Below are 52,983 nucleotides of genomic sequence, written 5' to 3' on the forward strand. Positions count from 1 at the left end.
TGCCGACCTTGTCCATCGCCTCGGCGATGAGCTCGCCGACCTGCGAGTCCTGCGCGGAGAGCGCGGCCACGGCGGCGATGTCGGACTTGTCCTCGATCGGGCGGGCGGTCGCGAGGAGGTCCTCGGAGACGGCCTTGACCGCGGCGTCGATGCCCTTCTTCAGGGCGGCCGGGGAAGCACCCGCGGCGACGTTGCGCAGACCCTCGCGGACCAGCGCCTGGGCCAGCACGGTGGCGGTGGTGGTGCCGTCACCCGCGATGTCGTTGGTCTTGGTCGCCACCTCCTTCACGAGCTGCGCGCCCAGGTTCTCGTACGGGTCGTCCAGCTCGACCTCGCGGGCGATGGTGACACCGTCGTTGGTGATGGTGGGGGCGCCGAACTTCTTGTCGATGACGACGTTGCGGCCCTTGGGGCCGATCGTCACCTTGACCGTGTCGGCAAGCTTGTTGACGCCGCGCTCGAGGGCGCGACGGGCGTCCTCGTCGAACTTCAGGATCTTCGCCATGGGAGCGGTTCAGCCCTCTCGAAAACTCGGGTTTAACGAGCTACGCCCCTCGCCGCCCGGCAATCAGCGGGGTGACCAGGGGCGTAGCTCAAAGCAGTGCTGTGAAGCGAAATTACTTCTCGACGATCGCGAGCACGTCGCGAGCCGAGAGGACGAGGTACTCCTCGCCGCTGTACTTCACTTCGGTGCCGCCGTACTTGCTGTACAGCACGATGTCGCCGACGGTGACGTCCAGCGGGAGACGCTGGCCGTCCTCGAAGCGACCCGGACCGACCGCGAGGACGACGCCCTCCTGGGGCTTCTCCTTCGCGGTGTCCGGGATGACCAGGCCGGAGGCCGTGGTCTGCTCGGCGTCGAGCGGCTGGACCACGATGCGGTCCTCAAGCGGCTTGATGGCAACCTTGGAGCTGGCGGTCGTCACTGTCCGACCTCCCCCTTCGGAGATCCGGGGTTAACTGTCTGAGGTGGCGACCAGGTCGATCCGTCGTCGCGGGTGCCGGACCTGCCTGTCGCTGTGTTGGCACTCACCCGGGGTGAGTGCCAGGTGCGAGACTATTCCGGCGATTAGCACTCGGTCAAGCGGAGTGCCAATTCCCGACCTCCGGGCGTTGCGCGCGGCCCGATCCGGTCCCCGAAATCCCCTTACGCGCACGCGTTCGAGATCACTACTGTCCCGGACATGACCAGGACAAACTCCGGTGTGCGGTGGGTGCACGCCGTCCCGATCGCCATCGGGCTCGCCGTCGGGATCTGGATGTTCCACGCGGCCGTACCGCGGCTCATCACCCAGCTGACGGGAGTGGACGGCAGGTTCAGCGCCGAGCGGTGTGTGTGGGGCGAGCCGGATTCCGAAGGGGACCGCACGATGACGTGCGCGGGAACCTTCACCGCGGCCGACGGATCGTTCACCCTCCCCGGGATCGGGATCGACGGCGTCTTCGACGAGCGGCCGCAGGCGCCGGTCGCCGCCCGCGTCAGCGGGCCCGATGCCGACGGGGCCGTGCAGATGAGCATCCTCACCTCGCTGGCACCCATGGGCCTGGGCCTGACCGCCTTCGCCTTCCCGGCCTGGGCACTGACGGCAGCCACCCGCGACGCCCTGTCCCGCAGGCGCCACACGCCGGCATGACCCCCACCCGTTCGCCGCGGGTTCGCTGCGGGTTCGCTGCGCGGCTGGGCGGTGTCGGGGGGTGGGGCGGTGCCCCGCACGAGGGTCTCCTCGGCGGCGGCCCCGCTCCCCGCACCCGCCCGACCCCGCCCCGCCGAGCCGCCCGCAGGGCACCCCACAAGGCACCGGGTTCAGGGCGAGACGGGCGATATGTGACGCTTGAGCGGTGCGCATCCTCGTGGTCGAAGACGAAGTGAACCTCGCCGAGTCCCTGCGGCGCGGCCTGTCCGCGGACGGGCATCTGGTCGACGTCGCGCACGACGGCCACCGCGGCCTCGACCTCGCCCTCGCCGGCGGCCCGTACGACGTCGTCCTGCTCGACCTGATGCTCCCGGGTCCCGGCGGCCACGCCATCTGCACCCGGATGCGCTCCCACGGCGTCACCACCCCCGTGCTGATGCTCACCGCCAAGGACGGCGAGCACGACGAGGCCGAGGGGCTGGACGCCGGGGCCGACGACTACCTCACCAAGCCGTTCTCCTTCGTGGTCCTGGCCGCCCGGATCCGGGCGCTCGTCCGCCGCGCCGGAGCCTGCGACCCCGGCACCCTGCAGGCCGGCGACCTCGTCCTGGACCCGCGCGGCCGCCGCTGCCGCCGCGGCGACCGCGACATCGAGCTCACCGCCCGCGAACTCGGCGTGCTCGCCTGCCTGATGGAGCAGCCCGGCCGCGCCGTCGCCAAGCAGGACATCCTGGACGAGGTCTGGGACACCCCGCAGGACATCGACCCGAACATCGTCGAGGTGTACGTCTCCTCGCTGCGCAAGAAGATCGACGCCCCCTTCGGCCGCCGTTCGATCCTCACCGTCCACGGCACCGGCTACCGCATGGCCCCCGACGGTGGCTAGGTCGTCTCTTTTGGATCTTGTCGGCCGAGCCCGCGTTGTCCGGTGCCATGGGGTCTCCCCAGGCCCGCAGGGCCGAGGGGAAGCATCGCAAGGCGGAGGAGCTCCTCGTGTACTGGCCGTACTCGGGAGCCCCGACAACGCAGGGAGGTGCGGTGCCGGGCAGCGCGGGCCCGGCAAGATCCGAAAGAGACGACCTGGGCGGCGCAGGCCCGGCGGGATCCGCGCGGGCACCGCCGCGGCCGCCGCCCTCGCCATGGCCGCCGTGCTGGCCGCCGGCGGGCTGTGGCTGCACGCCCTGCTGCGGGCCAACCTCCTCGACAACACCACCGGCCGCACCGAACTCGCCGCGCTCAGGGCCGCCGCCCAGCTCGACGCCCGGACCCCGCCGCCCGGCGGACGGCTGCCCGCGCCCGAGAACGGGGTGGACCTGGTCCTCGTACGGGACGCCGCCGGCCGGACCGTCGCCGCGACCGGCGGCGACCCCCGGCACGCCCCCGACCTGGCCGGCGCGCCGCACCCCGGCCCCGGGGAGGACTCCCGCGCAGCCGTGCTCCCGCCCGCGCACCCCGGCGGGCACCGGCGCGCGGTGGTCGCCGTCGCCGCGCCCGGCGGGCAGACGGTGTACGCGATGACCGTGCTCGGCGACGTCGACGACGCGACCCGGGCCGTGGCCTTCGGACTGCTGGCGGGCGCTCCCCCGCTGATCGGCTTCGCCGCGGCCCTGGCTTGGTGGGTGACCGGCCGCGCGCTGCGCCCGGTGGATGCCATCCGCACCGAGCTGGCATCGGTGACCGCCACCGAGCTGGACCGGCGGGTCCCGGACCCCGGCGGGGCGGACGAGATCGCGCGCCTGGCCCGGACCGTCAACGCCACCCTCGATCGGCTGGAGCGCTCCGACGCCCGGCAGCGGCAGTTCACCGCGGACGCCTCGCACGAGCTGCGCAATCCGCTGGCGGCCGTCCGGTCCCGGCTGGAGGTGGCGCTGGCGGCGGACCGCCCCGATCGCGAGTCGGTCGCGGCCGCGCTGGCCGAAACCGAGCGGCTCCAGCGGATCGCGGCGGACCTGCTGCTGCTGGCCCGCCTCGACGGCGGGCCGCCGCCCCGGACAGAGCCGGTGGATCTGGCGCTGCTCGCCGCGGAGGACGTGGCCCGCCGGGGTGGCGCCCGGGTCGCGCTGCGGCTGGACGCGCGGGCGCCCGTACCGGCGGCCGGGGACGGGGCGCGGCTGGAGCGGGCGCTGGCCAACCTCGTGGACAACGCCCTGCGGCACGCGCGCTCGGAAGTGGCCGTGCGGGCGGCAGAGGAGGACGGCTGGGCGGTGCTGGAGGTCACGGACGACGGCCCGGGCATCCCGGACGCGGACCGGGACCGGGTCTTCGAGCGGTTCGTACGGCTGGACGCGGACCGCAGCCGGGCCGGCGGCGGCACCGGGCTCGGGCTGGCCATCGCCCGGGAGATCGCGCGGGCGCACGGGGGCGACGTACGCGCGCTGCCGGCGCCCGCCGGGGGCGCGCGGCTGGTACTGCGGATCCCCTGAACCGCCCCAGCGGCTGGTACTGCGGATCCCCTGAACGCCCCTTCAGGAACCTCAGGATTCCTTCAGCGGCCCTGCCCCAGCATCGACTGGCATGAGCGCGCACCGGAGGAAGACGACGAGCCGACGCCGCCCCCCGTCCCGCCGCCGGCGCCTGGTCCGCACGCTGCTGGTCACGGCCTGCGCGCTGGCGGTGATGGCGGGCGGGGGCGCCTGGTACCTGTACCGGGACCTGGCCGCCGGAATCGGCAGTTCCAAGGCCCTCGAAGGAGCCGAGAAGTCGAAGTTCGGCGACACGAACATCCTGCTCATCGGCCTGGACAGCCGCCGGGACCAGAACGGCGAGAAACTGCCGGAGGAGGTCCTCGACCAGCTGCACGCCGGCAGCTCGGACATCGGCGGCTACAACGCGAACACCCTGATCCTGCTGCACGTGCCGGGGGACGGCAGCCGGGCGAAGGCCTTCTCGGTGCCCCGCGACGACTTCGTCGACATACCCGGCCACGGCAAGGACAAGATCAAGAAGGCGTACGGGCTGGCGAAGGCGCGGAAGGAGGAGCAGCTCGCCGCGCAGGGGGTGAAGGACTCCCGGCAGCTGGAACGGGAGGGCCGGGAGGCGGGGCGGGCGGCCCAGATCGCGACGGTCCGCGCTTTCCTGGGGGTGCCGGTCGATCACTTCGCCGAGCTGAACCTGGCCGGTTTCTACCACCTCGCGGACGCGCTGGGCGGCGTACCGGTGTGCCTGAACAAGGCGGTCAAGGACCGGTACTCGGGCGCCGACTTCCCGGCGGGCCCGCAGACGCTCGACGGCCGGCAGTCGCTCGCCTTCGTGCGCCAGCGGCACGGGCTGGACGGCGGCGACCTGGACCGGACGAAGCGGCAGCAGGCCTTCCTCGCGGGTGCGACGAAGAAGCTGAACTCGGCCGGGACCTTCACCGACCCGGTGAAGCTGATCAAGCTGGTGGACGCGGCGAAGCAGGACGTGGTGACCGACCAGGGGTGGGACCTGCTCGCGTTCGTAAAGCAGGCGAAGAGCCTGTCGGGGGGCAGGGTGCAGTTCACGACACTCCCCGTCGAACGCTTCGGAAGGAACCTTGGGGAGGACATCAACGTCGTAGATGATATGAAGATAAAGCGCCTCATTGCAGAGCAGATCGGACCCAAGGCTTCCGCAAGCCCCGGCGCGCCGAGCGCCCGGGCGAGCGAGAGCGGCGCGCCCGGTTCGGCCGGCTCCGCACCGGGGGCGCGAGAGGCGTCACCCCCACCGACCCCGTCTCCTTCCCCGTCCACCCCGTCCACCCCCAAGGACGACGGCGGCATCCCGTGCGTGGACTGAGGCCCCTGACAGCGGCGGGCGCCCGCCGCCGCACCGAGGCGCTCCTCCTCGTCTTCGTCATCGCCATCGCCGTCTTCGGGCACGCCGCCGCGGGCCTCGCGATGAACGGCGCGCTCCCGCCCAACCTCGTCGACTTCACCATCTCCATGACGCTGCTGTCGCTGGTGGGGCACCTGGGCGTGCGCCGCTTCGCGGCCTACGCGGACCCGCTGGTCTTCCCGCTCGCCATGCTGCTGACCGGGCTGGGGCTGGTACTGATCCACCGGCTCGACCAGAGCTACATCGAGCGGTGGAACTCGGACGCCAACGCCCCGGGCCAGCTGCTGTGGACCGTGGTCGGCGTCGCCGCCTGCATCGCGGTCCTGGCGCTGCTGCGCGACCACCGGCTGCTCCAGCGGTTCATCTACATCACGATGGCGGTCGCGCTGGTCCTGCTGATCGCGCCGGCGTTCTTCGGCGCGGACACGTACGGCGCCAAACGGTGGATCATCCTCTTCGGCTTCTCGATCCAGCCCGGCGAGTTCGTGAAGATCATGATCGCGATCTTCTTCGCCGGATACCTGGTCATCCACCGCGACTCCCTCGCCCTGACGGGCCGCAAGTTCCTCGGCATGCGGCTGCCCCCGATGCGCCAGCTCGGACCCATCATCACGGTGTGGATCCTCTCGATGCTGGTGCTGGTCTTCGAGCGGGACCTGGGCACGTCGCTGATCTTCTTCGGCGTCTTCGTGGTGATGCTGTACGTGGCCACCGAGCGCACCAGCTGGATCGTGTGCGGCCTGCTCATGGCGTCGGCGGGCGCCTTCGTGGTCGGCTCGACGGAGCCCCACGTCAAGGCGCGCGTGGCGGCCTGGCTGAACCCGCTCTCCGTCTACTGGGAGACCCCTCCCCCGGGCGTCACCTCGGACCAGTCGGCGCAGGCGCTGTTCAGCTTCGGCACGGGCGGCATCTCCGGGACGGGCCTCGGCCTGGGACACCCCGAGCTGATCAAGTTCGCCGGCCGGAGCGACTTCATCCTCACCACGGTGGGCGAGGAACTCGGCCTGGCCGGAGTCATGGCCGTACTGATCCTCTACGCGCTCCTCGTGCAGCGCGGCCTGCGCATGGCACTCGGCGCCCGCGACCCCTTCGGCAAACTGCTGGCGGTGGGCCTGGCCTCGGCGCTGGCGCTCCAGGTCTTCGTGGTCGCCGGAGGCGTCACGGGCCTGATCCCCCTGACGGGCAAGGCCCTGCCCTTCCTGGCCAAGGGCGGCTCGTCCCTCCTGGCCAACTGGATCATGATCGCCCTCCTGCTCCGCATCAGCGACAGCGCGGAACGCCAACGCGAGGCGGACTCCCGCGGCCCGGCGGAAACGACGATCACCCCGGTGGTACGGGTGTAGGGGGTAAGTCCGGCTGGGGCGCGGCGGGAGCCGACGGGGCGGGAAGGGGGGGTGCGGCGGTGGCTTCGGCGGCGGGATGTCGGAGCAGCCCGGGAGTCGGTGACGTTCTGGGGGGATTTCCGCCGGTGCTTGGGCGCCGCTGCGCTTCCCTGGACGGCGTACGAGGTACGCACCGCTGTAACTAGGCTGACCGCATGACGATTCGCGCTGTGGTTTTCGACGTTGGCGAGTGCCTCGTGGACGAAACCAGGGAGTACGGCACATGGGCCGACTGGCTGGGAGTCCCCCGCCACACCTTCGCCGCGATGTTCGGCGCCGTCATCGCCCAAGGGCGCGACTACCGCGAAGTGTTCCAGCCCTTCAAGCCCGGCTTCGACCTGACGACCGAGCGGGAGGCCCGTGCTTCGGCAGGTCAGCCCGAACACTTCGACGAGAGCGACCTCTACCCTGACGTCCGGCCGGCCCTCGCGGCACTGCGCGAGGCAGGTCTCTGGCTGGGCATCGCAGGGAACCAGACGGTAAGGGCCGGGGGAATCCTGCGCTCACTGTTCGCCGACGACGTCGATCTCATCGGGACGTCGGACGACTGGGGCGCCAGCAAGCCGGATCCCGAGTTCTTCGTCCGCGTCGCAAAGGTCGTCCCGTTCTCCCCGGAAGAGATCCTCTACGTGGGTGACCGCGTCGACAACGACCTCCGCCCGGGTTCCGCGGCAGGCATGCACACCGCGCTCATCCGCCGCGGTCCGTGGGCAACGATCCAGTGGGACAGCCCTGAGGCGTTGGAACTGCCGACGTTCCGGGTCGAATCTCTTGAAGAGCTGCCGACCCGGATCGCCGACTTCAATTCGTCAGAGCGCTGACGACCGAACCCCATCCGTAGAGACGGTCGTCGAGTTCGCGGACGCAGCGCTCGTGCTGCCACGGTACGAGCGCGCGCCTCACATCACGGACGCGTTCCAGTCCGGTCGCGTACCAGTGCGCTTCGAGCAGATCGAGAGCCCGCAAGGCGTACTCGGCGGCGGCCTCCGGCTTGCCCGCGGCAGCTTCGACCGCCCCCAGGTCGCCGAGGATCACCGTGCGCTGCTTGTCGGATTCGGCAGGCAGCTCGGCCAGAGCACGGAGGAGGGTTTCCCGGGCTTGGGGCAGACGCCCCGCCTTGAGCTCGGTATTGCCCTTGAACGCGGCCAGTCTCACGGCCGAGAACCAGTCCATCCACTCCGGGCTCGCGTGCTCGCCTCCGCCGGCGAGCACGTCCTCGCCGTGGGCGATCAGGTTGAGCGCGGTCCGTGTGTTGCCACAGCGGGTCTCACATTCGGCCTCGACCGCGTCCAGCCAGGCCAGGAACTCTGCGGACGCCGGTACCCGGCGCGCGTAGGTACGGGCTGCGATCATCCTCTCCGATGCCGCGAGCTGGTCCCCTGACCATCCCGGCACGAACGCCATGTGTGCCAGGATCGCGCTGCCGAGGAGCGGGTCGTCGGCCTCCCCCGCTGCTTGCAGGCCCTGCACCCAGGTGTCTCGCGCGCGCTCGGGTGCGCGCTGGTCGAAGAACTCGATCCGCCCCGCGAGGAGATGGCTCTCCGCCAGGGCGGCGGCCAAGGTCCGGTGTGTCTGTCCGGCTGTCGCGGGGAGCAAGGCCTCCCCGAGTCCTGCATGGGCGACGACGGCCGGATGGAGCGTGGCGGGCGCAACGCTCCAGTAGAGCTGCCGGTGGGCACGAGTGACCGCGAGGTAGTCCGATGCGACGGTCGCGGGCTGCATGGTGGTCTGGGGCCGGACAGCGCCTCGGGCGGGCGGTGCCAGGCGCGTGGGCGAATGCCCGGGTGCGGTGGTTCCGGCACGCCCTTCGAAGCCGAGCTGGTCCATGCCCTGACCCAGGAGCTCTTGGAGCGCGCGGCGGGCTTCAGGGTAGGGCCAGGGAGGCGTTTCGGACTCCCACCGTTGCACCTGCTTGATACCGACGTTCACGCCTCTGCGGGCAAGGGCGTCGATGAGGTCTTGCTGGGACCGGTATCCGGCGGCCAAGCGAGCCGCGCGTAGACGCGCGTTGCCGGTAGGACGTGGCATCTCATCCTCCTTGTGAAAGCGGGATGGTGCCACTGTCCCAGGACGTCGCATCTGCTGCCCGTGATTCACCGCATCGAGCGCACAGAAGTCTCTTTATGCGACACCAGAAGTCCCCGAGAAGTCCTCGGCAAGCGACCTCTACGCGTCCAGTCTTGACTCATCACCCGCTGCCAACAGTAGGGAGCACCCGTGACGAGCCCCACCCCTCGCGGCGTTTGGAGCCTCGACATCCCGGACAGTCCGAGCCTCGACTTCGCCGCGGTATGCCGGCCCAGTCCCGAGCTCCTGGCCCGTGCACAGGCCGGCTTCGCGCGCTTCGACGCCGCCGGAGAGGTTGAGAGTGATGAGTGAGCGGTACGAGTACGTTCCGCACCTGCTCCTGGGGCGCCGTGTCCGCGACATCGCTTCCGGCGCCGAAGGCGAGTTGATGGCCGTGATCAACGAGAACGTCTCGGACACCGGCCTCGAATGCTGGATGGAGCTGGCCTACATCCGTGGTTCGTCCGGGCGGGAGTTCACCACGTCGGTCGGCAACGTCGTGGCGGCGGGCGCGGGGTGGGTCGCAGGGGAGCCGTAGCGTTCGGCCAGCAGTTGCTTGCGGTGGCGGCGGCGGCGGAAGGCCGTCACGAGGACGATGACGGCGCTGATGGTGATGCCGAGGACGGCGAGGACGACGGCCAGCAGGATCCAGCCGGCCAGCGTGACAAGGCCTCCGGGGTCGCCGATGGCGTACCTGGAAGGCACGTCGGTCGAACAGGTGATCCGATAGACGCCCGGCTGCGCCACCTCGATGGCGTGGAGCGGGTTCCAGGTCTCGTCACGGGTGAGGAAGAAGTCGATCCCCGGATCGGTGAGACGGGGGCCGCCCGGCCCGGTGATGCTGCACTTCGGACCTGACGGGCCGAACAGCTGGTCCCTGACCCAGATGGACTTCTCGCTGCCCGGTTCGAGCCGGAGGGTGATGGTGTCGCCGTTGGCGAACGCGTGGTCGGTGTCCACGGAGTCGATGGCGCTGTTGAAGCGGAATGCGCCGATGACCGCGCCCAGAACGATCAGCACGACGGCGATCGCGCCTGCTGTGGCGTACCAGTGACGGCTGGGCAGAAGTTCGTTCGCCGATATCCGCGGCGGTGGGATGGGATGCACCGGCACACCCTAGATCGTCCCGTCCGGCCGACGAGCCGCAGGTCAGGCGTCGAAGTCGTATTCCAGGACGTAGGAGGCGGAGTCCAGGGTCATCTCGTTGACCTCGACCGCTCGTCCGTCCTCGGCGAACGCGGTGCGGACGATGCGGATCACGGGCGTTCCCATCGTGAGGGCGAGCCGGTCGGCCTCCTCCGCGGAGGGCATCCGGGAGCGGATCTCCTCGCGGAAGTGGACGGGGCCGTGGCCCAGTTCGGCCAGCCGGGCGTACGTCCCGCCCGGGCCCGTCTCGTGCTGGGTGATGGGAGAACCGGCGACGACGTCCGACGGCAGGTACGAGGTCGCGAAGAGCACCGGCTTGCCGTCGAGCACGAAACGGCGTCTGCGCGCCCACACCGGGGCTCCCGGTGCGATGCCGAGCGCGTCGCAGACGCGGTCGTCCGCCTCTTCCTCTCGTACGTCGAGCTGGTCGACGACCAGCTCGCGGTCCTCGGAGTCCGTCGACCAGATCGAGCGGCCCGAACCCCACTGTTCCTGCGCCAGCCGCTGGAGACCGCGCCGCCGCAGGGGTCTGAACGCCCGGACGAAGACCCCGGCGCCCTTCCGCGCCTCGGCGAGGCCTTCGTTCTGGAGGACGCCGAGGGCCTGGCGGGCGGTCATCCGGGCTACCTCGTACGCGGCCATGAGGTCGTTTTCACCGGGCAGCCGGTCACCCGGACCGTACTCGCCGGCCTGGATGGACTTCCTCAGCGCGTCGGCGATCCGCTGGTACTTCGGCTGCCGAGTAGCGCCCTGGCTGGTCATGAAAACGATCACTCCCTTTCCTCTCTAGACACCCTAGGGCGAGAGATGGGCCGCCGCACGCATCAGCCCGGGAGCCCATTCGGGCGTAGTTCTCTAGAGATGCATTGCGAACGGAAGGCGGATCGGATGTAGTGGGAATGTCTCTAGAGAGGCTGCCGTTGAAGGGGTGGTCCGCATGCCTCAGCACCGTGATGTCCGGTGAGTGAGCAGTACGAGTACGTGCCGCACCGGCTCCTGCATCGACGCGTCCGCGACATCGCATCGGGCGTCGAGGGTGAACTGATGGCCGTGATCAACGAGAACGTCTCGGACGCCCCCACCGAGCACTGGGTGGAGCTCGCCTACATCCGCGGAGCGTCCGGACTGGAGTTCACCACTTCGGCCGCCAACGTCGAGGCCGCGGACTGAGCCCCGGGTCACGGGCCGACGTACTCGAAGACACCCCCGTGGGGGTGCCGCAGGACGGCCCGGTGGCCGTTCGGGGTTGGCTGGACGGGCACCACGACCTCGGCTCCCGCCGCCCCGGCCTCCTCGACCGCGAGGTCGAGGTCCGCGACGACGAGCGTCGCCGCCACGCCCGCGACGCGCTGCACCGCCTCGTCGGGCCCGGCGAACAGCAGGAACGGCCCGACGGCCGCCAGACTGACGCCGGCGAAGGCGAACCGCGAGGCGGTCGCTCCGGTCAGCTTCTCGTAGAAGGGCACAGCCGCGTCCAGATCCTCGACGTGCTGCCGTACAACCACTGAATCGATGGCCATGGCCGCCATCATCGCTCAACGCGCTTTTGTGGGGCGCCAGTTGCCGTGATTGGTCGCCACCACGATCCGGCCGGGCGCCCTGATGAGGCGGGGCGGGGCGGAGGGCGGGGCAGGACCACGGGCAAGGCTCGGCGGGGCGGGACGGGGGCGGAAGGCGCGGGGCGGTGAGGGGGCGACAGCCGCCGGGGCGGGGGGCGGGATGCGCGGGGTGGTGTCGGTGGGCGGCAGCCAGCGGGGCAGGGACGGAAGGCGCGGGGCGGTGAGGGGAGCGGGATGCTCTCGGGCGGGGGTCAGAGTTGTTCTGGGGGTTTTTCCGTCTGTCCGATGGTTTTCCGGGTCGTGCCGGTCCCTCAAGGGCGCTCCTGCGTCGCGTCGCGTTGCGATGGCCTTCGGCCACCCTTGACCGCCCGTCCCGCCCCGGAACTACGAAGGACCGGCGGAAAACCCCAAAAGAACGAGCCGGGCGACGAGAGACCATCGGGGCGGTGTCCAGCACGAGCAAAGCCAGGCACGCCCCACATCGCTACGCGCTCCTGCCTGACGGCGTCCGCGAGCCTCATGGGCTGGGCATAGGCCGCCATCGATCGCTACGCGCTCCTCGATCACGCGTCCGCAGCCCGTCCGGGGCCGCTTATAAGCCGAAGAGGCCCGATGACCTGCTCATGGGCGGCGTCTGCGAGCGGATCGGGGGAGGAAAAGCACCGGATGACGGCTGAGGCGAACCCCATCCATGTCTGCGCGAGTGCAAGCCTCGGAGAGTCGTCGATTTGCACCAATTGCCCATCTTTGGATGGGCGGTTGAGAAGTCACCCCGGCGTTGTCGGGGGTTGAGATCGGCTGGGCCGATGGATCGCCCTCCCGCCCCTCGAATCCGCCCCTCCCAACCCCAAACGACCGCCGGACGCGGTCAGGGCGAAGCGCGTAGCGATCTAGGGCGGCCTATGCCCAGCCCAGGAGGTCTGCGGACGCCTCCGGACAGGAGCGCGTAGCGATTTGGTGCGCTCCGGGCTCTGCCCGGGCAGCGCCGACACCGCGTCCCTGAACCTGAGACCGGCTCGTTCTTTTGGGGTTTTCCGCCGGTCCTTGCAGTTCCGGGGCGGGACGGGCGGTCAAGGGTGGCCGAAGGCCATCGCAACGCGACGCGACGCAGGAGCGCCCTTGAGGGACCGGCACGACCCGGAAAACCATCGGACAGACGGAAAAACCCCCAGAACGTCACTGACTCCCGCCCGAGCGCATCCCGCCCCCACACCACCCCGCGCGCTTTCCGCCCCGCTTCGCCGAGACTCCCCTGCCCCGCACCACCGCCGCGCCTCGGCACCCCCGCCCCGCCGGCTTCCGCCGTGCCCCGACCCCGCCCCGCCCTGGGGGCGGGTGGGCAGCCACCGGCCCGGGGGCCGGGGCCGCGGGGTGAAGGCCCCGGGTGCGCGGGGGCTCGTACCGGCCCTACAGGTAGTCCTCCAGCCGCCCGATCTTGTAGCCCTGTTCCTGGATGCGCTGGAGCATGCGGGTCGTCATCTGGATCTCCGTCGCGCCCTTGAGTTCGGACGGGCCGCGGAAGTGGGCCAGGACGATGTCACCGGGCTGGAGGGCGGAGCCCTGGGCGTACTGGAAGTTGTTGATCTGCATCGACACCCGCCACAGGAGGATCGAGGAGACACCGCACTCCGAGGCCGCCCGGAGGGTGTCGTCGTTGTAGTTGCCGAAGGGCGGGCGGAAGAGCGGCGGGCGCTGGCCGAAGCGCTTCTCCAGCTTGTCCTGCTGGCCGCATATCTCCTTCTTCTGCGCCTCGAAGGAGAGGGTCCGCAGGTTCGGGTGGGTCAGCGTGTGGTTGTTCACCGTGCTCGCCGAGCCGTTGTCGCGGAGCTTCTCGAAGTGTCCGTAGTCCGACGAGGCCACGCTGTCCGTGAGGAACATGCTGATCGGCAGCTTGAGGTCGGCGGCCATCTTGAGGAACTCGGGGTCCTTCTCCGCGCCGTCGTCGAAGGTCAGGAAGACGACCTTGTCCTCGGCGGGCAGGGGTATTCGGTCTATCACCGGGACCTTGCCCGGGGCCGCCTTCGGGAGCTGCGGCTTCCGGGCGGGCTTCGGCGCGTACTGGACGGGGGCCGTCAGGCCCCACTTCTTGTACGCCTCGTCGCCCGCGCCTCCCGGCGCGGGCGGGGCCACGGGCGCCGACGCGGACGGCGTCTGCGACGGCTCCTGCGTCGTCTTGCGGCCCAGTCGTTCGATGGGTTCCACGCTCTCCCCGCACCCCGTCAGGGAGAGCGCGAGCGCGCCGGCCGCCAGCGTTCCGGCTACCAACCGGCGCACGTACCTCACAAGTAGTCCTCCAGGCGAGCCACGGCGTATCCCTTGTCCGTGACGGTCTTCATGACATGACGGATCATGTCAGGCATCGTGCCCTTCCAGTCCTCCTTGCCCCGGAAGTGCGTGAGGATGATGTCACCGGGGTGCAGGTCACGGTCCCACTCGCGGTAGTCCATGCGGTTGGTGAACGCCTCGGCGTTCCACAGCGGGACCGCCTTGATGCCGCAGGACTTCGCGGCCTTGAGGGTGTCGTCGTTGTAGTTGCCGTACGGCGGCCGGAAGAGGGTCGGCCGCTTGCCGAACGTCTTCTGGATGGTGTCCTGCTGGCCGCAGATCTCCTCGCGCTGCTGCTCGTACGACAGCCCCGGCATGTAGCGGTGGTTGAGGGTGTGGTTGTTGAGGGTGACGCCTGCGGCCTGCATCTGCTTGAAGTACGGGTAGTTGTCCTTCACCAGGTAGTCGCTGAGGAAGGCCGTGTACGGGATCTTCAGCTCCTGCATCATCTTCAGGAACTCGGGGTCCTTCTCCGAGCCGTCGTCGATGGTCAGGAAGACGACCTTGTCCTCGGTGGGGACGGTGGTGAAGACCGGGGGCAGTTCGTCCTCTTCGTGGTTCCACACCTCGAAGCCGTCGCGCGTGCTGATGTGGGGCTTCTCCTTCGGCGCCGCGGGGGCGGCGAGCGGAACCTTGCGCAGGCCCCACTTCTTCGCCGCGGCGACGCGCGCCTGCTGCAGCGCCTTGGCCTTCTCGGCGGCGCTGAGCGCGCCCGGGGCGCCCGCCTCCGAGCCTCCCGCGGCCTTCGACTTCTCGGCCTTGTCCGGGGCGCCCGACTGCCCCGAGCCGCACGCGGTGCCGAGGGCGGCTACCAGCAGGGCGGCCACGGCCACCCCGAACCGGCGGCGCGGACCCGCCGCACGCCGGTGACCCAGTTGCGTCTTATCTTCCCTTTGTCCGACTAGCTGCATAGCAGCGCATCCTGGCATCCGACACGCGGGCTTCCGGGACGACACCGCGCACCGGGCCGCGACGTTCCTCCGACCGGCCCACACACCCCGTCGCCGACAATGGACCCGTGACCCCCGAAGACTTCGCCGCGCTCCTCACCCCCGAGGGCCGTGCCCTCCTCGACTCGCTCCGCGACTACGACCCCGCCCACGAGCTGGCCGTCGCCACCCGGCTGCGCCGCGAGCACCCCGCCGGGCTGGTCTCCGCGGCCCTCGGGCAGGCCCGGCTGCGACAGCGCGCGGTGGCTAAGTTCGGGGTCGAGGACGCCTTCCGGATGTACTTCACCCCCGGCGGCGGCGAGATGGCCACCCGCGCGTCCGTGGCCTCCTACCGGGCGGAACGGCTCGCGGCCCTCGGCGTGCGCAGCCTGGCGGACCTGTGCTGCGGCATCGGCGGGGACGCGCTCGCCCTGGCCCGGCTCGGCATCCGGGTGCTCGCGGTGGACCACGACCCGCTGACGGCCGCCGTCGCACGCGCCAACGCCGAGGCGCTGGGTCTCGCGGACCTGATCGAGGTCCGGGAGGCGGACGTGACGGAGGTGGACACCTCGGGCTACGACGCGGTCTTCATCGACCCGGCCCGGCGCGGGGGCCGCGGGCGGATCTTCGACCCGGAGTCCTACTCGCCGCCGCTGTCGTGGGCCGTGGCGACGGCCCGTGCGGCGAAGTACGCGGCCATCAAGATCGCACCCGGGATCCCGCACGAGGCGGTCCCGGCGGAGGCCGAGGCCGAGTGGATCTCCGACCAGGGGGACGTCAAGGAGGCCGTGCTCTGGTTCGGCACCGCCCCCGGGACCGTGCGCGCCACCCTGCTCCCCGGGCCGCGCGAGCTGCACACCGCCGATCCGCTGCCGGACCCGGAGGCCGGGCCGGTGGGCCGCTGGCTGTACGAGCCGGACGGCGCCGTGATCCGGGCCCATCTGGTCGCCGAGGTCGCCGAGCGGCTGGACGGCCGGCTCATCGACCCGACCATCGCCTACATCACCGCGGACGAGCTGCGGGCGACGCCGTACGCGACCGCGTACGAGATCACCGACGTGCTGCCCTTCGGCCTGAAGAAGCTGAAGGCCCTGCTGCGCGAGCGCGGGGTCGGGATCCTGACCGTGAAGAAGCGCGGTTCGGCGATCGAGCCCGAGGAGCTGCGCAAGAAGGTCAAGCCGCAGGGCCCGAACTCGGCGACCGTCTTCCTGACCCGGGTGGCGGGCGCCCCCTCGATGCTGATCGGCGCACCCGCGCCGACCGTACCGCCTGCGGCGACGCCCGGCCGGTGAGGAGCTAGCCCCCGTCGACCTCCACCGACTCGAACCGCCAGCGGTGCACCGCGCGCGTGATCAGGTCGGCGGCGGGCTCGGGCAGCTCGGGGAGGTCCGCCGCGACTCCCTCGGCCGCCTCCCACCAGGTGATGACCAGGACCCGGTCCTGCGGGGCCCGGAACACCTCGCGGCGTACCGGGTCCCGGGCGAGGACCTGGGCGCGGGCCCACTCCAGCAGCTCGTTGCCCCGGCCGTCGGCGGCCCGGGCCTCCCACATCAGCGCGACGGTGCTCACGAGTAGAGGTTGTCCTTGCTCAGCTCGTGCACGTGGTCGTGGTCGTGCCCGTGACCGTGCGTGTGGCCGTTCCCGTGCGCGCGGCCGTGCGTGTGGGACGTCCCCGGCACGTGCGGGTCCGTGACCGGCAGCGAGGAGTCCGCCGACAGGTCCCAGTCCGAGGCCGGGCGGTTCCGCTTGACCATCTCGGCGCCGAGCGCGGCCACCATCGCCCCGTTGTCCGTGCACAGCTTGGGCCGCGGCACGCGCAGGGTGATGCCCGCGGCGTCGCAGCGCTCCTGGGCGAGCGAGCGCAGCCGGGAGTTGGCCGCCACGCCGCCGCCGATCATCAGGTGGTCGACGCCCTCGTCCTTGCACGCCCGGATCGCCTTGCGCGTCAGGACGTCCACCACGGCCTCCTGGAAGGACGCGGCCACGTCGCGCACCGGCACCTCCTCGCCCGCGTTCCGCTTCGCCTCGATCCAGCGGGCGACGGCCGTCTTCAGGCCGGAGAAGGAGAAGTCGTACGCGGGGTCGCGCGAGCCCGTCAGGCCGCGCGGGAAGTTGATCGCCTTGGGGTCGCCCTCCTTCGCGAGCCGGTCGATGACCGGGCCGCCGGGGAAGCCCAGCTGGAGCACGCGCGCGATCTTGTCGAAGGCCTCGCCCGCGGCGTCGTCGATGGTCGCGCCGAGCGGCCGTACGTCGGAGGTGATGTCGGGGGCCAGCAGCAGCGAGGAGTGCCCGCCGGACACCAGGAGCGCCATGGTCGGCTCGGGCAGCGGGCCGTGCTCCAGCTGGTCGACGCAGATGTGCGAGGCCAGGTGGTTGACGCCGTAGAGGGGCTTGCCCAGGGCGTAGGCGTAGGCCTTGGCGGCGGAGGTGCCCACCAGCAGCGCCCCGGCGAGGCCGGGGCCGGCCGTGACCGCGATGCCGTCGAGGTCGCGGGCGCTGACGCCGGCCTCCTTCAGGGCGCGTTCGATGGTGGGGACCATCGCCTCCAGGTGGGCCCGCGAGGCCACCTCGGGCACGACGCCGCCGAAGCGGGCGTGCTCGTCGACGCTCGACGCGATCGCGTCCGCGAGGAGGGTGGTGCCGCGGACGACGCCGACGCCGGTCTCGTCGCAGGACGTCTCGATGCCGAGGACGAGCGGTTCGTCAGCCATTGCTCTCACTGCTCTCAGTTCGTGCTTGTGCGGGGTCGGTCAGGCGCATGACGAGCGCGTCGACGTTGCCCGGCTGGTAGTAGCCGCGCCGGAAGCCGATGGGCTCGAAGCCGAAGCGCTCGTAGAGCTTCTGGGCGCGCGTGTTGTCCACGCGCACCTCCAGCAGCACCTCGGCGCATTCGAACGCGGTGGCGGCGCGCAGCAGGTCGGTCAGGAGCCGGGCGCCGAGCCCGGTCCCCCACTGGTCGCGGGCGGCCGCGATGGTCTGTACGTCGGCCAGGTCGCCGGCGGCGGCCAGTCCGGCGTAGCCGACGAGGCGGCCGTCGGGCGTCTCGGCGACGACGTAGCGGCGGGTGGCCTGCGGGCCGCGCGCGTGGGCCAGTTCGGACCAGAACATCCCGGCGGACCAGGCGTCCTCCGGGAAGAGGTCGTGCTCCAGTTCCAGCACCGGTGCGATGTCCCACCAGCGCATCTCGCGCAGAACCGTCTCGGCCGCGGTCACTGCGGGGTGACCACCTTGTAGTTCTTGGGCACCTGGGCGTCGGGGCGGCGCAGGTAGAGCGGGGTCGGGGGGAGGAACTCCGCGCCCGCGGCGAGCCGTTCGGCCGCGAGGGAGGCCAGTGCGGCGGCCGACTGGTGCTCGGGGCCCCGTGCGTCCGGGAACACCTCGGGGTACAGGTGTGCGCCCTGGCCGACCGCGGGCAGGCCGGCGACCTGCTCGGCGATGTCGGCGGGGCGGTCCACGGAGGGCTCGCCGACGCGCGTGCGCGGGTCCTCGTAGCGCGCCCAGTAGACCTCCTTGCGCCGCGCGTCGGTGGCGACGGTGAAGGGGCCCTCGATCCCGGCGGTGCCCGCGGCGTACGCGAGTCCGTCGAGCGTGCACAGGCCGTGGACGGGCACGCCCAGTACGGCGGCGAAGGTGGAGGCGGTGACGAGGCCGACGCGCAGTCCGGTGTAGGGGCCGGGTCCGACGCCGACGACGATGCCGGTGACGGCGTCGAGCTTCAGGCCCGCCTCGGCGAGGACGCGGTCCACGGAGGGGATCAGCAGCTCCCCGTGGCGGCGGGCGTCGACCTGGCCGGACTCGGCGAGGACGGACTCGCCGTCGTGCAGGGCGACGGTGACGGCGGGCGTGGCGGTATCCAGAGCAAGCAAGAGCACGCGAACAGCCTACGACTCCGGCGGCCGGACCCCTTGCGCCCCGTCGTGGAGCGGGGCGGCTGCTACCTTTCGACCGAGGGATCATCGAGGGATCGCCGAGGGATCACCGGGGATCACGTCAGCGCGGAGAGGTGGAGCAAGGTGGCACGCAGCAGCTCGGGAATCGTGGCCGGGCTCACCGCCGCGGCGATCGCAGCCGTCGGCTTCCTCGGCTACCAGGCCTCCGCGACCGCGCCGGCGCATCCCCCGCAGGCGGCCGCGCAGGAGCCGGCGCCGGCGGCGAGCCCGGCGGCCGCGGGCAAGCAGGACCCCGCGAAGCCGGTGCCCGTGCCGGAAGGTTCCGGCACCGGTGTGCGCGTCGTGTACTCGGTGGGGCAGAAGCGGGTGTGGCTGGTGGGGGACGCCGCGCAGCAGCCGCAGCAGCCGAGGTCGTTCACGGTGATGCCGAGCACGGTGCACCCGAAGCCGGGCACCTACCTCGTCGGTTCGCGCTCGGGCTCGGTCACGGGCTCGGACGGGGTGCCGATCGAGCACGTGGTCCGGTTCGCCACCCAGGAGGGCGTGGCGGTCGGTTTCAGCGCCCGTGTGGACGGCTCGACCCCGGAGCCCGACCCGAACAAGAAGACCGGCGGCATCCGTATGACGCGTGCCGACGGCGACGCGATGTGGGCCTTCGCGACGATCAGTTCCAAGGTCGTCGTCGTTCCCTGACGGGACGCGCTTCCTTCACCCGTACGGGTGACCGGCTCACGGGGCGACACCCCGGGCCGTGACGCCCGGGACGGGCCCCACGGCCCCGCTCGGGCCCTTTCAGGCCGCTTCGGACTCCGGAGCGGCCTGTTCGCGTACGCCGGCCTCCGGCTCGCCCCCGCGCGGCAGGCGTTCCTCGCGCGAGGGCGGCGTCGAGACGGCGTTGGCGGCCATGCCGGCGGCCAGCAGCGCGTGCATGGGGACAGCGGACGGGCGGGGGTGGCGCTGTGCTCCTGCTGGTGCCGACATGGCTGCCTCCTGGACCCCGGGACGCCGTACTTAGGCATACCTAAGAAACTCTCGGTACCATGTCACCACGAGGGCCGCCGCCAGCGCAATATCTTGCCGACGAGTTGTCGGCACGTTGTGGGTGTGCCGGGCGTGCGTTGCGGGTGCGTCTACTCCGAGAGCGCTCCGGCCAGGGCCTCCAGCCCCGCTCCGGCGTCCCAGCGCGCCCCGACCCCGCGCACCGAGACCTCGCGGACGTCGTCCAGGACCTCCTCGTGGCCGACGGCCCGCGCGATCACCACGTGCAGCCTGTCGTCGGAGAGCTCCTCGACCTTGCCGTCGCCCCACTCCACGACGACCACGGACTCGGGCAGCGAGACGTCGAGGTCCAGGTCCTCCATCTCGTCCAGCCCGCCGCCCAGGCGGTACGCGTCCACGTGCACCAGCGCCGGCCCGCCGGTCAGCGAGGGGTGCACCCGGGCGATCACGAAGGTCGGCGAGGTCACGGCCCCGCGCACGCCCAGCCCCTCGCCGAGGCCCCGGGTCAGGGTGGTCTTGCCCGCGCCCAGCTCACCGGTCAGCAGGACGAGGTCGCCCGGGCGCAGCAGACCGGCGATCCGGCGGCCCAACTCCTGCATCGCCCGGGGCGAGTCGACGGTGATCCGGGTCTGCGTGCCGTGCCCGGACTCAGCTTCCGGTGCCTGGCCGCGCTGTGCTTCCAGCGGTACTTCTTCCATGCGCGCCAACGTTAGTCGCTACCGGGACCGGCACCGCGCCGGTGCGGGCCAGCAGCTCGGTCAGCAGCCGCGTCACGGTCTCGGGGCGCTCCAGCATCATCAGGTGCCCGGTGGACTCCAGGACCACGAGCTCGGCGGCGGGCAGCACGTCCTTGATGGCCAGGCTGTGCCCCGGCGGGGTGATCATGTCCCTGTCGCCGGCGACGACGGTGACCGGGATGCCGGCGAACTGCTGCAGCGCCGCGGTCTTGTCGTGGGTCTGGAAGGCCGGGTAGAACTCCGCGACGACGTCGATGGGGGTGGCCTCGATGAGCCGCTCCGCGAAGCGCGCGACCCCCGGGTCCACGTCCCTGGACCCGAAGGAATACATCTTGATCATCCCGGCGAAGAGGTCCGCGGTGGCCCGCCGGCCCTTCTCGACCAGTTCCACCTGTGATCCGAGCGCCTTCAGCACGCCCGGCAGGATCCGGCGCACGGCGCCCATGCCGGCGGCGGGCAGCCCGTACGTCACCTCGTCCAGGCGGCCGCTGGAGGTCCCGACCAGGGCCACGCCGACGACGCGGTCGCGCACGAGGTCCGGGTACTGCTCGGCGAATCCCATGATGGTCATTCCGCCCATCGAGTGACCCACGAGGATCAGCGGGCCCTCGGGGGCGGCGGCGTCGATGACGGCCTTCAGGTCCCGGCCGAGCTGCTCCATGGTGAGCGGTTCGCCGTCCGCCTGGGCCAGGCCGCGTGCGCTGCGCCCGTGGCTGCGCTGGTCCCAGTAGACGGCGCGGACCACTCCGCGCAGGGCCGCGCGCTGGAAGTGCCAGGAGTCCTGGGCGAGGCAGTAGCCGTGGCAGAAGACGACGGTGGCCGGGGCTTCGGCCTTGCGCCGCAGCCGTCGCCGCTTGCCCTCCTCGGGGAGCTCGTCGACCTCGTAGTAGAGCTCGGTGGCGTCCTCGGCCCGGCAGGTGCCCTCGGTGCCGCGCAGGGAGCCGTAGTCCCCGGCGGCGTCGAGAGCCAGGCGGGCCTTCCTGCGCATGCCGCGGCCGACGGTGATCCGCTCGACCGCGACACCGGCCGCCGCGCCTGCGGCTATCACGCCGATGGCGGCCCCGGCCCAGCCGGCCCTGCGCCAGTTCTCGCTCACGCCGCCGCCCTCACTCCGCTCAGCCGCCCAGGTACACCCGGGGCACGCGTCCACCGATACGGGTGACGATCTCATACGCGATCGTGTGCGCCGCTTGTGCCCAGTCCTCGGCGGAGGGTTCACCGCGTTCCGCGTCGCCGAAGATGACGACCTCGTCGCCGGCGCTGGCCCGGTCCTCGCCCAGGTCGACCACGAACTGGTCCATGGCGACGCGTCCGGCGACGTGGCGGACCTTGCCGCCGACCAGCACCGGGCCGGCCCCCGAGGCGTGGCGCGGGATGCCGTCGGCGTAGCCGGCGGGGACCAGTGCGAGGCTGGTCTCGCCGCTGGTGACGTAGTGGTGGCCGTAGCTCACCCCGTGCCCGGCGGGGACGGTCTTGACCAGCGCGAGGGAGGCCTTGAGGGTCATCGCGGGCCGCAGGCCCAGCTGGGCCGGGGTGCCGAGTTCGGGCGCCGGCGAAACCCCGTAGACGGCCAGCCCGCAGCGCACCAGGTCGTAGTGGGACTCGGGCAGGGTGAGAGTGGCGGGCGAGTTGGCGATGTGCCGGACCTCGGGCTCGACGCCCTCCTTCTCGGCGTAGGCGAGCATCTCGCGGAAGGCGTCGAGCTGGAGCCTGATCGAGGGATGGCCGGGCTCGTCGGCGCAGGCGAAGTGCGACCAGAGGCCGGTGACCTTGACGGTGCCCTCGGCCTGGGCGGCGACGGCCGCCCCGACCAGGGCCTCCCAGTCGGCGGGCTGGCAGCCGTTGCGGCCGAGGCCGGTGTCGGCCTTGAGCTGGATGCGGGCGGTGCGGCCGGCCGCGCGGGCGGCCTCGCGGACCTCGTCGAGGGCCCACATTCCGCTGACGGAGACGTCCAGGTCGGCCTCGACGGCCTCCCGCCAGGGCCCGCCGGGGGTCCACAGCCAGCACATGATCGGGCCTTCGATCCCGGCGGCGCGCAGCGCGAGGGCCTCGTCGGGGGTGGCGGTCCCCAGCCAGGCGGCACCGGCCTCCTGGGCGGCCCTGGCGCACTCCACTGCCCCGTGCCCGTAGGCGTTCGCCTTGACGACGGCCATCAACTCGGCCCGGGGCGCCCGCTCGCGCAGTGCGCGCACGTTCTCCCGTACGGCGTCAAGATCGATCTCGGCGTACACGCGCGTCGGTGTCTCGTTCATCGGCCCCAGTCTCTCAGAATCCCCGCCCGGCACTGGTGCGGGCGGCCGAAGAGGCGGACAATTCCTCCCCCGCGGAGTGCGGGACGGGAGTCTGCGCCGGGGTGCGGGGCGGGGCCGCGCAGGTCAGGCCCGGGTGTCGCGCCAGGCCGCAGGGAGGGCTTCGGCCACCTGGTGGGCCAGCAGGGGGCCGCCGGTGCGACGGGCCGCCAGGCCGTGGAGGTACGCGCCCACCGCGCCGGCGTCCGCGCCGGGCAGCCCGCCCGCCAGGAGGGACCCGGCCAGTCCGGACAGCACGTCCCCGCTGCCGGCGGTGGCGAGCCACGGCGTTCCCGTCGGGTTCACCCGGACGGGCCGGCCGCCGGCGGAGGCGACCAGCGTCGTCGACCCCTTCAGCAGGACGGTCGCCCCGTACCGCTCCGCGAGCCGCCGTACGGCCGCCAGCCGGCCCGCCTCCACCGACTCCCGCGCCACCCCGAGCAGCGCCGCCGCCTCCCCCGCGTGCGGGGTCAGCAGGGTCGGGGCCGTCCGGGCGCGCAGCACCGCCGGGTCCAGGCCGCGCAGTCCGTCCGCGTCGACCAGTACCGCCGTGTCGCCCGCGAGCAGGTCCGCGACCTCGCCGGCGCGTCCCTCGCCCAGGCCCGGGCCGACCACCCAGGCCTGTACCCGTCCGGGCCCGATCAGCGTCTCGGGGTAGCGCGCGAGGACGGAGTCCGCCGCCGGGCCGACGTAGCGCACCGCGCCGGCGCCGCCGCGGAGGGCTCCGGCGACGGCCAGCACCGCCGCCCCCGGGTACTGCGCGGAGCCGGCGACGATCCCGACGACGCCGCGCCGGTACTTGTCGCTGGACGCCGTCGGCTCCGGCAGCAGCCCGGCCACGTCGGCGTGCTGGAGGGCCTCGACCTCGGGCTCCGGCAGCTCCAGGCCGATGTCCACGAGGTGCAGCGCGCCCGCGCGGGAGGCTCCGGGGTCGATCAGCAGACCCGGTTTGTACGCGCCGAAGGTCACCGTCACGTCGGCGGTGACGGCCGGTCCCGCCACCTCCCCGGTGTCGGCGTCCACCCCGCTGGGCAGGTCCACGGCGACCACGGGGACCCCCGGCGGGATCCGCTCCGCCAGCGCGGCGCCCGCGGGCCGCAGCCCGCCCCGCCCGCCGATCCCGAGCAGTCCGTCCACCACCAGGTCGGCCCGCTGCGGTACCGCCCGCGCCACCCGTCCGCCGGCGGCCCGCAGTGCGGCCAGTCCGCCCGGGTGCATCCGCTCGGGGTCCATCGGCACGGCCGTCACCCCGGCTCCGCGGCGCGCCAGCCGTGCGCCGGCGTACAGGGCGTCGCCGCCGTTGTCGCCCGGTCCGACGAGCAGCACGACGCGCGCCCCGTAGACCCGGCCGCGCCGCCGCGTCAGCAGGCCCGCGCACACGGCGGCCAGCCCGGCCGCCGCGCGCAGCATCAGGGCGCCTTCCGGCAGCCGGGCCATCAGCTCCCGCTCGGCGGCCCGTACGGTCTCCACGCTGTAAGCAGTACGCATGGGGTCAACCCTCCGCGATCACCACCGCGGAGGCCACACCGGCGTCGTGGCTGAGCGAGATGTGCCAGGACCTGACGCCCAGCTCCAGCGCCCGCGCCTGCACCGTCCCCGAGACCCGCAGCCGCGGCCGCCCGCTGTCCTCCACGTAGACCTCGGCGTCGGTCCACAGCAGGCCGGCGGGCGCGCCGAGCGCCTTGGCCAGCGCCTCCTTGGCGGCGAACCGCGCGGCGAGCGAGGCGGTCCCGCGCCGCTCGCCGCTCGGCAGCATCAGCTCGGCCTCGACGAACAGCCGCCCGGCCAGGCCCGGTGTGCGCTCCAGCGCCGCCCCGAAGCGTTCGATCTCCGCCACATCGATCCCGACGCCGACAATCACGAGGCCACCCCACTACCCGACTACTCCACGGTCACGGACTTTGCGAGGTTACGCGGCTGGTCCACCTCGTTGCCGCGGGCCGTGGCCAGTTCGCAGGCGAACACCTGCAGGGGCACCGTCGCCACCAGCGGCTGCAGCAGCGTCGGCGTCGCCGGGATGCGGACCAGGTGGTCCGCGTACGGGACGACGGCCTCGTCGCCCTCCTCCGCGATCACGATGGTCCGCGCCCCGCGGGCCCGGATCTCCTGGATGTTCGACACGATCTTGTCGTGGAGCACCGAGCGGCCGCGCGGCGAGGGGACGACCACGACGACCGGCAGGTCCTTCTCGATGAGCGCGATCGGCCCGTGCTTGAGCTCGCCCGCCGCGAAGCCCTCGGCGTGCATGTACGCCAGCTCCTTGAGCTTGAGCGCGCCCTCCAGCGCCACCGGGTAACCCACGTGCCGTCCGAGGAAGAGCACGGTGTTCTTGTCGGCGAGGGACCGGGCGAGTTCCCGTACCGGCTCCATGGTCTCCAGGACGATGTCCACGGCGGCGGCGATGTCCGACAGTTCGCGGATCACCGCGTCGATCTCGTCGCCCCACTTGGTGCCGCGGACCTGCCCCAGGTACAGCGCGACCAGGTAGCAGGCCACGAGCTGGGTCAGGAAGGCCTTGGTGGAGGCGACGGCGACCTCGGGGCCGGCGTGCGTGTAGAGCACGGCGTCCGATTCGCGCGGGATGGTCGAGCCGTTCGTGTTGCAGATGGCCAGCACCTTGGCGCCCTGCTCGCGTGCGTGGCGCAGCGCCATCAGGGTGTCCATGGTCTCGCCGGACTGCGAGATCGCGACGACCAGCGTCCGCTGGTCGAGGATCGGGTCGCGGTAGCGGAACTCGCTCGCCAGCTCCGTCTCGCAGGGGATGCGGGTCCAGTGCTCGATGGCCAGCTTCGCGATCATGCCCGCGTGGTAGGCCGTGCCGCAGGCCACGATCACGACCTTGTCGACCTCCCTGAGGACCGAGACGGGGATGCGCACCTCGTCCAGGCTCAGCGAGCCGTTCGCGTCGATCCGGCCCAGGAGGGTGTCGGCGACGGCCTTCGGCTGCTCGGCGATCTCCTTGAGCATGAAGTAGTCGTATCCCCCCTTCTCGGCCGCGGAGGCGTCCCAGTCCACGTGGTACGCCCGCACGGAGGCGACCGAGCCGTCGAAGTTGGTCACCGTGACCCCTTCGCGGCGCAGCTCGACGACCTGGTCCTGCCCCAGCTCGATCGCGGACCGGGTGTGGGCGATGAACGCGGCGACGTCCGAGGCGAGGAAGTTCTCGCCCTCGCCGACGCCCACCACCAGGGGGGAGTTGCGGCGCGCGCCGACCACCACGTCCGGTTCGTCGGCGTGCACGGCCACCAGGGTGAAGGCGCCCTGGAGGCACCGGCACACCTGCCGCATGGCCTCCGCGAGGTCGCCGGTGGCCGAGAACTGCTCGGCCAGCAGGTGCGCGACCACCTCGGTGTCGGTCTCGGACTCCAGCCGGTGTCCGCGCTCGGCGAGTTCGGCCCGCAGCTCGGCGAAGTTCTCGATGATGCCGTTGTGGACGACGGCCACGCGCCCCGAATTGTCGAGGTGGGGGTGGGCGTTGACGTCGGTGGGCCCGCCGTGGGTCGCCCACCGGGTGTGCCCGAGTCCCGTGGAACCGGCCGGCAGCGGGTGCGCGACCAGTTCCTTCTCCAGATTGACGAGCTTGCCTGCCTTCTTGGCGGCGGCCAGGCTGCCGTCCGCGAGCACGGCGACCCCGGCCGAGTCGTAGCCGCGGTATTCCAGTCGCTTGAGTCCGGCGATGACCACATCGAGCGCAGACTGCGCTCCCACGTAACCCACAATTCCGCACATAGGGCGCAGCGTACGCCGTGGCCGGCCGTCTGCCCCGTACCTGAACACGCCGAAAACCCCGCCCCGGCGGGGATGCCGGAGCGGGGTTGACGGTCTGTTCTACGGCCGGACTCAGCCGAGCTTCTTGACCTGTGCGTCGATCACGGTCTTGGGCTGCTCCGCCGTCACGCCGAAGGCGTAGAAGGTGGCCAGCGCGTTGCCCTTGCGCACGATGACGAAGTGGTTGGCGGACTTCTCGCCGTCGTCCAGGTCCATGGTCAGGGTGAAGGCCGCGGCCTCGTCTCCGGCCGTGACAGCGGCACCCGGCTTGACGTCGAGGTACTTCACCTTCTCGCCGCCCTCGGTGACCGTGTAGCCGCCGGAGCAGGCTGCGGCAGCCGTCTTGAGGGCGGCGAACGCCTCCTCGGCGCCCTTCGCGTCGTACGAGCCGACGCTGACCAGCGTCTGGGTGGCGCCGAGCGCCTCCAGGCCCGCCTTCAGCTTGTCCTCGGGCGAGGCGTCGGCGGCCGCCTCCTTCGGCTTGGCCTTGGTCGTCGTACGGCCGATACCGGTCGCGGTGCCCACCTTCTGGCCCGACTGGGCCTGCATCAGCGGCTTGCACTCGGCCTTGTCGACCGTGGCCCCGGCCGATTCGGTGGCGGCCTTCGCCGCGCCCTCGGCGGAGACGATCTGGTCCGGCAGATCGGCCTGGGTGACGACCAGGGCCGTGGCCTCGGCATCCGTCTTGCCCTTGACGGCGGGAGCGGCCGGGGCCTGCGAGGAGGCGGGGGCCGACGGCTTGGCGTCGGCCTTGGTGTCGGCCTTGTCGGTACCGCAGGCGGTGGCCAGCAGCGCCAGCGAGACGGCGGAGGCGGCGATGACGGAACGGCGGACCAGGGTGCTGCGCACGGAAGATCTCCCCCACAGGGTGTTGCGATGACGGTCGATACGGCTCGCACGGCGCCCCCTCCCCAGGGGCTCACCGGAGCCACGGTGATCAAAGGTACGTGCCCCCACCGACAGCGACCCGCCCGAACGCGCCGTTCGAGGCCGATCGTGACCGGGGCGAGACCGCGCGATCCCCGAATCGAGACCGCGCGGCCGCGCCTCCCTTTGGTCACGTGACCGACCCCACGACCCACAACCGTCCCCCAGCCCCGACAATGGCGGTGTGATCACTTCGCCGCCACGAAGCAACACGCCCGAGGGTGCAACGGAGCACACCGGCCGGGACGGGCAGCCCCCGCGGACCGCGCACCGCCGCGGCGCCGAGTCCTCGCCGTACCTCGACCTCACCCGGGCCGAGTGGAGCGCCCTGCGCGAGCGGACGCCGCTGCCGCTGACCGCCGAAGAGGTGGAACGCCTGCGCGGCCTCGGCGACGTCATCGACCTCGACGAGGTCCGCGACGTGTACCTGCCGCTGTCGCGCCTGCTGAACCTCTACGTCGGCGCCACCAGCAACCTCCGCGGGACCCTCAACACCTTCCTCGGCGACGCCGGCAACGGCCACGGTTCGCAGGCCGGCACCCCCTTCGTCATAGGGGTCGCCGGCTCGGTCGCCGTCGGCAAGTCCACCGTGGCGCGCCTGCTCCAGGCGCTGCTCGCCCGCTGGCCCGAGCACCCCCGCGTGGAGCTGGTCACCACCGACGGGTTCCTGTACCCGATGAAGGAGCTCCAGCGGCGCGGGCTCACCTCCCGCAAGGGCTTCCCCGAGTCCTACGACCGCCGCGCGCTCACCCGCTTCGTCGCCGACATCAAGGCGGGCAAGGACGAGGTGCGGGCCCCGGTCTACTCGCACCTGATCTACGACATCGTGCCGGGCGAGGAGCTCGTCGTACGCCGCCCGGACATCCTCATCGTCGAGGGCCTCAACGTGCTCCAGCCGGCGCTCCCCGGCACCGACGGCAGGACCCGCGTCGCCCTCGCCGACTACTTCGACTTCAGCGTGTACGTGGACGCCCGCCCGGAGGACATCGAGCGCTGGTACCTCAACCGCTTCCGGAAGCTGCGCGAGACCGCCTTCCAGAACCCGTTCTCGTACTTCCGCAAGTACACGCAGGTCTCCGAGGAGGAGGCCATGGAGTACGCGCAGACCACGTGGCGGACGATCAACCGGCCCAACCTGCTGGAGAACGTCGCCCCCACCCGCGGCCGGGCCACCCTCGTCGTCCGCAAGGGGCCGGACCACAAGGTGCAGAAGCTGAGCCTGCGCAAGCTGTAGTCGTTAGGGTGCGGGCATGCTGCATCTGCGGATGATCACCCCGCACCACCTCACCGACCAGGTGGTGGAGCTGATCGGCCGGACGGTCGGCACCACCCATCTGGTCGTCCTGGCCGGCGCCGCCCGCGACCCCGAGGGCGACCTCGTGCTGTGCGACGTCGCCCGCGAGTCGGCCGACGAACTGCTCCAGGAGATGCGCGCCCTCGGCATCGACAAGGCCGGCTCGATCGCCGTCGAGAACATCGACCTGTCGATCTCCACACGCGCCGACCGGGCGGAGGAGGAGGCTCCCGGCGAGGCCGCCGACGCGGTGGTCTGGGAACAGCTCGCGGAGTCCACCCACGAGGAGTCCACCCTCACCATCACCTACGCCGCCTTCATGATCCTGGCGACGATGATCGCGGCGTGCGGTGTCGTACTCGACAACGCCGTGCTGATCGTGGGCGCGATGGCGGTCGGCCCCGAGTTCGGCCCGCTCGCCGGGATCTGCACCGGTCTGGTGCAGCGCAGGCCGCGCCTCGCCTGGCGCTCGTTCATCGCGCTGGCGGTCGGTTTCACGGCGGCGATCGTCGCGACGACGGTCTTCAGCCTGGCCATGGACGGGCTGGGCCTCTTCCACGAGCACCTGCTGGAGAACGAGCGGCCGAACACCAGCTTCATCTGGCAGCCCGACCCGTTCTCCTTCGTCGTGGCGCTGCTCGCGGGCGTGGCCGGCATGCTCTCGCTGACGTCCGCGAAGGCCGGCGCCCTGGTCGGCGTGGCGATCTCGGTGACCACCGTCCCGGCGGCCGCCAACGCCGCCGTGGCCCTGGGCTACGGCGACCTCGGCCAGATGTGGGGCTCCGGCATCCAGCTGGCGCTCAACCTGGGCGGCATCATCCTGTCGGGGACGCTCACCCTCATCGCCTGGAAACTGCTGTGGCGCACCCAGCAGAACCGGATGATCCGGAAACCGGGTGCGCCACACAGGCCTGGCGAGGGCGCCCTCTAGGGGCGGGGACCTGCTAGCCGAGCGCCGACTTCACGACGTCCGCGAGCCGGCCGGCGACGGCGCGGGCCTGCTCGATGTCGGCGGCCTCGACCATCACCCGTACCAGCGGCTCGGTGCCGGAGGGGCGCAGCAGCACGCGGCCGGAGGTGCCCAGCTCGCGCTCGGCGTCGGCCACCGCGGCCGCCAGCTCGGCGGAGGTGGAGACCCGGGACTTGTCCACGTCGGGGACGTTGATCAGGACCTGCGGCAGCCGCTGCATGACGCCCGCCAGCTCGGCGAGGGACTTGCCCGTAGCCGCGACCCGCGCCGCGAGCAGCAGGCCGGTCAGCGTGCCGTCGCCGGTGGTGGCGTGGTCGAGGATGATCACGTGGCCGGACTGCTCGCCGCCGAGCGCGTAGCCGTGCTCCTTCATCGACTCCAGTACGTACCGGTCGCCGACGCCGGTCTGCACGACCTGGATGCCCTCGCCCTCCATGGCCAGCTTGAAGCCCAGGTTGGACATGACGGTGCCGACCACGGTGTTCTCGCGCAGCTGGCCGGCCTCGCGCATGGCGAGCGCCAGCACGGCGAGGATCTGGTCGCCGTCGACCTCGGCGCCGGTGCCGTCGACGGCCAGGCAGCGGTCCGCGTCGCCGTCGTGCGCGATGCCGAAGTCGGCGCCGTGCTCGACCACGGCCGCCTTGAGCAGGCCGAGGTGGGTGGAGCCGCAGCCGTCGTTGATGTTGAGGCCGTCCGGCTCGGCGCCGATCGTGACGATCTCCGCGCCGGCCCGGGCGAACGCCTCGGGCGAGACGTAGGCCGCCGCGCCGTGCGCCTCGTCGAGGACGATCTTCAGGCCGTCGAGACGGTTCGGGAGGACGCCGATGAGGTGGGAGACGTACTTCTCGAAGCCCTCGGTGTAGTCCGAGACGCGGCCGACGCCGGAACCGGTGGGCCGGTCCCAGGGGGCACCGGTGCGGTGCTCCTCGTAGACGGACTCGATGCGGTCCTCCAGCTCGTCGGCGAGCTTGTGGCCGCCGCGGGCGAAGAACTTGATGCCGTTGTCGGGCATCGCGTTGTGGCTGGCGGAGAGCATCACGCCGAGGTCGGCACCCAGCGCACCGGTGAGATACGCCACCGCCGGGGTGGGCAGCACACCGACGCGCAGGACGTCCACGCCCGCGCTCGCCAGGCCGGCCACGACGGCCGCCTCCAGGAATTCGCCGGAGGCCCGGGGGTCCCGGCCGACCACCGCGGTCGCCCGGTGGCCTTCGAAGGTGCCCGCCTCGGCGAGTACGTGGGCAGCCGCCACGGAGAGGCCGAGCGCGAGCTCCGCCGTCAGATCCGCGTTGGCGACGCCGCGTACACCGTCCGTCCCGAAGAGTCGTCCCACTGTTGTCCTCCCGAGTTTGCGCTTCGCGTATGACCGCTTGTGTCAGGTATTTGCCGCTTGTGGCGGTAAACGAACCGCCCCGGCAGCACAGAGAGTGCTGCCGGGGCGGTTTCGTTGCAGAACAGCAGGCGCAGATTAACGCTTGCTGTACTGCGGAGCCTTACGGGCCTTCTTGAGACCGGCCTTCTTGCGCTCGACCGCACGGTCGTCGCGGGAGAGGAAGCCGGCCTTCTTCAGCGCCGGGCGGTTGTTGTCCACGTCCGCCTCGTTCAGCGCACGGGCCACACCGAGGCGCAGGGCGCCGGCCTGGCCGGAGACGCCGCCACCCGAGATGCGGGCGATGACGTCGTAGCGGCCGTCAAGCTCGAGGAGCTTGAAGGGCTCGTTGACTTCCTGCTGGTGCACCTTGTTGGGGAAGTAGTCCTCAAGGGTGCGACCGTTGATCTTCCACTTGCCGGTGCCCGGAACGATCCGGACGCGGGCGATGGCGTTCTTGCGACGGCCCAGGCCGGCGGCCGGCTGGGGGTCGCCGAAGCGACCGGCAAGGGACTCGGAGGTGTAGTCGCCCTCGACGACGACCTCAGACTCGCTGGTGTACTCCTCGACGTTGCCCTCGAACTCTTCGACGGTCGTCTCGGCGGTGGTCTCGGCCACGATGCTCCTCAGAATTTTCTACGTCTTAGGGGGTGGCCGGAACTACTGCGCGACCTGGGTGATCTCGAACGGCACCGGCTGCTGGGCAGCGTGGGGGTGCTGGTCGCCCGAGTAGACCTTCAGCTTCGAGAGCATCTGACGGCCCAGGGTGTTCTTGGGGAGCATGCCCTTGACGGCCTTCTCGACGGCCTTCTCCGGGTTGTTCGCCAGCAGGTCGTCGTAACGCACGGCGCGCAGACCACCCGGGAAGCCGGAGTGGCGGTAGGCCATCTTCTGGGAGGCCTTGTTGCCGGACAGGTGAACCTTGTCGGCGTTGATGATGACGACGAAGTCACCCATGTCCATGTGAGGGGCATAGGTCGGCTTGTGCTTGCCCTTCAGGAGGGCAGCGGCCTGGGTCGCCAGACGGCCGAGGACGACGTCCTGGGCGTCGATGACGAGCCACTGGCGCGAGATGTCGCCGGGCTTGGGGCTGAACGTACGCACGCGTATGCCTTCGCTTCTTCAGTGGTGGTATCCCACGGGCGCAAGCCCGGCGGGAAGGTCCTGACAGGGTCACCACGGACGATCACGACAGCCCTCGTTCACTTCGGGGACGCAACCCGTGTGAACGGCCAACTGCTGGTCATCGGTCCGGTGGACCGGCGTAAGGCCCTTTCACGTGAGAATGAGAAAGCCAATACGCATAACAAACCAGCAGGATACCCAAGCAGACCCGTACGGGTCAAAACGCGGTCCGCGATGCCGATGCTGCTGGCGTCGCGGCGCACTCCGGTTCGGTCCTGGATGGGGACCCCGCAGTTGTTACGGGCTCCAGAGTAACCCGACCCGGGCGCAGCGCACGACGCGCCAGCAGATACGCGAGCGCGCACAGGGTGGCGCAGTCCTTGAACGCGCGCCGTTTGTGGGCGAGCTCCGAGGGCCACGGGACCAGGGCCAGCTGGGGCGTCAACGCCAGCCAGAACCAGGGCGAGCGGGGCATCGAGCCCGGCCGTACCGCCGAGGCCAGCAGCAGCGGGAGCACCACGAGCAGGTAGTGGTCGAAGGACGGCCGCGAGACCAGGAATGCGGCGAGCATCACCATGCAGGCCGTCTCCACGAGACGCAGCTCACCCGCGTCGGCGTCCTGCTCCGTACGCCGCCACCGCGCCCAGGCCGCCCACAGCCCGGCCGCGGCCCCGGCGAAGGCCACCAGCACCGCCACCGGCTGCGGCACCCCCAGACGGGGCAGCACCGCTATCGGCGAGGCGTCCCAGGGCAGCGCGTACGCGTCCTGCCCCTGGAGCAGGAACGGCAGGGTCTTGGTGAAGAACAGCGACGGGCTCGGCATCAGCAGCGCCCCGGCCAGCGAGATCCCCAGCGGCACCAGTACCGCCGCGGCCAGCCCCCGCCACCGGCGGGCGAGCAGGAACAGCAGCCCGATCGGCACCAGCATCGGCTTGCAGGCGATGGCCAGCCCGACCACCAGCCCGGCCCTCCCCCACGAGCGCCGGTGCGCCAGCAGCAGCGCCACGGGCAGCGCGGCCGCCGAGACGGCCGTCCAGTTGCCGATCAGCACCAGGTTCGACCAGGGCTTGTAGGCGAGGGCGAGCACGGCCAGGCCCCCGACCGCGAAGCGCGAGCGCAGCGGCACCGAGAACAGCCGCAGGGCCGCCAGCCAGCCGACGCCCAGCAGCCCCGCCATCCCGACCGGCAGGATCCAGCGCAGCACCCCCCGCGGCACCAGCGCCTCCGGCACCGCCATGAGCACGGCGCTGGGCAGGTAGAGGAAGCGCTTGTCCTCGTACGGCGACCCGCCCTCCAGCAGCGTCTGCGCCGCCTTGACGACGAAGGCGTTGTCCGAGCCCCAGTTCGCCCGCAGGCTCGTGGAGACGCAGATCCCGAGGAGCACCGCCAGGGAGAGGACCTGCCAGGACCGGGGGGCCGGCCGCAGCAGCCACGCGACCAGCCGGTTCCCAGGGGCCGCCGCCTCCCACCTCATGAGCCAGATGCCAGGCCTCAGGCCCACGACGCCCCTCCCTCACCGCCGAGCACCGCTCAGCGCTTGCGTTCGACCCTGCGTTCGTCCCAGACGGGCTCCTGAGTCTCCCGCACAACACCGTCCGAACCGAAGACCAGGTAACGGTCAAATGTGCGCGCGAACCAGCGGTCGTGCGTCACGCACAGCACGGTCCCGTCGTAGGACTCCAGGCCGTCCTGGAGGGCCTCCGCGGACTCCAGGTCCAGGTTGTCCGTGGGCTCGTCCAGCAGCAGCGCCGTGGTGCCCGCCAGCTCCAGCAGCAGGATCTGGAAGCGCGCCTGCTGGCCGCCGGAGAGCTTCTCGAAGGGCTGCTCGGCCTGGCGCTCCAGCTCGTAGCGGCGCAGGGCCCCCATGGCCTGTCCCAGCGGCTTGGCCGCCTCCGTCCACAGGATGTCGACGAGGGTGCGGCCGAACAGCTCCGGGTGGGCGTGGGTCTGCGCGAAGTGGCCGGGAACCACGCGCGCGCCCAGCCTCCAGTCACCGGTGTGCTTGACGTCCTCGCCCGCCAGCAGCCGCAGGAAGTGCGACTTGCCGGAGCCGTTCGAGCCGAGCACCGCGACCCGCTCCCCGTAGAAGACCTCCAGGGAGAAGGGCTTCATCAGCCCGGTGAGCTCCAGGTTCTCCACGGTCAGCGCGCGCACGCCGGTCCGGCCGCCCTTGAGCCGCATCTTGATGTCCTGCTCGCGCGGCGGCTCCGGCGGCGGCCCGGCCTCCTCGAACTTCTTGAAGCGGGTCTGCATCGCGTGGTACCGCGAGGCCATGTCGGGGCTGATCGCGGCCTGGTTGCGCAGCCGCAGCACGAGGGCCTTCAGCCGGGCGTGCTCCTCGTCCCAGCGCCGCCTGAGCTCCTCGAAGCGGGCGAAGCGCTCCTTGCGGGCCTCGTGGTAGGTGCCGAAGCCGGCGCCGTGCACCCAGACGTCGGAGCCCATCGGGCTCGCCTCCAGGCTGATGATCTTCTCGGCGGCCTGGGTCAGCAGCTCCCGGTCGTGGGAGACGAAGAGGACCGTCTTGCGGGTCGCCCTCAGCTGCTCCTCCAGCCACCGCTTGCCGGGGACGTCGAGGTAGTTGTCCGGCTCGTCGAGCAGCAGCACCTCGTCGGGCCCGCGCAGCAGCGCCTCCAGCACCAGCCGCTTCTGCTCACCGCCGGAGAGCGTGCGCACCTCGCGGAACTGCGCGGAGTCGTACGGGATGGCCAGCGCGGCCGTCGTGCAGACGTCCCAGAGGGTCTCCGCCTCGTAGCCCTGCACGTCGGCCCAGTCACTGAGGGCCTGGGCGTAGGCCATCTGCGCGGCCTCGTCGTCCACCGTCATGATCAGGTGCTCGGCGCGGTCGACGGCCTTCGCGGCCTCCCGGATCCGCGGCTGGGCCACCGAGACCAGCAGGTCCCGTACGGTCGTCTCGTCGCGTACGGAGCCCACGAACTGGGACATCACGCCGAGGCCGCCGCTGATGGACACGCCGCCCCCGTGCGGCTGCAGCTCGCCGGAGATCAGCTTGAGCAGGGTGGTCTTGCCGGCCCCGTTCGCCCCCACCAGCGCGACCACCGCCCCCTCCCCCACGCGGAAGGAGACGTCGGGGAGCAGGACCCGCCCGTCGGGAAGGTAGTACTCCAGATGGCTGGCTTCGAGATGTCCCATGCCGGGCATTGTCCAGGTCGGCGCGCGTTCCGCCCAAACGATTTCGCTGCGGCTCAGCAGCAGCCGGCGGCCGGCAGGGTCCGCATGTTGCGCGCTTCCTTGCTGCGGGCGGCCAGCAGTTCGTCGGCCGGGTAGCCGACCTCCTCCAGGGTCAGCCCGTGCGGCTTGACCACGTGCACCGAGGAGTCCCGTACGGCGGCTGCCAGCACCTTCCCGGGCCAGTCGGTGGGCCGGTGGCCGTCCCCGACGTGCAGCAGGGCGCCCACCAGGGAGCGGACCATGTTGTGGCAGAAGGCGTCGGCGCGGACGGTCGCGGTGACGATGCCGTCCTCGGCGCGCTCCCAGCTGAGCTGCTGGAGCGTGCGGATCGTCGTGGCGCCCTCGCGCTTCTTGCAGTAGGCGGCGAAGTCGTGCTCGCCCAGCAGCGGGGCGGCGGCCTCGTTCATCGCGTCCACGTCGAGGGGCCACTGGTGCCACAGGACGTGCCCGCGGCGCAGCGGGTCCACGCCGCCCTGGTGGTCGCCCACGCGGTAGGCGTAGCGGCGCCAGATCGCCGAGAAGCGCGCGTTGAAGCCCTCGGGGGCCTCGGCGACCTTCCAGACCCGCACGTCGTGCGGCAGGCGGCCGGCGAGGCGGCGCAGCAGCTTGTCGTGGTGCTCGGCCCAGACCTCCTCGGCGAGGTCGAACTGCGCGACCTGTCCGCGGGCGTGCACGCCCGCGTCCGTGCGCCCGGCCACGGTCAGCTCGACCGGGTCCTTCAGCCGCATCACGGTCTGCAGGGCGCTCTCCAGCTCTCCCTGGACGGTCCGCAGCGTGCGCTGCTTCGCCCAGCCGGAGAAGTCCTTGCCGTCGTAGCTCAGGTCCAGCCGTACCCGGACGTGCCCGGGCTCCACCTCGTCACTCACGTGACCGATCCTCTCAGAATCACCCATATGCAGAACGGGCCCGCCCCGGGAAGGGGGCGGGCCCGTTCAGAGCCGTTCAAGCAAGCGTGATCCCGGGGGATCAGGCCTCCTTGGTCTCCTCGGCGGGGGTCTCGACGGCCTCCGCCTCCTTGACCGCGCGCTTGGTGGCGGCCTCGGCCTCACCGGTGGCCTGCTGGGCGACCGTGAGGGCCTCGACCAGCTCGATCACGGCCATCGGGGCGTTGTCGCCACGACGGTTGCCGATCTTGGTGATGCGCGTGTAACCACCGGGGCGGTTCTCGTAGCGCGGGGCGATCTCGGTGAAGAGCGTGTGGACGATGCTCTTGTCCGTGATCGTCTGCAGCACCAGGCGACGGTTGTGGATGTCGCCCTTCTTGGCCTTGGTGACCAGACGCTCGGCGTAGGGACGCAGGCGGCGGGCCTTGGCCTCGGTGGTGGTGATGCGGCCGTGCTCGAAGAGCGCCTTCGCGAGGTTCGCGAGGAGGTGCTTCTCGTGCGCGGCGGAGCCGCCCAGGCGGGCACCCTTTGCGGGACGCGGCATTGTTACTCCTTCAAATCTGCACCGGCCGTGTCAGGTACCGGAGTCAGTTCCCTCAAGCGGTCGCGAGAGGGTGGGTGCGGGGGGCGCGAGCCCCCCGCAAGCTTTCTCAGTACTGCTCGGTCTCGACGAAACCGGCGTCCGCGTCGTCGTCGGCGCCGAAGGCGTCGGCGGCGGCGGTCGGGTCGAATCCGGGCGGGCTGTCCTTGAGGGCCAGGCCCATGCCGGCCAGCTTCGCCTTGACCTCGTCGATCGACTTCGCACCGAAGTTGCGGATGTCGAGCAGGTCGGCCTCGGAGCGGGCGACGAGCTCACCCACGGAGTGGATGCCCTCGCGCTTGAGGCAGTTGTACGACCGAACGGTGAGCTCGAGCTCCTCGATCGGCAGCGCCAGGTCGGCGGCCAGGGCGGCGTCCGTCGGGGACGGGCCCATGTCGATGCCCTCGGCGTCGATGTTGAGCTCGCGGGCCAGACCGAACAGCTCGACCAGGGTCTTGCCGGCGGACGCCATGGCGTCGCGCGGGCGCATGGCCTGCTTGGTCTCGACGTCGACGATGAGCTTGTCGAAGTCGGTGCGCTGCTCGACTCGGGTCGCCTCGACCTTGTAGGTGACCTTGAGGACCGGGCTGTAGATGGAGTCGACCGGGATGCGGCCGATCTCCTGGCCCAGCTGCTTGTTCTGGACGGCGGAGACGTAGCCGCGACCGCGCTCGACGGTCAGCTCCATCTCCAGCTTGCCCTTGCCGTTGAGCGTGGCGAGGACCAGGTCCGGGTTGTGCACCTCGACACCGGCCGGGGGCGCGATGTCGGCGGCGGTGACCAGGCCGGGGCCCTGCTTGCGCAGGTACATCACGACCGGCTCGTCGTGCTCCGAGGAGACGACCAGCTGCTTGATGTTGAGGATGATGTCCGTGACGTCTTCCTTGACGCCCGGCACGGTGGTGAACTCGTGCAGGACGCCGTCCACGCGGATGCTGGTGACAGCGGCACCCGGGATGGAGGACAGGAGGGTACGGCGCAGGGAGTTGCCGAGGGTGTAACCGAAGCCCGGCTCCAGGGGCTCGATCACGAACCGCGAGCGGTACTCGTCAACGACCTCTTCGGTCAGCGACGGACGCTGAGCGATCAGCATGTCTGTGTTCCTTCATTCGTGGACGCCCACTATTTGACGCCCGACGGGATGCCGTACCGGGGGTACGGCTACTGCAAGGGTACGGGCGGTACGTCCCCCGAAGGGGTCGTACCGCCCGGACACTCAAGAACGCACAGGTGCGTCCGCTGCGTCAGACGCGGCGGCGCTTCGGCGGGCGGCAGCCGTTGTGCGGGGTGGGGGTGACGTCCTGGATCGAGCCGACCTCGAGGCCGGTGGCCTGGAGGGAGCGGATCGCGGTCTCACGGCCGGAGCCGGGACCCTTGACGAAGACGTCGACCTTGCGCATGCCGTGCTCCTGCGCGCGGCGGGCGGCCGACTCGGCGGCCATCTGCGCGGCGAAGGGGGTGGACTTGCGCGAGCCCTTGAAGCCGACGTGGCCGGCGGAGGCCCAGGAGATCACGTTGCCGGACGGGTCCGTGATCGAAACGATGGTGTTGTTGAACGTGCTCTTGATGTGGGCGTGCCCGTGAGCGACGTTCTTCTTTTCCTTGCGGCGCACCTTCTTGGCAGCGCCCTGACGACCCTTGGGGGGCATCTAAATCTCCTACGGGAGGTGGTCGGTCCTACAGCGCAAGACCGCTGAACAGGACTACTTCTTGCCCGGCTTCTTCTTACCGGCGATCGCGCGACGCGGGCCCTTGCGGGTACGCGCGTTCGTGCTGGTGCGCTGACCGTGCACCGGGAGGCCGCGACGGTGGCGGATACCCTGGTAGCACTGGATCTCGATCTTGCGGCGGATGTCGCCCTGGATCTCGCGGCGGAGGTCACCCTCGGTACGGAGGTTGGCGTCCACGTACTCGCGGATCTTGACGAGGTCCTCTTCGGCCAGGTCACGAACGCGGGTGTTCGGGTTCACGCCGGTGGAGGCGAGGATCTCCTTGGACCGGGTGCGCCCGATACCGAAGACGTAGGTGAGTGCGATCTCCACACGCTTTTCGCGCGGGATGTCAACACCGGAAACGCGTGCCATTCAATGGCTCCTGTGTGTTCGGGGGTCTTCCACAGAACCGATCCCGACCGCCGACCGCCCGAGTGGGTGATGGTACGTCCGGGTCCCCGGCCCCCGCCGGAGGTGCCGCCGGCCCTTGCGGGGCTGGGCGGGTTCTGCGTATGTACGTTTTCTTACGTCGCGCGAAGAACTGCGTTAAGGCAGGTCGGTCGGCGTGCGTCAGCCCTGGCGCTGCTTGTGGCGCAGGTTGTCGCAGATGACCATGACCCGGCCGTGACGGCGGATCACCTTGCACTTGTCGCAGATCTTCTTGACGCTCGGCTTGACCTTCATGTTGGTGAGGTTCTCCGGGTCAGTGCCACCACCCGCACCGGGACGGACGCCCAGGCAGGAGTGAGAGCAAGATCTACTTGTATCGGTAGACGATCCGGCCACGCGTCAGGTCGTAGGGAGAGAGCTCCACGACGACCCGGTCATCGGGCAGGATGCGGATGTAGTGCATACGCATCTTCCCGCTGATGTGCGCGAGGACCTTGTGACCGTTCTGGAGTTCCACCTTGAACATGGCGTTCGGGAGGGACTCGATCACGGTGCCCTCGATCTCGATGGCACCTTGCTTCTTGGCCACGCTTCGCCTTTCGAATCGGCTACCTTGATCGGCCCCGTGCGCCATGCGGACATGGAAGTGCACGAGAGCCGACGAGTCAGTCTACGTCAGGGCACCCAGAAAGACGAATCCGGAAAGTTTGCCCCAGAGTCTAGATCATTAACCGAGGGGGTCCGGGGCCGTGGTGACCCCGTACTCCGCCAGCTTCGCCTTGCCGCAGTCGGGGCTGGTCAGGACGATCGGACCGGCCTCCGTCAGCGCGATGGAGTGCTCCCAGTGCGAGGACCAGGTGCCGTCCGTCGTGATGACCGTCCAGTCGTCCGAGAGGACCTCCGTCTGGGCGGTGCCCAGGGAGACCATCGGCTCGATCGCCAGGCAGACGCCCGGGACGAGCTTGATCCCCTTGCCCCGCTTGCGCGAGACGTAGTTCAGCAGGTGGGGGTCCATGTGCATCTCGGACCCGATGCCGTGGCCGCCGTAGTCCTCGATGATCCCGAACTTGCCGAGGCTGTGCTCACCGGTGGAGGGGCGGGGCTGGCGCTTGATGTAGGTCTCGATCGCCTTGGAGATGTCCACGAGGCGGTTGCCCAGCTTCATGGCGGCGATGCCGGCCCACATGGACTCCTCGGTGACCCGGGAGAGCTCGACCAGCTCCGGAGCGTGACCGGTGCCCACGAAGGCCGTGTACGCGGCGTCTCCGTGCCAGCCGTCCACGATCGCGCCGGCGTCGATCGAGATGATGTCGCCGTCCTTCAGGACGGTCTTGTCGTCCGGGATGCCGTGGACGACGACCTCGTTCACCGAGGTGCAGATCGTCGCGGGGAAGCCGCCGTAGCCGAGGAAGTTCGACTTCGCCCCGGCGTCCGCGATGACCTTGCGGGCGACCATGTCCAGGTCCCGTGTCGTGGCGCCCGGCACGGCCGCCTCACGGGTCGCCGCGTGGATCGCCGCGACGACCAGCCCCGCCTCGCGCATCTTCGCGATCTGCTCGGGGGTCTTGATCTGGACCATGGAACTGCCTTCCACCTCTGATGCGGGTCTTATCAACAGTACGGCCGCGATGCCCTGGGGACACCGCGGCCGTACCTGTACCTCTGGGGAACTACTTCTGCAGGGCGTCCATGGCGCGCTTGGTGACGTCCGCGACCTCACCGAGGGCCGGGATGGTCACCAGCAGGCCCTGGGCCTTGTAGTAGTCGATGATCGGCTCGGTCTGCGTGTGGTAGACCTCCAGCCGGTTGCGCACCGTGGCCTCGGAGTCGTCACCGCGCTGGTAGAGCTCGCCACCGCACTGGTCGCAGACGCCCTCGGTCTTCGGGGCGGCGTACACGACGTGGAAGACGTGCGCGGACTCGTTGCGGCAGACGCGGCGGCCGGCGATGCGCTTGACGACCTCGTCCTCCTCGACCTCCAGGTCGAGGACGGCGTCGAGCTTCATGCCCGACTCCTGGAGCATCACGTCGAGGGCCTCGGCCTGGGAGACGTTGCGCGGGAAGCCGTCGAGCAGGAAGCCGCCGGCGGCGTCGGGCTGCTCCATCCGGTCCTTGGCCATACCGATGGTGATCTCGTCCGGGACGAGGTCGCCGGCGTCCATGAACGCCTTGGCGCGCAGGCCCAGCTCGGTGCCCTGGCTGATGTTGGCCCGGAACAGGTCGCCCGTGGAGATGTGCGGGATCGACAGGTTCTTGGCAAGGAACGCGGCCTGCGTTCCCTTGCCCGCACCGGGCGGTCCGACGAGGACGATTCGCATCAGCGGAGGAACCCTTCGTAGTTACGCTGCTGGAGCTGGCTCTCGATCTGCTTCACGGTTTCCAGACCCACACCCACGATGATGAGGATGCTCGTCCCGCCGAACGGGAAGTTCTGGTTCGCTCCGAAGCCGGCCAACGCCATCGTCGGCACAAGAGCGATGAGACCCAGGTACAGCGACCCCGGCCAGGTGATCCGGTTGAGCACGTAGCTCAGGTACTCGGCGGTGGGTCGACCGGCACGGATACCGGGGATGAACCCACCATACTTCTTCATGTTGTCTGCAACTTCCTCGGGGTTGAACGAGATCGCCACGTAGAAGAACGCGAAGAAGACGATCAGGAGGAAGTAGACCGCGATGTAGTACGGGTGGTCGCCCTTGACGAAGTGCTTCTGGATCCAGGTGGCCCAGCCCGCGGTGGACCCGCTGAACTGCACGACCAGTGCCGGGATGTAGAGCAGCGACGAGGCGAAGATGACGGGGATGATGCCCGCCTGGTTCACCTTGAGCGGGATGTAGGTGGACGTGCCGCCGTAAGCGCGGCGGCCGATCATGCGCTTCGCGTACTGGACCGGGATCCGGCGCTGCGCCTGCTCGACGAAGACCACCAGGCCGACCATCGCGAGGCCGACCAGCATGACGACGCCGAACTCGACCCAGCCGTCCGCGATCTTGCCCTGGAGCTTGATCTGCCAGAGGGCGCCGATGAAGCCGGCGGCGATCGAGATGAACATGAGGATCGACATGCCGTTGCCGATGCCGCGGTCGGTGATCAGCTCACCGAGCCACATGACGACGCAGGTACCGGCGGTCATGGTGACCACCATGACGACCGTGGTGAAGATCGACCGGTCGGGAACGATCTGGCTGGCGACCTGGCAGCCCTGGAACAGGGCGCCCGTCCGGGCGGTGGCGACGAGGCCGGTGCCCTGGAGGATCGCGAGCGCGACCGTCAGATAGCGCGTGTACTGAGTGATCTTCGCCGTGCCGGACTGGCCCTCTTTCTTGAGGGTCTCCAGCTTCGGGATGACCACGGTCAGCAGCTGCAGAATGATGCTCGCCGTGATGTACGGCATGATGCCGAGCGCAAAGATCGTGATCTGCAGCAGCGCGCCACCGCTGAACATGTTGACGAGGCCGAACAGACCATTGCTGCTTCCGGCCTGTTCCACGCAGATCTGTACGTTCTTGTAGCTCACGCCGGGGACGGGGACATGGGACCCGAGCCGGAACAGCACGATGATGCCGAGCGTGAAGAGCAGCTTCTTGCGCAGGTCGGGCGTCTTGAACGCCCGGGCGAACGCGGTGAGCACGGTGCCTCCTGCGACCCCCGCGCTACTGCGTCAGAGGTGACGGTCTGAGGGATCGACGTATACGACAAAGCAATGGTGCACGCCACCTTACCGGCGAGTGTGCCCCCCGTGGAACGACCAACCGGGGATGCCCCATATGTGAGGCATCCCCGGTCGGGTTTTGAGCTATTCAGCCACTGAAATCGTCTTAGACGAGCTCGGTGACGGTGCCGCCGGCAGCGGCAATCTTCTCCTTGGCGGAGGCGGAAACGGCGTCAACCGAAACCTGCAGCGCCACGGAGAGCTCGCCCTGGCCCAGGACCTTGACGAGGCTGTTCTTGCGAACCGCGCCCTTGGCGACCAGGTCGGCCACCGTGACTTCTCCACCCTCGGGGTAGAGAGCACTGAGCTTGTCCAGGTTGACAACCTGGAACTCGGTGCGGAACGGGTTCTTGAAGCCCTTGAGCTTCGGCAGGCGCATGTGGAGGGGCATCTGCCCACCCTCGAAGCGCTGCGGGATCTGGTAGCGGGCCTTCTGGCCCTTCGTACCACGACCGGCCGTCTTACCCTTCGACGCCTCACCACGACCGACACGGGTCTTCGCGGTCTTGGCGCCGGGGGCGGGACGGAGGTTGTGGGCCTTCAGCGGGCTGTTCTCAGCCATGATTAGTCAACCTCCTCAACCGTCACGAGGTGGCGGACGGTGTGCACCATTCCGCGGAACTCGGGGCGGTCCTCCTTGACGACGACGTCGTTCAGGCGCTTGAGCCCGAGCGAACGCAGCGTGTCGCGGTGGTTCTGCTTGCTGCCGATGTACGACTTCGTCTGCGTGATCTTGAGGCGGGCCATCAGACACCCGCCCCGGCACGTGCACGAAGGAGAGCCGCGGGGGCGACGTCCTCGAGGGGCAGACCACGGCGAGCCGCGATCTCCTCGGGACGCTGCAGGCCCTTGAGGGCCTCCACGGTCGCGTGCACGATGTTGATCGCGTTGTCGGAGCCGAGCGACTTCGACAGGATGTCGTGAACGCCGGCGCACTCCAGAACGGCGCGCACCGGGCCACCGGCGATAACACCGGTACCGGGGGAAGCAGGCTTCAGCAGGACAACGCCGGCCGCCTTCTCGCCCTGGATCGGGTGCGGGATGGTGCCCTGGATGCGGGGAACCTTGAAGAAGTTCTTCTTGGCTTCCTCGACGCCCTTGGCGATGGCCGCGGGAACTTCCTTGGCCTTGCCGTAACCGACACCTACGGTGCCGTCACCGTCACCCACCACGACGAGCGCGGTGAAGCTGAAGCGACGACCACCCTTGACAACCTTGGCGACACGGTTGATCGCGACAACGCGCTCAACGTAAGCGGTCTTCTCGGCGGCAGCGCCACCGTCGCGACCCTTCCGGTCCCGCCGCTCGCCGCCACCGGCACCGCTTCCGCGGCGCTGGGGTCCAGCCATTGGATTACCTCTCTCTGTTACGTCCGTGAGTCCCGGAACCGGGGCTTAGAACTTCAGCCCGGCTTCGCGGGCGGCGTCAGCCAGAGCGGCAATGCGCCCGGCGTATCGGTTGCCACCGCGGTCAAAGACGACGGTCTCGACACCCGCGGCCTTGGCACGCTCGGCGACGAGCGCGCCGACGGCCTGGGCCTGGGAGCTCTTGTCGCCCTCGCCACCGCGGATCGAAGCGTCCAGGGTCGACGCCGACGCCAGGGTGTGGCCCTGGAGGTCGTCGATGACCTGAGCAACGATGTTGCGGTTGGAACGCGTCACGACGAGGCGCGGACGCTCCGCCGTACCCGAGACGTTCTTGCGGATGCGGATGTGGCGGCGAGCCTTGGCAGCGCGCTTGTACGCGTCGCCCTTGGCGATCTTCACACCGTATGCCATGGCTACTTACCAGCCTTTCCGACCTTGCGGCGGATGACCTCGCCGGCGTACTTGACACCCTTGGCCTTGTACGGGTCGGGCTTCCGCAGCTTGCGGATGTTGGCGGCGACCTCGCCGACCTTCTGCTTGTCGATGCCCTCGACCGAGAACTTGGTCGGCGACTCGACCTTGAAGGAGATGCCCTCGGGCGCCTCCACCAGGATCGGGTGGCTGTAGCCGAGCTGGAACTCCAGGTTGGAGCCCTTCGCGGCCACGCGGTAACCGACACCGCTGATCTCGAGAGCCTTGACGTATCCCGTGGTCACACCGGTGATCATGTTCGCCACCAGCGTGCGGGACAGGCCGTGCAGGGCCTTGTTCTGACGCTCGTCGTTCGGACGGGTGACGTTCAGAACGCCGTCCTCGTCCTTGACAACTGCGATGGGCGCCTTAACGGTGTGCGCGAGGGAACCCTTGGGGCCCTTCACGTTGACCGTCTGGCCATCGATGGTGACGTCCACACCGGCGGGAACCTGGATGGGGAGCTTGCCGATTCGCGACATTGCTTTTCCTCCGTTCCCGACTACCAGACGTAGGCGAGGACTTCCCCACCTACGCCCTTCTTGCCTGCCTGCTGGCCGGTCAGGAGACCGTGCGACGTGGAGATGATCGCCACGCCGAGGCCGCCGAGGACCTTGGGCAGGTTGGTGGACTTCGCGTACACGCGCAGACCGGGCTTCGAGATCCGCTTGATGCCCGCGATGGAGCGCTCACGGTTCGGCCCGAACTTCAGCTCGAGGACGAGGTTCTTGCCGACCTCGGCGTCCTCGACCTTCCAGCCGGTGATGAAACCCTCCTGCTTGAGGATCTCCGCGATGTGCGACTTGATCTTGCTGTGCGGCATCACGACGGTGTCGTGGTACGCCGAGTTAGCGTTACGCAGACGCGTGAGCATGTCTGCGATGGGGTCAGTCATGGTCATGAAGTGGCCTTCGGCCTCTCTCGCCGGGGTTTCCTGTATGCGCCATCCCTCTCCCCACTCAGTGGCGGGACGGGTGCGGCACGGGGACCTACGGCGTAGTAAGTCGATAGGGCGGCGGACGCCCAACCACACAAGCCTAAGGCATGCGCGGCTGGGCACCCACCGTCCAGATGCTTACCGAGAGTGCCTGGAAACGCCCAAGTCCTTGCGGACGAGGGTGATTACCAGGAGCTCTTGGTCACGCCCGGCAGCTCGCCACGGTGAGCCATCTCACGGAGGCACACGCGGCAGAGGCCGAACTTGCGGTACACGGAGTGGGGGCGACCGCAGCGCTGGCAGCGGGTGTACGCACGCACACCGAACTTGGGCTTACGGGCAGCCTTCGCGATGAGAGCCTTCTTCGCCATCTCGCTTACGCCTCCTTGAAGGGGAAGCCGAGGTGACGAAGGAGCGCGCGGCCCTCAGCGTCGTTGGTCGCCGTGGTGACCACGGTGATGTCCATACCCCGGGTACGGTCGATCTTGTCCTGGTCGATCTCGTGGAACATGACCTGCTCCGTGAGACCGAAGGTGTAGTTGCCACGGCCGTCGAACTGCTTCGGCGACAGACCGCGGAAGTCACGGATACGCGGCAGCGCGAGCGACAGCGTACGGTCCAGGAACTCCCACATGCGGTCACCACGGAGGGTGACGTGGCAGCCGATCGGCTGACCCTCACGCAGCTTGAACTGCGCGATGGACTTGCGGGCCTTCGTGACGGCCGGCTTCTGACCGGTGATCGTCGTCAGGTCGCGGATGGCACCGTCGATCAGCTTCGAGTCACGGGCGGCGTCGCCGACACCCATGTTCACGACGATCTTGACGAGGCCGGGGATCTGCATGACGTTCTCGTAGGAGAACTCCTCACGCAGCTTGCCCGCGATCTCCTCGCGGTACTTCGTCTTCAGACGCGGAGTGGTAGCCATCAGATGTCCTCACCCGTGCGCTTGGCAACGCGGATCTTGTTGCCCTCGTCGTCGAAGCGGTAACCGACGCGGGTGACGACCTTCTTGCCGTCCTTCTCCACGACCAGCTGGACGTTGGACACGTGCACCGGAGCCTCGGTGATCACGATGCCACCGGCCTGGTTCTGGCCAGCCTTGGTGTGCTTCTTGACCCGGTTGACACCCTCGACCAGGACGCGGTTCTCGGCGGGGAAGGCGACGATGACCTTGCCCTGCTTGCCCTTGTCCTTACCGGTGATGACCTGTACCAGGTCGCCCTTCTTGATCTTCATGCTTACAGCACCTCCGGCGCGAGCGAGATGATCTTCATGAACTTCTTCTCGCGCAGCTCACGGCCGACGGGGCCGAAGATACGGGTGCCGCGAGGGTCGCCGTCGTTCTTCAGAATGACGGCGGCGTTCTCGTCGAAGCGGATGTACGAGCCGTCCTGGCGGCGGCGCTCCTTGACGGTGCGAACGATGACCGCCTTGACGACGTCACCCTTCTTCACGTTGCCACCGGGGATCGCGTCCTTGACGGTGGCGACGATGACGTCACCGATGCCCGCGTAGCGGCGACCGGAGCCACCGAGAACACGGATGCAAAGGATCTCCTTGGCACCAGTGTTGTCGGCGACACGCAGTCGCGACTCCTGCTGGATCACGTCTATCTCCTGTTTGTCTGCCGGTTCCCGGCGGGGGCCTCGCTACGCGAGCGGAGCCCCCACCGAGCCTGGCGGAACGAACCTAAGGGAAACCCCTCAGGTGCTTACTTGGCCTTCTCGAGGATCTCGACGATGCGCCAGCGCTTGCTCGCCGACAGCGGACGCGTCTCCATGATGAGGACGCGGTCGCCGACGCCGGCAGCGTTCTGCTCGTCGTGAGCCTTGAGCTTGTTCGTACGGCGGATGACCTTGCCGTACAGCGCGTGCTTGACGCGGTCCTCGACGGCGACGACGACGGTCTTGTCCATCTTGTCGCTGACGACCAGACCCTCACGGGTCTTGCGGAAGCCGCGCTCGGTCTTCTCAGTCACGTTGTTCTCGCTCATCAGGCGTTCTCCACCGTCTCGATACCGAGCTCACGCTCGTGCATCAGGGTGTAGATGCGAGCGATGTCCTTACGGACGGACTTGAGCCGGCCGTTGTTCTCCAGCTGGCCGGTGGCCGCCTGGAAACGGAGCTTGAAGAGCTCCTCCTTGGCCTCGCGCAGCTTGGCAACGAGCTCCTCGTTGCCGAGCTCGCGGAGCTCGGACGCCTTGGTTCCCGTCGCCATCACGACTCACCTGCCTCGCGCTTGACGATCCGGCACTTCATCGGCAGCTTGTGGGCCGCACGAGTGAGGGCCTCACGCGCAATCTTTTCGTTCGGGTAGGACAGCTCGAACATGACCCGGCCCGGGTGCACGTTCGCGATCCACCACTCCGGGGAACCCTTACCGGAACCCATGCGGGTCTCGGCAGGCTTCTTCGTCAGCGGACGGTCCGGGTAGATGTTGATCCAGACCTTGCCGCCACGCTTGATGTGGCGGGTCATCGCGATACGAGCCGCCTCGATCTGGCGGTTCGTCACGTAGGCGGGGGTGAGCGCCTGGATGCCGTACTCGCCGAACGAGACCTCAGTACCGCCCTTGGCCATACCACGGCGCTTCGGGTGGTGCTGCTTGCGGTGCTTGACCCTACGAGGGATCAGCATGTCGGTCAGGCCTCCGTTCCGGTGCTCTCAGCCGGAGCGGCGGCGGGAGCGTCGGCCTTGGGGGCCTCGGCACCAGCAGCCTGCTGCGGCTTGCGGCCACCACGGCCGCCGCGCTCGCCACCACGGCCACCACGGCCGGCGGGACGGTCGCCAGCGCCGGCACCACGGGCCGGGCGGTTACCCGCACGGGCCGCAGCGTTCTCGGCGCGAACCTCGGCGATGTTCTTGACGTCGCCCTTGTAGATCCAGACCTTCACACCGATACGGCCGAAGGTGGTCTTGGCCTCGAAGAAGCCGTAGTCCACGTTCGCGCGCAGCGTGTGCAGCGGCACACGACCCTCGCGGTAGAACTCGGAGCGGGACATCTCGGCGCCGCCGAGACGGCCGCCACACTGGATCTTGATGCCCTTGGCGCCGGCCTTCATGGTGCCCTGCATGCTCTTGCGCATGGCACGACGGAAGGAGACGCGGGAGGAGAGCTGCTCGGCCACGGCCTGGGCAACCAGCTGAGCGTCGAGCTCGGGGTTCTTGACCTCGAGGATGTTCAGCTGGACCTGCTTGCCCGTGAGCTTCTCGAGGTCACCGCGGATGCGGTCGGCCTCGGCGCCACGGCGGCCGATGACGATGCCCGGACGAGCGGTGTGGATGTCCACACGCACGCGGTCACGGGTGCGCTCGATCTCAACCTTCGAGATGCCGGCGCGCTCCATGCCGGACGTCATCATCCGACGGATGGCGACGTCTTCCTTGACGTAGTCCTTGTACAGCTTGTCGGCGTACCAACGGGACTTGAAGTCCGTGGTGATGCCGAGCCGGAACCCGTGCGGGTTTACCTTCTGGCCCATTACCGGGAACCTTCCTTGCTGCTGACGACCACGGTGATGTGGCTGGTCCGCTTGCGGATCCGGTAGGCACGGCCCTGGGCACGCGGACGGAACCGCTTCAGGGTCGGGCCCTCGTCCACGTACGCCTCGCTGATGACCAGCGTGGAGGCGTCCGGGTGGTTGTAGTTGTGTGCGGCGTTGGCAATGGCGCTGTCCAGCACCTTGCCGACCGGCACGCTCGCGGCCTGCGGGGCGAAACGCAGGACCGCCTGAGCCTCCGTGGCATCCATGCCACGGATAAGGTCCACCACGCGGCGGGCCTTCATGGGCGTGACGCGGATGTACCGCGCCTGGGCCCTGGCTTCCATGGTTGTCCCTTCGGTGTAAGTCATAGTCGTAACCACCCCGCCTTTAGCGGCGCTTCGACTTCCGGTCGTCCTTGACGTGGCCGCGGAAGGTGCGAGTCGGCGAGAACTCGCCGAGCTTGTGGCCGACCATCGACTCGGTGACGAACACCGGGACGTGGGTCTTGCCGTTGTGCACCGCGATGGTGTGACCCAGCATGCTGGGGATGATCATCGAGCGACGGGACCAGGTCTTGATGACGTTCTTGGTGCCGGCTTCGTTCTGGGCGTCCACCTTCTTTACGAGGTGGTCGTCGACGAAGGGCCCCTTCTTGAGACTGCGCGGCATCTAAACCCGCTCCTAGCGCTTCTTGTTCGTCTTGCGGCGGCGGACGATGTACTTGTTCGAAGCCTTCTTCGGCGAACGAGTACGACCCTCCTTCTGACCCCACGGGGAGACCGGGTGGCGGCCACCACTGGTCTTGCCCTCACCACCACCGTGCGGGTGGTCAACCGGGTTCATCGCGACACCGCGGACGGAGGGGCGAACGCCCTTCCAGCGCATGCGGCCGGCCTTGCCCCAGTTGATGTTCGACTGCTCGGCGTTGCCGACCTCGCCGACCGTGGCGCGGCAGCGCGCGTCGACGAGACGGATCTCACCGGACGGCATGCGGAGGTGGGCCATGACGCCCTCCTTCGCCAGCAGCTGCACGGAGGCACCAGCGGAACGCGCGAACTTGGCGCCGCCACCGGGGCGGAGCTCGATCGCGTGGATCGTGGTACCGACCGGGATGTTGCGGAGCGCGAGGTTGTTGCCCGGCTTGATGTCGGCCGTGGGGCCGTTCTCGATCCGGTCACCCTGCTGCAGACCGCGCGGCGCGATGATGTAGCGCTTCTCGCCGTCGGCGTAGTGCAGCAGCGCGATGCGCGCGGTGCGGTTGGGGTCGTACTCGATGTGCGCGACCTTGGCCGGCACGCCGTCCTTGTCGTGACGACGGAAGTCGATCACGCGGTAGGCGCGCTTGTGGCCACCACCCTGGTGGCGAACGGTCACACGACCGGTGTTGTTACGGCCGCCCTTGCTGTGCAGGGGGCGGACCAGCGACTTCTCCGGCGTGGACCGCGTGATCTCGACAAAGTCGGCGACGCTGGAGCCACGACGGCCCGGGGTCGTCGGCTTGTACTTGCGGATACCCATTTCTCAGTCCTCGTCCGATTCCGGACGACTAGACCTCCGTTAGGAGGCCTGGCCGCCGAAGATGTCGATACGGTTGCCCTCGGCAAGGGTCACGATGGCGCGCTTGGTGTTGGCGCGCTTGCCGAAACCGGTCTTGGTGCGCTTGCGCTTACCCTGACGGTTGATCGTGTTGACCCCGGTGACCTTGACCGAGAAGACCGCCTCGACGGCCTGCTTGATCTGGGTCTTGTTGGCGCCGGGCGCGACGATGAACGTGTACTTGTTCTCGTCCAGCAGCGCGTAGCTCTTCTCCGAGACGACCGGCTTGATCAGCAGGTCGCGCGGGTCGGTGAAGGTCTTGCTGGTAACGGTCGCCTCAGACATCAGGCGTCGCTCCCTTCGGTCTCGTCGGCCTTGGGGCCAGACACGAAGGACTCGAGCGCGGCCTGAGTGAAGACCACGTCGTCAGAGACGATCACGTCGTACGTGTTCAGCTGGCCCGGCTCCAGGATGTGAACCTGGGGCAGGTTGCGGGCGGACAGCCACGCGGCCTCGTCGGCACGCTCGACGACCAGGAGCAGGTTCTTGCGCTCCGAGATCTTGCCGAACAGCGTCTTGGCGGCCTTCGTGGAGGCGGCACCCTCGACCACGCCGGTGACGACGTGGATGCGGGAGTGACGCGCACGGTCCGAGAGGGCACCGCGGAGGGCGGCGACCTTCATCTTCTTGGGGGTCCGCTGCGAGTAGTCACGCGGCTGCGGGCCGTGGACGACGCCACCGCCGGCGAACTGCGGAGCGCGGGTCGAACCCTGACGGGCGCGGCCGGTGCCCTTCTGGCGGTAAGGCTTCTTGCCACCACCACGGACTTCGCCACGGGTCTTGGTCTTGTGCGTGCCCTGACGGGCAGCTGCCAGCTGGGCGACGACGACCTGGTGGATCAGCGGAACGCTGGTCTTCGCGTCGAAGATCTCCGCGGGGAGCTCGACGGTACCGGCCTTGTCGCCTGCCGGCGAAAGGATGTCAATGGTGCTCATTAACCTCAAGCCCCCTTGGCCGCGGTACGGACCAGGACGAGGCCGCCGTTCGGACCGGGGACTGCGCCCTTGATGAGGAGCAGACCCTTCTCCGCGTCTACCGCGTGGATGGTCAGGTTCTGGGTGGTGACGCGCTCGTTACCCATGCGACCGGCCATGCGCATGCCCTTGAAGACACGCCCAGGGGTGGCGCAGCCACCGATCGAACCGGGGGAGCGGTGCTTGCGCTGCACACCGTGACCGGCGCCGAGGCCCCGGAAGTTGTGCCGCTTCATGACACCGGCGAAGCCCTTGCCCTTGCTGTTGCCCGTGACGTCAACCTTGACGCCGGACTCGAACACCTCAGCAGTGATCTCCTGGCCGAGCGTGTACTCGCTGGCGTCGGAGGTGCGGAGCTCCACCAGGTGGCGGCGGGGGGTCACGTCGGCCTTGGCGAAGTGGCCCTTGAGGGGCTTGTTCACCTTGCGCGGGTCGATCTCGCCGAAGGCGATCTGGACCGACTCGTAGCCGTCGATGTCGTTCGTACGGACCTGGGTAACGACGCAGGGTCCGGCCTTGACCACGGTCACCGGGACGACACGGTTGTTCTCGTCCCAGACCTGGGTCATGCCGAGCTTCTCGCCCAGGACGCCCTTGATCTGCTTTGCCATCTTCTCGACGCCTCTCAGAGCTTGATCTCGATGTCAACGCCGGCCGGAAGGTCCAGGCGCATCAGCGAGTCAACGGTCTTGGGCGTCGGGTCGAGGATGTCGATCAGGCGCTTGTGCGTGCGCATCTCGAAGTGCTCGCGCGAGTCCTTGTACTTGTGCGGCGACTTGATGACGCAGTACACGTTCTTCTCAGTGGGCAGCGGCACCGGGCCCGCGACCGACGCACCAGTGCGGGTCACCGTCTCGACGATCTTCTTCGCCGAGGAGTCGATGACCTCGTGGTCGTAGGCCTTGAGCCGGATGCGGATCTTCTGTCCCGCCATGGCTACTCCGTAGTCCTGTCTCTGTGTGGAAACGCTCTGGCTCCCGGTCGGCTGCGGGACGGGGTCCCGCGGCCTCTCCTCCGACCCACGCGGTCGGGCGTGTCGCACTCCCTCCACAGAAAATTCCCATACGGAAATTCCCTCGTCCAAGGGGGTGCGGTCCCATGACCGCGATTCGGGGGAGAAACACCCACCGAGTGCCTGGTGGGCACCGTGCTGACACTTCCCAGAAGATTCCCGTACGTCCGTCCCCATTGCTGCCCCGAGAGGCAGATTAAGGACGACGAGTACTGTGGGACTCGCTTCCGGTCCTCCCGGCGGGAGGCGCGCAGCATCGGCACTCAGCCGAGCAACTTGAGTAGTCTGCCATACGAGACACGTACCTGGCCAATCGGGCCGAAGAGAATACCCCGCCACGCTGAGTGGTCAAACTGCGCCGCGCCCTTCGCGCGGCGGGGCCCCTCCCCCGGCCGCCTCAGGTGCGCGAGAGCGTGCCGCAGTCGGCCCGGCTGCCCGCCTCGATGGCCTTGCTCCGGTCGTACGGGT

Annotated in this window: 68 protein-coding genes and 1 pseudogene (2 of these 69 running past the window's edge); 12 read left to right on the forward strand and 57 right to left on the reverse strand. The window is 69.9% G+C overall.

The window, feature by feature from the left end:
* Positions 1-505, reverse strand: the 5' end (the start) of a protein-coding gene (groL, locus tag AB0O53_RS15930; protein WP_350992783.1) for a chaperonin GroEL. 1,124 nt of this gene lie to the left of the window's left edge; the window shows 505 of its 1,629 coding nt (coding positions 1-505); its start codon is at positions 503-505; the stop codon falls past the left edge of the window.
* 112 nt (positions 506-617) lie between these two features.
* Positions 618-926, reverse strand: coding sequence for a co-chaperone GroES (gene groES / locus AB0O53_RS15935; RefSeq protein ID WP_030011064.1), 309 nt, complete (start codon positions 924-926; stop codon positions 618-620).
* A gap of 258 nt (positions 927-1,184) precedes the next feature.
* On the opposite strand from groES, the gene AB0O53_RS15940 reads away from it, so the two are divergent.
* From AB0O53_RS15940 to AB0O53_RS15965, 6 genes are all read left to right on the forward strand, one after another.
* Positions 1,185-1,634, forward strand: a complete 450-nt coding sequence (locus tag AB0O53_RS15940) for a hypothetical protein (RefSeq protein ID WP_350992785.1) — start codon at positions 1,185-1,187, stop codon at positions 1,632-1,634.
* A 205-nt stretch (positions 1,635-1,839) separates the two neighbouring features.
* Positions 1,840-2,520: a response regulator transcription factor gene (locus AB0O53_RS15945; RefSeq protein WP_350992787.1), complete on the forward strand. Its 681-nt coding sequence runs from the start codon at positions 1,840-1,842 to the stop codon at positions 2,518-2,520.
* Positions 2,521-2,773: 253 nt separating this feature from the next.
* Positions 2,774-4,057: a sensor histidine kinase gene (locus AB0O53_RS15950; RefSeq protein WP_365196094.1), complete on the forward strand. Its 1,284-nt coding sequence runs from the start codon at positions 2,774-2,776 to the stop codon at positions 4,055-4,057.
* A gap of 91 nt (positions 4,058-4,148) precedes the next feature.
* Positions 4,149-5,390: an LCP family protein gene (locus tag AB0O53_RS15955; RefSeq protein WP_350992790.1), complete on the forward strand. Its 1,242-nt coding sequence runs from the start codon at positions 4,149-4,151 to the stop codon at positions 5,388-5,390.
* Positions 5,378-6,772 (forward strand): FtsW/RodA/SpoVE family cell cycle protein, encoded by a 1,395-nt coding sequence (locus AB0O53_RS15960; protein WP_350992791.1) that lies wholly within the window; start codon positions 5,378-5,380, stop codon positions 6,770-6,772. The genes AB0O53_RS15955 and AB0O53_RS15960 overlap by 13 nt, the downstream gene beginning before the upstream one ends.
* Before the next feature lie 194 nt (positions 6,773-6,966).
* Positions 6,967-7,632 carry an HAD family hydrolase gene (locus AB0O53_RS15965; RefSeq protein ID WP_365196099.1) on the forward strand — a complete coding sequence of 222 codons (666 nt, stop codon included), beginning with the start codon at positions 6,967-6,969 and terminating at the stop codon, positions 7,630-7,632.
* Here the strand turns inward: AB0O53_RS15965 and AB0O53_RS15970 are convergent.
* A complete protein-coding gene (locus AB0O53_RS15970) occupies positions 7,613-8,839 on the reverse strand; it encodes an NsdA family TPR-like regulatory protein (protein WP_365196102.1) in 1,227 nt (408 codons plus the stop codon). The two genes, AB0O53_RS15965 and AB0O53_RS15970, sit on opposite strands and share 20 nt — an antisense overlap.
* Positions 8,840-9,182: 343 nt before the next feature.
* Between AB0O53_RS15970 and AB0O53_RS15975 the strand changes: the two genes are divergently transcribed.
* Complete coding sequence (locus AB0O53_RS15975) at positions 9,183-9,416, forward strand: hypothetical protein (protein ID WP_365196105.1); 234 nt, start codon at positions 9,183-9,185, stop codon at positions 9,414-9,416.
* Here the strand turns inward: AB0O53_RS15975 and AB0O53_RS15980 are convergent.
* Complete coding sequence (locus AB0O53_RS15980; protein ID WP_365196107.1) at positions 9,326-9,985, reverse strand: hypothetical protein; 660 nt, start codon at positions 9,983-9,985, stop codon at positions 9,326-9,328. The genes AB0O53_RS15975 and AB0O53_RS15980 overlap by 91 nt on opposite strands.
* 42 nt (positions 9,986-10,027) lie before the next feature.
* Entirely contained in the window at positions 10,028-10,786 is a 759-nt protein-coding gene (locus tag AB0O53_RS15985; RefSeq protein ID WP_350992802.1) for a GntR family transcriptional regulator, read from the reverse strand.
* Between the two features lie 198 nt (positions 10,787-10,984).
* On the opposite strand from AB0O53_RS15985, the pseudogene AB0O53_RS15990 reads away from it, so the two are divergent.
* Positions 10,985-11,188: pseudogene (locus AB0O53_RS15990) on the forward strand (hypothetical protein); the annotation flags it as partial.
* Positions 11,189-11,202: 14 nt separating this feature from the next.
* Here the strand turns inward: AB0O53_RS15990 and AB0O53_RS15995 are convergent.
* The 3 genes from AB0O53_RS15995 to AB0O53_RS16005 all read right to left on the reverse strand — a co-directional run bounded on the left by AB0O53_RS15995 (position 11,203) and on the right by AB0O53_RS16005 (position 14,819).
* Complete coding sequence (locus AB0O53_RS15995; RefSeq protein ID WP_365196110.1) at positions 11,203-11,544, reverse strand: VOC family protein; 342 nt, start codon at positions 11,542-11,544, stop codon at positions 11,203-11,205.
* 1,446 nt (positions 11,545-12,990) lie between these two features.
* Positions 12,991-13,857 (reverse strand): polysaccharide deacetylase family protein, encoded by an 867-nt coding sequence (locus AB0O53_RS16000; RefSeq protein WP_403139366.1) that lies wholly within the window; start codon positions 13,855-13,857, stop codon positions 12,991-12,993.
* Positions 13,858-13,862: 5 nt separating this feature from the next.
* Positions 13,863-14,819: a polysaccharide deacetylase family protein gene (locus AB0O53_RS16005; RefSeq protein WP_359120775.1), complete on the reverse strand. Its 957-nt coding sequence runs from the start codon at positions 14,817-14,819 to the stop codon at positions 13,863-13,865.
* Between the two features lie 107 nt (positions 14,820-14,926).
* On the opposite strand from AB0O53_RS16005, the gene AB0O53_RS16010 reads away from it, so the two are divergent.
* Positions 14,927-16,129 carry a class I SAM-dependent methyltransferase gene (locus AB0O53_RS16010; protein ID WP_365196114.1) on the forward strand — a complete coding sequence of 401 codons (1,203 nt, stop codon included), beginning with the start codon at positions 14,927-14,929 and terminating at the stop codon, positions 16,127-16,129.
* 4 nt (positions 16,130-16,133) lie between these two features.
* Here AB0O53_RS16010 and AB0O53_RS16015 read toward each other — a convergent pair whose 3' ends face one another.
* From AB0O53_RS16015 to tsaB, 4 genes are read right to left on the reverse strand one after another with little or no spacing between them, the layout of a single operon-like run.
* On the reverse strand, positions 16,134-16,406 hold the full coding sequence (locus AB0O53_RS16015) for a hypothetical protein (RefSeq protein ID WP_030653717.1): 273 nt from the start codon (positions 16,404-16,406) through the stop codon (positions 16,134-16,136).
* Complete coding sequence (gene tsaD, locus AB0O53_RS16020) at positions 16,403-17,548, reverse strand: tRNA (adenosine(37)-N6)-threonylcarbamoyltransferase complex transferase subunit TsaD (RefSeq protein WP_350992811.1); 1,146 nt, start codon at positions 17,546-17,548, stop codon at positions 16,403-16,405. The genes AB0O53_RS16015 and tsaD overlap by 4 nt, the downstream gene beginning before the upstream one ends.
* Entirely contained in the window at positions 17,541-18,020 is a 480-nt protein-coding gene (gene rimI / locus AB0O53_RS16025) for a ribosomal protein S18-alanine N-acetyltransferase (RefSeq protein WP_030825893.1), read from the reverse strand. Before rimI ends, tsaD begins: the two co-directional genes overlap by 8 nt.
* A 26-nt stretch (positions 18,021-18,046) precedes the next feature.
* Positions 18,047-18,709, reverse strand: coding sequence for a tRNA (adenosine(37)-N6)-threonylcarbamoyltransferase complex dimerization subunit type 1 TsaB (tsaB, locus tag AB0O53_RS16030; protein WP_350992813.1), 663 nt, complete (start codon positions 18,707-18,709; stop codon positions 18,047-18,049).
* Positions 18,710-18,850: 141 nt separating this feature from the next.
* On the opposite strand from tsaB, the gene AB0O53_RS16035 reads away from it, so the two are divergent.
* Positions 18,851-19,420, forward strand: a complete 570-nt coding sequence (locus tag AB0O53_RS16035; protein WP_350992815.1) for a hypothetical protein — start codon at positions 18,851-18,853, stop codon at positions 19,418-19,420.
* A gap of 99 nt (positions 19,421-19,519) precedes the next feature.
* Here AB0O53_RS16035 and AB0O53_RS16040 read toward each other — a convergent pair whose 3' ends face one another.
* The 8 genes from AB0O53_RS16040 to AB0O53_RS16075 form a co-directional block, all read right to left on the reverse strand.
* Complete coding sequence (locus tag AB0O53_RS16040) at positions 19,520-19,708, reverse strand: hypothetical protein (protein WP_350992817.1); 189 nt, start codon at positions 19,706-19,708, stop codon at positions 19,520-19,522.
* Between the two features lie 149 nt (positions 19,709-19,857).
* Positions 19,858-20,424, reverse strand: coding sequence for a tRNA (adenosine(37)-N6)-threonylcarbamoyltransferase complex ATPase subunit type 1 TsaE (gene tsaE, locus AB0O53_RS16045; RefSeq protein ID WP_350992819.1), 567 nt, complete (start codon positions 20,422-20,424; stop codon positions 19,858-19,860).
* Positions 20,375-21,634, reverse strand: a complete 1,260-nt coding sequence (locus AB0O53_RS16050; RefSeq protein WP_434094382.1) for an alpha/beta fold hydrolase — start codon at positions 21,632-21,634, stop codon at positions 20,375-20,377. Before AB0O53_RS16050 ends, tsaE begins: the two co-directional genes overlap by 50 nt.
* The gene (gene alr, locus AB0O53_RS16055; RefSeq protein ID WP_350992823.1) at positions 21,579-22,715 is read right to left on the reverse strand and encodes an alanine racemase; all 1,137 of its coding nucleotides are present in this window, start codon (positions 22,713-22,715) and stop codon (positions 21,579-21,581) included. Before alr ends, AB0O53_RS16050 begins: the two co-directional genes overlap by 56 nt.
* Positions 22,716-22,838: 123 nt before the next feature.
* On the reverse strand, positions 22,839-24,239 hold the full coding sequence (locus AB0O53_RS16060; protein WP_365196121.1) for an NAD(P)H-hydrate epimerase: 1,401 nt from the start codon (positions 24,237-24,239) through the stop codon (positions 22,839-22,841).
* A 4-nt stretch (positions 24,240-24,243) separates the two neighbouring features.
* Positions 24,244-24,612 (reverse strand): holo-ACP synthase, encoded by a 369-nt coding sequence (locus tag AB0O53_RS16065; protein WP_350992827.1) that lies wholly within the window; start codon positions 24,610-24,612, stop codon positions 24,244-24,246.
* Between the two features lie 20 nt (positions 24,613-24,632).
* Positions 24,633-26,480 (reverse strand): glutamine--fructose-6-phosphate transaminase (isomerizing), encoded by a 1,848-nt coding sequence (gene glmS, locus AB0O53_RS16070; RefSeq protein ID WP_350992829.1) that lies wholly within the window; start codon positions 26,478-26,480, stop codon positions 24,633-24,635.
* Between the two features lie 111 nt (positions 26,481-26,591).
* Positions 26,592-27,368, reverse strand: coding sequence for a hypothetical protein (locus AB0O53_RS16075; RefSeq protein WP_350992831.1), 777 nt, complete (start codon positions 27,366-27,368; stop codon positions 26,592-26,594).
* 262 nt (positions 27,369-27,630) lie between these two features.
* Between AB0O53_RS16075 and coaA the strand changes: the two genes are divergently transcribed.
* Together coaA and AB0O53_RS16085 are read left to right on the forward strand one after the other, a co-directional pair.
* Positions 27,631-28,680 carry a type I pantothenate kinase gene (gene coaA, locus AB0O53_RS16080; protein WP_350992832.1) on the forward strand — a complete coding sequence of 350 codons (1,050 nt, stop codon included), beginning with the start codon at positions 27,631-27,633 and terminating at the stop codon, positions 28,678-28,680.
* 16 nt (positions 28,681-28,696) lie between these two features.
* Complete coding sequence (locus AB0O53_RS16085) at positions 28,697-29,671, forward strand: DUF389 domain-containing protein (RefSeq protein ID WP_365196126.1); 975 nt, start codon at positions 28,697-28,699, stop codon at positions 29,669-29,671.
* 13 nt (positions 29,672-29,684) lie between these two features.
* Here the strand turns inward: AB0O53_RS16085 and glmM are convergent, their stop codons facing one another.
* The 37 genes from glmM to AB0O53_RS16270 all read right to left on the reverse strand — a co-directional run.
* Positions 29,685-31,043, reverse strand: coding sequence for a phosphoglucosamine mutase (glmM, locus tag AB0O53_RS16090; protein WP_350992834.1), 1,359 nt, complete (start codon positions 31,041-31,043; stop codon positions 29,685-29,687).
* A gap of 135 nt (positions 31,044-31,178) precedes the next feature.
* A complete protein-coding gene (rpsI, locus tag AB0O53_RS16095; protein WP_030388851.1) occupies positions 31,179-31,697 on the reverse strand; it encodes a 30S ribosomal protein S9 in 519 nt (172 codons plus the stop codon).
* 42 nt (positions 31,698-31,739) lie between these two features.
* The gene (gene rplM, locus AB0O53_RS16100) at positions 31,740-32,183 is read right to left on the reverse strand and encodes a 50S ribosomal protein L13 (protein ID WP_030653676.1); all 444 of its coding nucleotides are present in this window, start codon (positions 32,181-32,183) and stop codon (positions 31,740-31,742) included.
* A 238-nt stretch (positions 32,184-32,421) separates the two neighbouring features.
* Positions 32,422-33,705 (reverse strand): glycosyltransferase family 87 protein, encoded by a 1,284-nt coding sequence (locus AB0O53_RS16105; protein WP_350992837.1) that lies wholly within the window; start codon positions 33,703-33,705, stop codon positions 32,422-32,424.
* Between the two features lie 29 nt (positions 33,706-33,734).
* Complete coding sequence (locus tag AB0O53_RS16110) at positions 33,735-35,363, reverse strand: ABC-F family ATP-binding cassette domain-containing protein (protein WP_350992839.1); 1,629 nt, start codon at positions 35,361-35,363, stop codon at positions 33,735-33,737.
* A 44-nt stretch (positions 35,364-35,407) separates the two neighbouring features.
* The gene (gene truA / locus AB0O53_RS16115; RefSeq protein WP_350992841.1) at positions 35,408-36,259 is read right to left on the reverse strand and encodes a tRNA pseudouridine(38-40) synthase TruA; all 852 of its coding nucleotides are present in this window, start codon (positions 36,257-36,259) and stop codon (positions 35,408-35,410) included.
* Positions 36,260-36,359: 100 nt separating this feature from the next.
* Positions 36,360-36,821: a 50S ribosomal protein L17 gene (gene rplQ / locus AB0O53_RS16120; protein ID WP_030154710.1), complete on the reverse strand. Its 462-nt coding sequence runs from the start codon at positions 36,819-36,821 to the stop codon at positions 36,360-36,362.
* A 106-nt stretch (positions 36,822-36,927) separates the two neighbouring features.
* A complete protein-coding gene (locus tag AB0O53_RS16125; RefSeq protein WP_007265920.1) occupies positions 36,928-37,950 on the reverse strand; it encodes a DNA-directed RNA polymerase subunit alpha in 1,023 nt (340 codons plus the stop codon).
* A gap of 151 nt (positions 37,951-38,101) precedes the next feature.
* Positions 38,102-38,506 carry a 30S ribosomal protein S11 gene (rpsK, locus tag AB0O53_RS16130; RefSeq protein ID WP_003956432.1) on the reverse strand — a complete coding sequence of 135 codons (405 nt, stop codon included), beginning with the start codon at positions 38,504-38,506 and terminating at the stop codon, positions 38,102-38,104.
* Between the two features lie 54 nt (positions 38,507-38,560).
* Complete coding sequence (rpsM, locus tag AB0O53_RS16135; RefSeq protein ID WP_007265919.1) at positions 38,561-38,941, reverse strand: 30S ribosomal protein S13; 381 nt, start codon at positions 38,939-38,941, stop codon at positions 38,561-38,563.
* A gap of 198 nt (positions 38,942-39,139) precedes the next feature.
* On the reverse strand, positions 39,140-39,253 hold the full coding sequence (rpmJ, locus tag AB0O53_RS16140; RefSeq protein ID WP_003956441.1) for a 50S ribosomal protein L36: 114 nt from the start codon (positions 39,251-39,253) through the stop codon (positions 39,140-39,142).
* 73 nt (positions 39,254-39,326) lie between these two features.
* Positions 39,327-39,548, reverse strand: a complete 222-nt coding sequence (infA, locus tag AB0O53_RS16145; RefSeq protein ID WP_003956442.1) for a translation initiation factor IF-1 — start codon at positions 39,546-39,548, stop codon at positions 39,327-39,329.
* A gap of 138 nt (positions 39,549-39,686) precedes the next feature.
* Positions 39,687-40,538: a type I methionyl aminopeptidase gene (gene map / locus AB0O53_RS16150; RefSeq protein ID WP_030653658.1), complete on the reverse strand. Its 852-nt coding sequence runs from the start codon at positions 40,536-40,538 to the stop codon at positions 39,687-39,689.
* Between the two features lie 91 nt (positions 40,539-40,629).
* Positions 40,630-41,277: an adenylate kinase gene (locus tag AB0O53_RS16155; protein ID WP_031152742.1), complete on the reverse strand. Its 648-nt coding sequence runs from the start codon at positions 41,275-41,277 to the stop codon at positions 40,630-40,632.
* Positions 41,277-42,590 carry a preprotein translocase subunit SecY gene (gene secY / locus AB0O53_RS16160; RefSeq protein WP_030026339.1) on the reverse strand — a complete coding sequence of 438 codons (1,314 nt, stop codon included), beginning with the start codon at positions 42,588-42,590 and terminating at the stop codon, positions 41,277-41,279. The genes AB0O53_RS16155 and secY overlap by 1 nt, the downstream gene beginning before the upstream one ends.
* 187 nt (positions 42,591-42,777) lie before the next feature.
* On the reverse strand, positions 42,778-43,233 hold the full coding sequence (rplO, locus tag AB0O53_RS16165) for a 50S ribosomal protein L15 (protein WP_030842688.1): 456 nt from the start codon (positions 43,231-43,233) through the stop codon (positions 42,778-42,780).
* Between the two features lie 2 nt (positions 43,234-43,235).
* Positions 43,236-43,418, reverse strand: a complete 183-nt coding sequence (gene rpmD / locus AB0O53_RS16170) for a 50S ribosomal protein L30 (RefSeq protein WP_005313525.1) — start codon at positions 43,416-43,418, stop codon at positions 43,236-43,238.
* Positions 43,418-44,020 carry a 30S ribosomal protein S5 gene (gene rpsE, locus AB0O53_RS16175; protein WP_007265914.1) on the reverse strand — a complete coding sequence of 201 codons (603 nt, stop codon included), beginning with the start codon at positions 44,018-44,020 and terminating at the stop codon, positions 43,418-43,420. Before rpsE ends, rpmD begins: the two co-directional genes overlap by 1 nt.
* A gap of 45 nt (positions 44,021-44,065) precedes the next feature.
* A complete protein-coding gene (rplR, locus tag AB0O53_RS16180; RefSeq protein ID WP_030008471.1) occupies positions 44,066-44,449 on the reverse strand; it encodes a 50S ribosomal protein L18 in 384 nt (127 codons plus the stop codon).
* 2 nt (positions 44,450-44,451) lie between these two features.
* Positions 44,452-44,991: a 50S ribosomal protein L6 gene (gene rplF / locus AB0O53_RS16185; RefSeq protein ID WP_030653648.1), complete on the reverse strand. Its 540-nt coding sequence runs from the start codon at positions 44,989-44,991 to the stop codon at positions 44,452-44,454.
* 20 nt (positions 44,992-45,011) lie between these two features.
* Complete coding sequence (gene rpsH, locus AB0O53_RS16190) at positions 45,012-45,410, reverse strand: 30S ribosomal protein S8 (RefSeq protein ID WP_007265911.1); 399 nt, start codon at positions 45,408-45,410, stop codon at positions 45,012-45,014.
* Between the two features lie 221 nt (positions 45,411-45,631).
* Complete coding sequence (locus AB0O53_RS16195; protein WP_003956452.1) at positions 45,632-45,817, reverse strand: type Z 30S ribosomal protein S14; 186 nt, start codon at positions 45,815-45,817, stop codon at positions 45,632-45,634.
* Positions 45,818-45,822: 5 nt separating this feature from the next.
* A complete protein-coding gene (rplE, locus tag AB0O53_RS16200) occupies positions 45,823-46,374 on the reverse strand; it encodes a 50S ribosomal protein L5 (protein WP_030026331.1) in 552 nt (183 codons plus the stop codon).
* Positions 46,374-46,685 (reverse strand): 50S ribosomal protein L24, encoded by a 312-nt coding sequence (gene rplX / locus AB0O53_RS16205; protein ID WP_030026329.1) that lies wholly within the window; start codon positions 46,683-46,685, stop codon positions 46,374-46,376. Before rplX ends, rplE begins: the two co-directional genes overlap by 1 nt.
* Positions 46,686-46,687: 2 nt before the next feature.
* Positions 46,688-47,056, reverse strand: a complete 369-nt coding sequence (rplN, locus tag AB0O53_RS16210; protein WP_003956455.1) for a 50S ribosomal protein L14 — start codon at positions 47,054-47,056, stop codon at positions 46,688-46,690.
* A gap of 104 nt (positions 47,057-47,160) precedes the next feature.
* The gene (gene rpsQ / locus AB0O53_RS16215) at positions 47,161-47,442 is read right to left on the reverse strand and encodes a 30S ribosomal protein S17 (protein WP_030008467.1); all 282 of its coding nucleotides are present in this window, start codon (positions 47,440-47,442) and stop codon (positions 47,161-47,163) included.
* On the reverse strand, positions 47,442-47,666 hold the full coding sequence (rpmC, locus tag AB0O53_RS16220) for a 50S ribosomal protein L29 (protein ID WP_007265907.1): 225 nt from the start codon (positions 47,664-47,666) through the stop codon (positions 47,442-47,444). Before rpmC ends, rpsQ begins: the two co-directional genes overlap by 1 nt.
* Positions 47,666-48,085: a 50S ribosomal protein L16 gene (gene rplP, locus AB0O53_RS16225; RefSeq protein WP_030653642.1), complete on the reverse strand. Its 420-nt coding sequence runs from the start codon at positions 48,083-48,085 to the stop codon at positions 47,666-47,668. The genes rpmC and rplP overlap by 1 nt, the downstream gene beginning before the upstream one ends.
* Positions 48,086-48,090: 5 nt before the next feature.
* Entirely contained in the window at positions 48,091-48,930 is an 840-nt protein-coding gene (rpsC, locus tag AB0O53_RS16230) for a 30S ribosomal protein S3 (RefSeq protein WP_007265905.1), read from the reverse strand.
* Positions 48,930-49,277, reverse strand: coding sequence for a 50S ribosomal protein L22 (gene rplV, locus AB0O53_RS16235; RefSeq protein WP_007265904.1), 348 nt, complete (start codon positions 49,275-49,277; stop codon positions 48,930-48,932). The genes rpsC and rplV overlap by 1 nt, the downstream gene beginning before the upstream one ends.
* 43 nt (positions 49,278-49,320) lie before the next feature.
* Positions 49,321-49,602, reverse strand: coding sequence for a 30S ribosomal protein S19 (rpsS, locus tag AB0O53_RS16240; RefSeq protein ID WP_007265903.1), 282 nt, complete (start codon positions 49,600-49,602; stop codon positions 49,321-49,323).
* A gap of 12 nt (positions 49,603-49,614) precedes the next feature.
* A complete protein-coding gene (gene rplB, locus AB0O53_RS16245; protein WP_030026325.1) occupies positions 49,615-50,451 on the reverse strand; it encodes a 50S ribosomal protein L2 in 837 nt (278 codons plus the stop codon).
* A 39-nt stretch (positions 50,452-50,490) separates the two neighbouring features.
* Positions 50,491-50,814 (reverse strand): 50S ribosomal protein L23, encoded by a 324-nt coding sequence (gene rplW, locus AB0O53_RS16250; protein WP_007265901.1) that lies wholly within the window; start codon positions 50,812-50,814, stop codon positions 50,491-50,493.
* Complete coding sequence (rplD, locus tag AB0O53_RS16255) at positions 50,814-51,464, reverse strand: 50S ribosomal protein L4 (protein WP_030026322.1); 651 nt, start codon at positions 51,462-51,464, stop codon at positions 50,814-50,816. Before rplD ends, rplW begins: the two co-directional genes overlap by 1 nt.
* Before the next feature lie 5 nt (positions 51,465-51,469).
* Positions 51,470-52,114, reverse strand: a complete 645-nt coding sequence (rplC, locus tag AB0O53_RS16260) for a 50S ribosomal protein L3 (RefSeq protein ID WP_007265899.1) — start codon at positions 52,112-52,114, stop codon at positions 51,470-51,472.
* Between the two features lie 14 nt (positions 52,115-52,128).
* The gene (gene rpsJ, locus AB0O53_RS16265) at positions 52,129-52,437 is read right to left on the reverse strand and encodes a 30S ribosomal protein S10 (RefSeq protein WP_003948644.1); all 309 of its coding nucleotides are present in this window, start codon (positions 52,435-52,437) and stop codon (positions 52,129-52,131) included.
* Between the two features lie 475 nt (positions 52,438-52,912).
* Positions 52,913-52,983, reverse strand: partial view of a hypothetical protein gene (locus AB0O53_RS16270; protein ID WP_350992849.1) — the 3' end only. 1,051 nt of this gene lie beyond the right edge of the window; 71 of the gene's 1,122 nt are visible here — the last part of the coding sequence; its start codon lies off the right edge, out of view; its stop codon occupies positions 52,913-52,915.

Source organism: Streptomyces erythrochromogenes (assembly GCF_040684695.1).
In the GTDB taxonomy this organism is placed as follows: domain Bacteria; phylum Actinomycetota; class Actinomycetes; order Streptomycetales; family Streptomycetaceae; genus Streptomyces; species Streptomyces erythrochromogenes_C.

Coding starts and splice junctions, on each gene's coding strand:
- AB0O53_RS15995 (WP_365196110.1), bottom strand. CDS start 11,544: ATGGCCATCGATTCAGTGGTTGTACGGCAGCACGTCGAGGATCTGGAC.
- rpmD (WP_005313525.1), bottom strand. CDS start 43,418: ATGGCCCGCCTCAAGATCACGCAGACGAAGTCGTACATCGGCAGCAAG.
- AB0O53_RS16125 (WP_007265920.1), bottom strand. CDS start 37,950: ATGCTGATCGCTCAGCGTCCGTCGCTGACCGAAGAGGTCGTTGACGAG.
- rpsJ (WP_003948644.1), bottom strand. CDS start 52,437: ATGGCGGGACAGAAGATCCGCATCCGGCTCAAGGCCTACGACCACGAG.
- rplX (WP_030026329.1), bottom strand. CDS start 46,685: ATGAAGATCAAGAAGGGCGACCTGGTACAGGTCATCACCGGTAAGGAC.
- AB0O53_RS15975 (WP_365196105.1), top strand. CDS start 9,183: ATGAGTGAGCGGTACGAGTACGTTCCGCACCTGCTCCTGGGGCGCCGT.
- rpsQ (WP_030008467.1), bottom strand. CDS start 47,442: ATGAGCGAGAACAACGTGACTGAGAAGACCGAGCGCGGCTTCCGCAAG.
- rpsS (WP_007265903.1), bottom strand. CDS start 49,602: ATGCCGCGCAGTCTCAAGAAGGGGCCCTTCGTCGACGACCACCTCGTA.
- rplB (WP_030026325.1), bottom strand. CDS start 50,451: ATGGGTATCCGCAAGTACAAGCCGACGACCCCGGGCCGTCGTGGCTCC.
- rpmC (WP_007265907.1), bottom strand. CDS start 47,666: ATGGCGACGGGAACCAAGGCGTCCGAGCTCCGCGAGCTCGGCAACGAG.
- rplC (WP_007265899.1), bottom strand. CDS start 52,114: ATGGCAAAGCAGATCAAGGGCGTCCTGGGCGAGAAGCTCGGCATGACC.
- AB0O53_RS15940 (WP_350992785.1), top strand. CDS start 1,185: ATGACCAGGACAAACTCCGGTGTGCGGTGGGTGCACGCCGTCCCGATC.
- rplF (WP_030653648.1), bottom strand. CDS start 44,991: ATGTCGCGAATCGGCAAGCTCCCCATCCAGGTTCCCGCCGGTGTGGAC.
- rpsK (WP_003956432.1), bottom strand. CDS start 38,506: ATGCCCCCCAAGGGTCGTCAGGGCGCTGCCAAGAAGGTGCGCCGCAAG.
- alr (WP_350992823.1), bottom strand. CDS start 22,715: ATGAACGAGACACCGACGCGCGTGTACGCCGAGATCGATCTTGACGCC.
- rplQ (WP_030154710.1), bottom strand. CDS start 36,821: ATGCCGCGTCCCGCAAAGGGTGCCCGCCTGGGCGGCTCCGCCGCGCAC.
- tsaE (WP_350992819.1), bottom strand. CDS start 20,424: ATGGAAGAAGTACCGCTGGAAGCACAGCGCGGCCAGGCACCGGAAGCT.
- AB0O53_RS16110 (WP_350992839.1), bottom strand. CDS start 35,363: ATGCCCGGCATGGGACATCTCGAAGCCAGCCATCTGGAGTACTACCTT.
- AB0O53_RS16050 (WP_434094382.1), bottom strand. CDS start 21,634: ATGAGATCGTCACCCGTATCGGTGGACGCGTGCCCCGGGTGTACCTGG.
- rimI (WP_030825893.1), bottom strand. CDS start 18,020: ATGCGCTGGTGGGACATCGCACCGGTGCTGGAACTGGAGCACGACCTC.
- rpsC (WP_007265905.1), bottom strand. CDS start 48,930: ATGGGCCAGAAGGTAAACCCGCACGGGTTCCGGCTCGGCATCACCACG.
- tsaD (WP_350992811.1), bottom strand. CDS start 17,548: ATGGCTGACGAACCGCTCGTCCTCGGCATCGAGACGTCCTGCGACGAG.
- rplP (WP_030653642.1), bottom strand. CDS start 48,085: ATGCTGATCCCTCGTAGGGTCAAGCACCGCAAGCAGCACCACCCGAAG.
- map (WP_030653658.1), bottom strand. CDS start 40,538: ATGGTCCAGATCAAGACCCCCGAGCAGATCGCGAAGATGCGCGAGGCG.
- AB0O53_RS15965 (WP_365196099.1), top strand. CDS start 6,967: ATGACGATTCGCGCTGTGGTTTTCGACGTTGGCGAGTGCCTCGTGGAC.
- glmS (WP_350992829.1), bottom strand. CDS start 26,480: ATGTGCGGAATTGTGGGTTACGTGGGAGCGCAGTCTGCGCTCGATGTG.
- AB0O53_RS15950 (WP_365196094.1), top strand. CDS start 2,774: ATGGCCGCCGTGCTGGCCGCCGGCGGGCTGTGGCTGCACGCCCTGCTG.
- AB0O53_RS15985 (WP_350992802.1), bottom strand. CDS start 10,786: ATGACCAGCCAGGGCGCTACTCGGCAGCCGAAGTACCAGCGGATCGCC.
- rplD (WP_030026322.1), bottom strand. CDS start 51,464: ATGAGCACCATTGACATCCTTTCGCCGGCAGGCGACAAGGCCGGTACC.
- AB0O53_RS16155 (WP_031152742.1), bottom strand. CDS start 41,277: ATGCGAATCGTCCTCGTCGGACCGCCCGGTGCGGGCAAGGGAACGCAG.
- rplV (WP_007265904.1), bottom strand. CDS start 49,277: ATGGAAGCCAGGGCCCAGGCGCGGTACATCCGCGTCACGCCCATGAAG.
- AB0O53_RS16085 (WP_365196126.1), top strand. CDS start 28,697: ATGCTGCATCTGCGGATGATCACCCCGCACCACCTCACCGACCAGGTG.
- AB0O53_RS16040 (WP_350992817.1), bottom strand. CDS start 19,708: ATGTCGGCACCAGCAGGAGCACAGCGCCACCCCCGCCCGTCCGCTGTC.
- AB0O53_RS16060 (WP_365196121.1), bottom strand. CDS start 24,239: ATGCGTACTGCTTACAGCGTGGAGACCGTACGGGCCGCCGAGCGGGAG.
- rpmJ (WP_003956441.1), bottom strand. CDS start 39,253: ATGAAGGTCAAGCCGAGCGTCAAGAAGATCTGCGACAAGTGCAAGGTG.
- AB0O53_RS16005 (WP_359120775.1), bottom strand. CDS start 14,819: ATGCAGCTAGTCGGACAAAGGGAAGATAAGACGCAACTGGGTCACCGG.
- rpsE (WP_007265914.1), bottom strand. CDS start 44,020: ATGGCTGGACCCCAGCGCCGCGGAAGCGGTGCCGGTGGCGGCGAGCGG.
- rplR (WP_030008471.1), bottom strand. CDS start 44,449: ATGGCATACGGTGTGAAGATCGCCAAGGGCGACGCGTACAAGCGCGCT.
- AB0O53_RS16195 (WP_003956452.1), bottom strand. CDS start 45,817: ATGGCGAAGAAGGCTCTCATCGCGAAGGCTGCCCGTAAGCCCAAGTTC.
- rplE (WP_030026331.1), bottom strand. CDS start 46,374: ATGGCTACCACTCCGCGTCTGAAGACGAAGTACCGCGAGGAGATCGCG.
- rpsH (WP_007265911.1), bottom strand. CDS start 45,410: ATGACCATGACTGACCCCATCGCAGACATGCTCACGCGTCTGCGTAAC.
- rpsM (WP_007265919.1), bottom strand. CDS start 38,941: ATGGCACGCGTTTCCGGTGTTGACATCCCGCGCGAAAAGCGTGTGGAG.
- rplW (WP_007265901.1), bottom strand. CDS start 50,814: ATGTCTGAGGCGACCGTTACCAGCAAGACCTTCACCGACCCGCGCGAC.
- AB0O53_RS15970 (WP_365196102.1), bottom strand. CDS start 8,839: ATGCCACGTCCTACCGGCAACGCGCGTCTACGCGCGGCTCGCTTGGCC.
- rplO (WP_030842688.1), bottom strand. CDS start 43,233: ATGGCTGAGAACAGCCCGCTGAAGGCCCACAACCTCCGTCCCGCCCCC.
- AB0O53_RS15955 (WP_350992790.1), top strand. CDS start 4,149: ATGAGCGCGCACCGGAGGAAGACGACGAGCCGACGCCGCCCCCCGTCC.